Origin of the sequence: Luteococcus sp. H91 (genome assembly GCF_038433135.1) — a bacterium.
Classification (GTDB): Bacteria; Actinomycetota; Actinomycetes; order Propionibacteriales; family Propionibacteriaceae; genus Luteococcus.
On record NZ_JBCDMV010000006.1, the window covers coordinates 1 to 56,362 of the forward strand.

Sequence of the window (56,362 nt, forward strand, 5' to 3'; positions counted from 1 at the left end):
CCCCCCCCCCCCCCCCCCCCCCCCCCCCCCCCCCCGCCCTGTGTTGCGGATGACGGATCAGTAGATGATCTCACCGTTCTTGCGGCGCTCCCGCAGACCCGCGAGGGCCTCCGCCAGGATCGCCTTGGCCTCGGCGTCGGAGCGGCGCTCCTTCACATAGGCCAGATGGGTCTTGTAGGGCTGGATCTTCGGCGGGGGCGGCGGATTCTCGCTGTCCATGTTCGCCGGCAGACCGCACCGCGGACAGTCCCAGCTCTCGGGTACCGTCGCCTCGGCCGCGAAGGCGGGACGGGTTTCATGCCCGTTGGAGCAGAAGTACGAGACGTACAGGCGAGGAGCCGCGTCGCCGCGCTCCGCTTCGCCCATGGGCCCTGCCCCTACGCGGCTCCCCCGGATGGCGCTGCCACCTGCCACAGTTGTTCTCCTATTTTCACGTGCTTGAACTACCACGACGCGCGTTGCGCGTCACGGGTGCGTCGGTACGACGGCAGGGATGCTCAACCGAGTCGGTAGAGCGCCAACAGGCCGACGATGGTGGCGAACCAGAGCAGGCCGACGACCACCGTCAGCCGGTCAAGGTTGCGCTCCGCGACGGACGTGCCGCCCATCGAGGTCGACATGCCGCCACCGAAGAGGTCGGACATGCCGCCGCCGCGCCCCTTGTGGAGCAGGATGAACAGGCCAAGGATCACGCTCAACACGACCAGGATGATCGAGAGCGTCATGATGGGCCAGGACATCAGCGGTACCAGATTCACGTGGGCAAGCGTAACCCACTGTTCAGCCAAATCCACATTTGGCCCACGCATGACGAACGGGACGCCACCACCGGTGACGCCCCGTTCGGGTCAAGCAGGTGTTACAGTGCCGCGCTCAGGCGGAGACGGCGGGCAGCTCGTAGAAGCGCACGATCCCGGCGAACTCCTCCGGGTCGAGGCTCGCGCCGCCCACCAGGGCGCCGTCGACGTCGGGCTTGGCCATCAGCTCGCCGACATTCTTCGCCTTGACCGAGCCGCCGTACTGGATCCGCACGGCCTCCGCGGTCGGGGCGTCGTAGAGCTTGCCGATCTCCTCGCGGATGGCGCCGCAGACTTCCTGCGCGTCCTCAGGAGTGGCGACCTCGCCGGTGCCGATCGCCCAGACGGGCTCGTAGGCGATGACCAGGTTGGCCACCTGGGCGGCGCTGATACCCTCCAGGGCGCCGCGGACCTGGTTGAGGGTGTACTCAACCTGGTTGCCGGCCTTGCGGATGTCCAGACCCTCGCCGCAGCAGATGATCGGGGTCATGCCGTGCTCGATCACCTTCTTCGCCTTGGCGTTGACGATCGCCTCGTCCTCGGCGTGGTACTGGCGACGCTCGGAGTGGCCGACGACCACATAGGAGCAGTTCAGCTTGGCCAGCATCGGGGCCGAGACCTCACCGGTGTAGGCGCCCTTCTCCTGGGTGGAGACGTCCTGCGCGCCGAAGGCGATCGGCAGGTGGTCGCCCTCGACCAGGGTCTGGACGGTGCGGATGTCGGTGAACGGAACCAGCACGACGGCCTCGGACTTGGCCTCGTCGTAGCCCTTGTCCTTCAGCGTCCAGGCGAGCTTCTGCACCAGACCGGTGGCCTCGACGTGATCGAGGTTCATCTTCCAGTTGCCCGCCATGATCGGCTTGCGTGCCATCAGTTGTTTCCTTCCAGAACGGTGAGACCCGGGAGCTCCTTGCCCTCCAGGTATTCGAGCGAGGCGCCGCCACCGGTGGAGATGTGGCCGAACTCCTCGTCCTTGTGGCCCAGCTCGCGCACGGCGGCGGCGGAGTCGCCACCACCGACGACGCTCAGGCCGTCGACCTCGGTCAGAGCCTGGGCGACCGCGGCGGTGCCCTTGCTCAGTTCCTCGATCTCGAAGACGCCCATCGGGCCATTCCAGACCACGGTCTTGGCGGTCTTGATGGCGTGGGCAAAGAGCTTCTCGGTCTCGGGGCCGATGTCCAGACCCATCTTGTCGGCCGGGATCGCGTCCACCGTCACCACGTCGACGGGGCCGTCGACGGTCTTGGCGTCGAAGTCCATGCCGCTGGCGATCCGCACGTCGACGGGCAGCAGCAGGGTCTTGCCGGCGGCCTTGGCCTGCTCGACGTAGCCCTTGCAGGCGTCGATCGAGGCCTCGTCCAGCAGCGACTTGCCCACCTCGTAGCCGGCGGCCTTGAGGAACGTGTAGGCCATGCCGCCACCGACGATCACCGTGTCGGCGATCTGCAGCAGGTTGTCGATCACGGCCAGCTTGTCGGCCACCTTGGCGCCACCGAGCACCACGGTGAAGGGGCGGTCGGGATCGGAGAGCACCTTGGCGAAGACGTCGCCTTCCTTCTTCACCAGCAGGCCACCGGCGGACGGCAGCAGCTTGGCGATGTCGTAGACGCTCGCCTGCTTGCGGTGCACGACGCCGAAGCCTTCGGAGACGTAGACGTCACCCAGGGCGGCGTACTGCTTGGCAAGCTCGACGCGCTCGGCCTCGTCCTTGCTCTCCTCACCCTTCTCGTAACGGACATTCTCCATCAGGGCCACGTCGCCGTCGGCCAGGGCCGCGACGGTCTCCTGGGCGGACGGGCCGACGACGTCGCCGGCCAACGTGACCTCGGTGCCCAGCAGCTCGCCCAGTCGCTTGGCGACGGGAGCCAGGGAGTACTTGGGGTTCACCTCACCCTTCGGGCGGCCGAGGTGGGCCAGCACGACGACGCGGGCACCAGCCTCGCGCAGTTCGTTCAGGGTGGGCAGGGCGGCCTTGATCCGGCCGTCGTCGGTGATGGTGTCGCCGTCCAGCGGCACATTGAAATCGCAGCGGATGACTACCCGCTTGCCCTTGAGATCGCCAAGATCCTTGATCGACTTCACGTCAATCCTTCCGTTGGGAATGGTGGGGCGGCTTCGCCCCGGTGGTACTGCGGTGGTGCGTGGTGGTGCGGGTGTGCAGACGGGGTGGGACGCCGGAGCGTCCCACCCCGTCACACGGTTTGATCGGGAGATCAGGCCAGCTTGGAGCCGACCAGGGCGGTCAGGCGAACCAGCGAGTTGGAGTAGCCCCACTCGTTGTCGTACCAGGACAGGACCTTGACCAGCTTGCCGATGACCTTGGTCTCGTTGGCATCGAAGATGCTGGTGTGCGGGTCGCCGACGATGTCGGAGGAGACGATCGGGTCCTCGGTGTACTTCAGGACACCCTTGAGCTCACCCTCGGCGGCCTCCTTGACGGCAGCCTTGATCTCGTCGACGGTGACCTCCTTCGAAGCCTCGAAGGTCAGGTCGGTCAGCGAGCCGGTGGGGGTCGGGACGCGGACGGCCAGGCCGTCGAACTTGCCCTTGAGCTCGGGGATGACCAGGGCGACGGCCTGGGCGGCGCCGGTCTTGGTCGGGATCATGTTCAGCGCGGCGGCACGGGCGCGACGCAGGTCGCTGTGCGGCGCGTCGAGCAGGCGCTGGTCACCGGTGTAGCTGTGGATGGTGGTCATGATGCCGCGCTCGATGCCGAACTTGTCGTTCAGCACCTTGGCCAGCGGGGCCAGGCAGTTGGTGGTGCAGGACGCGTTCGAGATGATGTTCATCTCGTTCGTGTAGTCCTTGTCGTTGACGCCCATCACGAAGGTGCCGTCGACGTTCTTGCCGGGGGCCGAGATGATGACCTTCTTGGCGCCAGCCGCGATGTGGTCCTTGGCCTTCTCGGCGTCGGTGAAGAAGCCGGTCGACTCGATGACGACGTCCACGCCCAGGTCGCCCCAAGGCAGGTTCTTCGGGTCGCGCTCGGCGAGGGCGCGGATCTTCTTGCCGTCCACGGTGATGTACTCGTCGTCGAAGGTGACCTCACCGGCGAAGCGGCCCATCAGGCTGTCGTACTTCAGCAGGTGGGCGAGGGTCTTGTTGTCGGTCAGGTCGTTGACGGCAACGACCTCGATGTCAGCGCCCTGCTCGATGAGGGCCCGGAAGTAGTTGCGGCCGATGCGGCCGAAGCCGTTGATTCCAACCTTGACGGTCATGCGTTATCTCCTTCGAGATATTCAGTGTCTCCGCACGTCGTGCAGAGACTGTTCGGACGTTGCCGAGTCTAACGAATAGATCACGACGGCGTGCGAGCAGACCGGACTTGATGGTGGTATCACCGCAGGTGAACGCGGAGTGAACCCCTTCTCGACGCCATGCCTACCGATCGGTAGGAAACCCCAACCCCTAGCGGGAGGCGGGTTAGTCCGCCCCGTCCACCAGCTCGGAGCTAAGGTTCGCCTCTGTGGAGGGGATTCCGCGTTCAGCTGCAAGCTTGTCCGCGGTGGCCAGCAGGCGCCGGATTCGTCCCGCCACGGCATCCTTGGTCAGCGGCGGGTTGTGCAACTGGCCGAGCTCCTCCAGCGACGCGTTCTTGTGCTCCAAGCGCAACAGCCCGGCGGCCTTGAGATGGTCCGGCACGTCATCGCCCAGTATCTCCAGCGCACGCTCCACCCTGGCGCCGGCCGCCACCGCCGCGCGGGCGGAGCGTCGCAGGTTGGCATCGTCGAAGTTGGCCAGCCGGTTGGCCGACGCGCGCACCTCGCGGCGCATTCGGCGCTCCTCCCAGGCCAGCAGGGATTCGTGCGCCCCGAGCCGGGTGAGCATCGCGGCGATCGCGTCGCCATCGCGGATCACGACGCGGTCCACATTGCGGACCTCCCGCGCCTTGGCGGCAATCTGCAGCCGGCGGGCGGCCCCGACCAGGGCCAGGGCGGCCTCCGAACCGGGGCAGGTGACCTCCAGCGCCATCGAGCGGCCCGGTTCGGTCAGCGAACCGTGGGCCAGGAAGGCGCCGCGCCAGGCGGCCACCTGGCAGCAGGTGCCGCCGCCGACCACGATTGCGGGCAGGCCGCGCACCGGTCGGCCGTGGGCATCGGTCAGGCCGCTCTGCCGGGCCAGTGAGTCACCGTCGGCCACCAGTCGGAGCAAGTAGCGGGTGCCGCGGCGGATGCCGGAGCCGTTGACCAGGATCATGTCCGCCGTGAAGCCGTAGAGGTCCTGGATCGCGGTGCGCAGCCGACGGGCGGCGGCGCCGGTGTCGAATTCGGCCTCCACCACGATCCGACCACTGACGATGTGGATGCCACCGGCAAAGCGCAGCATGCTCGCGACCTCCGAGCGGCGGCAGCATGGACGGCTGACCCGGATGGTGGCAAGTTCCGCCTTGACCTGCTGGGTCATGGCCATGTGTGGTCTCCTTCCTGCCCAGCTGTCCTCCCGCGACAAGAGATGCAACCACGCCAGAATCGCGGGCAGTTCCCGGAATCTCCGTCCAGCTTGCCAGTGCGAGGCCGCGCAGGGCCAGCCCGAGGCGATTGTGCTGGGCGGATCCTCAGCAGGCATCACGGGTGGCTCATCACCTCGGAGTAGATCGACGCCAGCCGCAGCGGGTCGTGCCGGGCCGATCCGTCACGCATCGCCACGTCGGCCACCACCAGTTCCGCTCCGAGCGAGCGGACGTAGGTGTCCAGGTGTTCGTCGGCGAAACTCTGGTCGGCAATCACCACGTCCAGCCGCAGGCTCGGTGCATGGTCCGCCAGCAGTTCGATGTGCCGGGAGGCGCTGAAGCCGTCGGTCTCGTCGGCCGGCGCGATGTTCAGGGTGAGGATCCGCCTGCCGGGGCAGTCGGCGATCGCCTGGGCCAGGTCAGGCACCAGCAGGTGCGGCAGGACGGAGGTGAACCAGGAACCGGGGCCGAGCACCACGTAGTCGCTCTCCGCGATCGCCTCCAGGGCGTCGGGGCAGGCGTCGGGGCTCTCCGGCTCCAGCCGGATCTTCTGCACCTCGGCCCTGGTCTTGGCGACGGTGGCCTGACCGGAGAGGGTGCAGGTCTCGTCGGGCCGGGTCGGATCCAGCCCGATCACGTCGGCGGCGATGGTCAGCGGCGTCAACGACATCGGCAGCACGCGGCCGCGGGTGCGCAGCAGTTCCCCCACCTGGTCCAGCCCGGCGACGGGATCCTCCAGATGCTGCCACAGGCCAAGGATCAACAGGTTGCCAACGGCGTGACCGCTCAGCGGGCCACCGCCGGAGAATCGGGACTGCAGCACGTCGGCCCACTGCCGGCCGGTGTGGTCGTCGCCGCAGAGCGCGGCCAGCGCCATCCGCAGGTCGCCCGGCGGAAGACAGTCGAATTCGGAACGCAGCCGGCCCGACGAGCCGCCATCATCGGCGACCGTCACCACCGCGGTCAGCCGATCCGTCACCCGGCGCAGGGCGCTGAGGCTGGCGGACAGGCCGTGACCGCCACCCAGCGCGGTCACCATTGGCCCGTGGTGGATCAGGGCCTCCCCCCGGCCGGGGCGTCGCGCCGCCGTCATTCCTTGCCCAGGTCGCGATGCATCACGGTCACGGTGACGCCCTTGTCCCGCAGCCGTCGGCCGAATTCCTCGCTCATCGCGGTGGAGCGGTGCTTGCCGCCGGTGCAGCCAATGGCGACGGTGACCTGCCGCTTGCCCTCCCGCACATAACCGGGGGCCATGGTCTCGAAGAGTCCCTCCAGCTTGGTCAGGAAGTCGTCGGCACCCTCCTGGGCCAGCACATAACCGCTCACCGCCTCCGAGAGACCGGTCTGCGGACGCAGCTCCGGTACCCAGTGCGGATTGGGCAGGAAACGCACGTCCAGCACCAGGTCGGCATCCAGCGGCAGGCCGTTCTTGAAGCCGAAGCTCATCACGGCCGCCCGGATCCGGTCACCGTCATCGCCACCATAGGCATGCGCCACCCTGGCCGCCAGCTGGTGGACATTGATGTTGGTGGTGTCCACCACCAGATCCGCCGAGGCGCGGATGGTCGACAGCATCGCCCGTTCCTTGTCGATGCCGTCCATCAGCCGGCCGTCGCCCTGCAGCGGCAGGGGGCGACGGGTGGATTCCTGCCGCTTCACGATCGCGGCGTCGTCCGCCTCCAAGTAGAGGATCTCGATGTCAATTCCCTGCTCCCCCAGCTGGGCGAAGATGGTGCCGAGCTGGTCGAACTGGGTCCGGCTGCGCACGTCGAGCACGACGGCCAGCTTCTCCAGCCCATTGCGACGGGCCAGATCCACCAGGTTGAACAACAGGGCGGGCGGCAGGTTGTCGACGACATACCAGCCCAGGTCCTCGATGGCATGGGCAGCGGTGCGTCGACCCGCTCCGGAGAGCCCCGTGATGATCACGAGGCGGGGGGTGATGGTCTCGGCCTGGCCGGCGTCGGCGCTGCTGGGTGTGCTCACGGGGCCCATTATTGCCGAGTCACCTCGCCCGTGGTCATGTTGATCGACTCGGCTGGTTCCTGCTGGCCCAGCGCGAGGACGATGTTGGCCGCCAGCTTGGGGCCGAAGCCCGGCACCTGTGCGATCTCCTCCAGGCTGGCCGCACGGAGCTTCCGCAGCGAGCCGAAGTGTTTCAGCAGGGCCTTGCGGCGGGTCTCCCCCAGCCCGGGGACCTCGTCCAGCACCGACTCCACCATCGCCTGGCTGCGGCGTCCGCGGTGGTGCGTGATGGCAAAGCGGTGGGCCTCGTCGCGCAGCCGCTGCAGCAGGTAGAGGCCCTCGGAGCTGCGAGGCAGGATCAGCGGGTAGTCATCGTCGGGGATCCACACCTCCTCCAGCCGCTTGGCCAGCCCGCAGAGCGCGATCTCGTCCGCAAGGCCCAGCTCGTCGAGCACCTCGGCCGCGGCCTGCACCTGCGGCTGACCCCCGTCCACCACCAGCAGTTGCGGCGCATAGGCGAACTTGCGCGGCGCGCCGGTGGTGGCATCCACCAGCACCGGGCCGCCCTCCGCCTCGGCGCTCATGCTGGCCCGGTCGTCCAATAGCCGTCGGAAGCGACGGGTCAGCACCTCCTTCATGGCGCGCAGGTCGTCGGAGCCCTCGAAGGACTTGATGATGAAGCGGCGGTACTCGCTCTTGCGTGGCAGGCCGTCCTCGAAGACCACCATCGAACCGACCACCTCGGTGCCCTGCAGGTGGGAGATGTCATAGCACTCGATCCGCAGCGGCGCGGTGGGCAGCTCCAGCGTCTCCTGCAACTGTTCCAGGGCACGGTTGCGGGTGGAGAGGTCGCTGGCGCGCTTCATCTTGTGCTGCTGCAGCGCCTGCTGGGCATTCTTGGCGACGGTGTCCAGCAGCACCAACTTGTCCCCGCGCTGCGGCACGTGCAGGTGCACATTCGACTTGCGTTGTTCCCGCAACAGTTGGGCCATCACCTCGCCCGACGCGGGCAGGGTGGGCACCAGGATCTCCTTGGGGATGTGGCTGGCGATCTCGGTGTCCGCCGCCGCCGAGTCGGCATAGATCTGCAGCAGGAACTGTTCGATCAGCTCGGCGGTGTCGCCGTCGTCGGCGCGATCCGCCACCCAGCCACGTTCACCCCGAATCCGGCCGGAGCGCACATTGAAGATCTGCACCGCCACCTCCAACGGGTCCTCCGCGATGGCGATCACATCTGCGTCGGTGCCGTCGGGCAGCACGATGGCATTCTTCTCCGTCGCCTGCTTCAGCGCCGCCAGGGAATCCCGCAGCACCGCGGCCTTCTCGAATTCCAGTTCCTGTGAGGCGCGCAGCATCTGCTGCTCCAGCTTGCGGGTCAGCTGCCCGGTGCGGCCGGCCATGAAACTGGCGAAGTCCTCGACGATCTCCCGGTGTGCCCCGGGGCTGATCCGGCCGACGCAGGGGGCCGAGCACTTGCCGATGTAGCCAAGCAGGCACGGCCGACCGGCCGACTTCGCATTGTTGAAGACCCCATTGCTGCAGGAACGCATCGGGAAGACGTGCAGGAGGGCGTCGACGGTCTCCCGGATGGCCCAGGCCTGGCCGAAGGGCCCGAAGTAGCGGTAGCCCTTGCGCTTGCTGCCCCGACCGACGAAGACCCGCGGGTACTCGTCGCTCCAGGTCAGGCAGAGCCAGGGGTAGGACTTGTCGTCGCGGTACTTGACGTTGAAGCGCGGGTCGTACTGCTGGATCCAGGTGTATTCCAGCTGCAGGCTCTCCAGCTCGTTCTGCACCACCGTCCACTCCACCCTGGCGGCGGTGCGCACCATCGTCTGCGTGCGAAAGTGCAGGTTGGCCGGGTCGGCGAAATAGGAGTTGAGCCGCTGGCGCAGGTTCTTGGCCTTGCCGACGTAGATCACCTGACCGTGCGCGTCGCTGAACCGGTAGACCCCGGGATCGGTCGGGATGGTGCCCGGCTTGGGGCGGTACGTCGACGGGTCAGCCATGCGCGCCAGTGTAGAAGGCGCCACCGACAGGCCCGGTGATCGCCCGGCGGCCAGCGCCCGGTAGCTTGGTACGCACCGCCCCGTCGAGGTTGACCGGGCCAGCCAGATCACCGAGGAGCACGCCATGAACCCGTCCCGACGCGACGTCCTGAAGACCGCTGGCGTGGCCGCCGGCGCCGCCACCGGTGCCTGCGGGTTGAGCGCCTGCTCGTCGCCGGAGAAGGTGCAGCAGGGCCCCGCCGAGATCAAGGCCGCCGAGGTGCCCGTCGGCGGTGCCACGATCATCGAGAACTCCGCCTATGTGGTGAGTCAGCCCACCGCGGGCCAGTTCAGGGCCTTCAACCGGACCTGTCCGCACGCTTCCTGCGATGTCTCCAAGGTGGAGAAGGCCGAGATCATCTGCACCTGCCACCACGCGCGCTTCGCCGCCGCCGACGGGGCCGTGCTCCACGGGCCGGCCACCACCGGGCTGACCGCGGCCGTCGCCACGCTGGAGGGCGACACCGTCAAGGTGAGCCAGGCCTGACACACCGGAGTAGGTTGGGGCTGTACCCGTCGCAGCCGACGGAATCCCGAACGACAGTCTGCTGAGGAGCAACCCATGACCCCGTCCCGTCGCGATGTTCTCAAGACCGCTGGCCTGGCCGCCGGTGCCGCAGCCGGAGCGGGTGCGCTGTCCGGATGCTCCAAGCCCGAGGAGGTCAAGGCCGGACCGACGTCGGTGAAGGCCGCCGAGGTTCCCGTCGGCAGCGCCAAGATCATCGAGGACTCCAACTTCGTGGTCAGCCAGCCGACGGCCGGCGAGTACAAGGCCTTCACCCGGCTCTGCCCGCATGCCGGCTGCAAGGTCTCGCAGGTGGAGAAGGCCGAGATCGTCTGCACCTGCCACAACTCGCGCTTCTCCGCCGCCGACGGCTCCCGGCTGAGCGGCCCCGCCGCCGCGGGTCTGGGCAAGGCGACCGCCAAGCTGGAGGGCGACACCGTCAACGTCAGCGCCTGACCTCAGGCCCGCATCGGCTGGGGGCCTCGACAGGCTCGGCCATCGTGGGCACCCCAGCGCCCAGGGGGCGCCCTACTTCTTGGCGACCCGCTTCCGGGCGGTCTTCTTGGCCGTCGCCTTCTTCGCCGTCTTCTTCTTGGCGACGGGTGCTTCCACCAGCGCCTCGGTGACCTCCCCCACCGGCACCTCGCGACCCTTGAGGATCGGCGCCAGGAACTGGCCGGTGTAGCTCTCGGCAACGGCGGCGATCTGCTCCGGGGTGCCCTCAGCCACCACCATGCCGCCGCCGGAGCCGCCCTCCGGCCCCATGTCGATCACATGGTCGGCGGTCTTGATCACGTCCAGGTTGTGCTCGATCACCACGACGCTGTTGCCCTGCTCCACCAACCGGTCGAGCACCCCCAGCAGCTTGCGGATGTCCTCGAAGTGCAGGCCCGTGGTGGGCTCGTCCAGCACATACATGGTGCGGCCGGTGGAGCGTCGCTGCAGCTCGGTGGCCAGCTTCACCCGCTGCGCCTCACCACCGGAAAGGGTGGTGGCCGGCTGACCCAGCCGGACATAGCCCAGCCCCACCTCCACCAGCGTGGTCAGGTGCCGGGAGATGCTGCCGATGGCGCTGAAGAAGTCCGCGGCCTCCTCGATCGGCATGTCCAGCACCTCGGCGACGGTCTTGCCCTTGTAGTGCACCTCCAGCGTTTCCCGGTTGTAGCGGGCGCCATGGCAGACCTCGCAGGGCACGTACACGTCGGGCAGGAAGTTCATCTCGATCTTGATCGTGCCGTCGCCCAGGCAGTGCTCACAACGCCCACCCTTGATGTTGAAGCTGAAGCGGCCGGGCTGGTAGCCGCGGACCTTCGCCTCCGGCGTCGACGCGAACAGGGTGCGCACCTTGTCGAAGACGCCGGTGTAGGTGGCCGGGTTGGAGCGCGGGGTACGGCCGATCGGCGACTGGTCGACGTGGATGATCTTGTCGATCTGGTCGATGCCGGTGATGGAGCGGTGCTTGCCGGGCACGGCCTTGGCCTTGTAGAGCCGCTGGGCGAGCGCGGTGTACAGGATGCCGTTGACCAGCGAAGACTTGCCGGAGCCGGAGACACCGGTGACCGCGACGAACTGCCCCAGCGGGAAGGAGACGTCCACCTCCCGCAAGTTGTTCTGCCGGGCGCCGTGCACGGTGATCGCCCGGCCGGTGGCGGGGCGGCGGACCGCGGGCAGCGGGATGGAGCGCCGGCCGGACAGGTAGGCGCCGGTGATCGACTGTTCGCTGGCCAGCAGTTCGCTGACCGGGCCGGAGACCACCACGTGCCCGCCGCGCTCACCGGCGCCGGGGCCGACGTCGACGGTCCAGTCGGCCACCCGGATGGTGTCCTCGTCGTGCTCCACCACGATCAGGGTGTTGCCCAGGTCACGCAGCCGCTTCAGGGTCTCGATCAGCCGCTGGTTGTCACGCTGGTGCAGGCCGATCGATGGTTCGTCCAGGACGTAGAGCACGCCCACCAGGCCGGAGCCGATCTGGGTGGCCAGCCGGATCCGCTGCGCCTCGCCACCAGACAGGGTGCCGGCGGCGCGGGAGAGGGTGAGGTATTCCAGCCCGACGTCCAGCAGGAAGCGCAACCGCTCGTTGATCTCCTTGACCAGTCGCTCGGCGATCTGCGCCTCCCGGTCGGTCATCTGCAGCGCGGCCAGGAAGTCGGCCACCTCCCGGATCGACAGGTCAGACAGTTCCGCGATGTTGCGGCCGCCCACCGTGACCGCCAGCGACGTCGGCTTGAGCCGCGCCCCGTGGCAGGTGGGGCAGGGCACCTCGCGCAGGTAGCCGCCCCAGCGGTCCCGCGCGGAGTCGGTCTCGGCCTCGTCGAAGCGGCGCCGGACATAGCGCAGCACGCCCTCGTAGTTCTGGGTGAAGGTGCGGGTGCGGCCGAAGCGGTTGCGGTAGCTGACGTAGACCGGATCACCGGCGCCATTCAACAAGACCACCCGGGCCGCCTCGGGCAGCTCCTCCCACGGGGTCTTGACGCTGAAGCCATGCTGCTTGGCCAGCGACTCGAAGACGTGCTCGTAGTGGGCGGCGACGTGCGCATTGGCCCACGGTGCGATCGCCCCGTCCGCCAGGGACTTGCCCCGGTCCGGCACCACCAGATCCGGATCCACCTCGTGCGTCGTCCCCAGGCCGGTGCAGGCCGGGCAGGCGCCCCACGGCCCGTTGAAGGAGAACTGCCGCGGCTCCAGCTCCTCGATCGAGATGTCGTGTTCGTTGGGGCAGGCCATCTTCTCCGAATAGCGGCGCTCCCGCTTCGGATCCTTGGCGTCCAGGTCGACGAAGTCGACCCCCACCACGCCTTGGGCCAAGCGCAACGCGGTCTCGATCGAGTCGGTGATCCGCCGCTTGGCGGACTCCTTGACCGCCACCCGATCCACCACCACGTCGATGTCGTGCTTGCGCTGCTTGTCCAGCGTCGGCGGATCGGTCAGCTGGTGCACCTCGCCATCCACCCGGACGCGGCTGTATCCGTCGGCCGACAGCTGGCGGAAGAGATCCACGTGCTCGCCCTTGCGCCCGCGCACCACCGGCGCCAGCACCTGGAAGCGGGTGCCCTCATCCAGCGACATCAGCCGGTCGACGATCTGCTGCGGGGTCTGCCGGCTGATCGGCTCGCCACACTGCGGGCAGTGCGGATGGCCGATCCGGGCGAACATCAGACGCAGGTAGTCGTAGACCTCGGTGATGGTGCCCACCGTGGAGCGCGGATTGCGGCTGGTGGACTTCTGGTCGATCGACACCGCCGGGGACAGACCCTCGATGAAGTCGACGTCGGGCTTGTCCATCTGGCCCAGGAACATCCGCGCATAGGCGCTCAGCGACTCCACATAGCGACGCTGCCCCTCGGCAAAGATGGTGTCGAAGGCCAGCGACGACTTTCCGGAGCCGGACAGGCCGGTGAACACGATCAGCGCATCCCGCGGAAGGTCCAGCGAGACATTGCGCAGGTTGTGCTCTCGGGCACCTCGGACGACAAGACGATCATTCACGTCGTCCAGAGTAGAACGCGCCTCCGACAGTTTTTGCCGACCTCCTTCCGGCAAGGCCCCAGAAGTGGTGGCTTTGGCCTGCCGGGTTGGTTAGGTTTGAGCCATGATGCCCGACCCTGCGGCACCGGCGGAAATGCCGGTCAGCGCGACGATGCCCACCCTGCGTCGCCGCAAGCTGGAAGCGACGCAGGCGCTGCTGGGTGACACCATCCGGATTGATGACGACGAGTGGCAGCAGCCCAGCCGACTCGCCGGCTGGACCCGGGCACATGTGGCAACCCACCTGGCGCGCAACGCCGACGCCCTGCGGCGGGTGGTCAACGGCTTCCTCACCCATCAGCCGAAGCACCTGTACGCCAGCCCCAGGCAACGTCGGCGAGACCTGGAGCTCGGCTCCCAGCGGGCGCCGCTGGATCTGCAGATCGATCTGGACACCTCCGCCGGCCGGCTCAACGAGGCCTTCAACTACCTGGCCGAATCCGGCGCAACGGATCTGGTGGAGCTCTCCCCCGGATTCCGGATGCCGATCCACCACCTGGTGCTGGCACGCCTGAATGAGGTGGTGCTGCACAGGATCGATCTGGACCACGGCTTCACTTCCGCCGACATCGACCCGGACATCGCGCGCTGGTTGCTGGAGTGGAACTGTCTGCGGGTGGGCGAACGCCCCGACTTCCCCGCGATGCACCTGATGAGCAGCTCCGGTTTCCAGGGGGTGATCGGACGCCCCGATCGAGAGCCCCAGATCGTTCAGGGCACCGACGCCGGCCTGGTCGGTTGGCTGACCGGCCGAGCATCAGCCGACGCCCTCGGAGGCGCCGAGGGCCTGACCTTCCCGGAGTTGTGATGACCCAGATCAAGACGATTGCCCTTGCCGACGACCTGAGCCTGTCCACCATGGTGGTGGGTTCGATGGGCAACAACGCCTACCTGCTGCGCGACGACCAGGGCCGGGCGCTGCTGGTGGATGCCGCCGCGGAGCCCGAACTGCTGCGCGAGCTGATCGGCGACGCCACGGTGGAGACCATCCTGACCACCCATCGCCACCACGACCACATCGGTGCGCTGACCGAGCTGGCCGCCACCACCGGGGCGCGCACCGTCTGCGGGGTGCCGGATGCCGACGCGATCCACGCCGCCACCGGGGTGCGCTGCGAACCACTCTGGACCGGCGACGAGGTGACGCTGGGCCGCCACCGCTTCGGGATCATCGGCCTGGTGGGCCACACCCCCGGCTCGATCACCGTCGTCGTCCGCCCCGAGGGTGCCCCCGTGCAGCTGCTGACCGGTGACTCGCTCTTCCCCGGTGGCGTCGGCAAGACCGGCTCCCCGGCCGACTTCACCAGCCTGCTGGACGGCGTCGTCAGCCAGCTTTTCGACGTCTTCGACGACGACGCGGTGGTCTGGCCCGGCCACGGTGACCCGACGACGCTGGGCGCCGAGCGCCCGCATCTGCCGGAGTGGCACGAGCGCGGCTGGTAGCCGGAAATCAGGTTGAGGCAAGCCGGGCAATCAATCTAGGCTCACATCCTCAGACGTGAAGGAGGTGCCCGTGACCGGCAGCCGCCGCGTACTCCGCTAAGAGGGGACGACGCCGCAGCCGGTGAGCCCAGACCCACACCTACCGGTGGCACGTGCCCAAAGCGCGTGACAGTGGCCAGGACAGATCTCAAACCTGGTCGAGGTCCGGATCCCCATCTGGGGTGAAGCAGGAACCGGAAGTAATCGCCTCATGGCGGTGAATCGAGTCACTGACTGGGCAAGCCCGGATCCCGCGTTCGCGGGAAGAAGAACGGAACCCTCCGCATCCGCAGTCGTATTCCTTCGACGCGGAAAGCGGAGCCTTGTCTCGCGACCAACAGAACACATCCTTCACGTGCGTCCATTGCGGAGCGCACGTCCCCGCCCTGTCCAATGGCAGTTTCCGGAATCACTGCCACGCATGCCTCTGGTCGGTGCACCTTGATGTCACCCCGGGGGACCGCGCCAGCGATTGTCGCGGCTCCATGGAGCCTGTATTGATAACTCAACCTCGTGGCAAGAAGTTGGCCGTCGTCCACCAATGCACTCGGTGCGGCCACCGGCAGACCAACAAGCTGGCCTTGGACGACGTGACGCCTGACTCAATCGACGCCATGAGCGCCCTTCAGATGAAGACCCTCACCCGGCGTTGGTGAGCACCATCGGGGAAGAGTGGCCCAAGCGTCACACTTCCCCGATGGCGTCGGCAAGACCGGTTCCCCGGAAGACTTCACCAGCCTCCTGGACGGCGTCGTCAGCCAGCTCTTCGACGTCTTCGCCGACGACGCGGTGGTCTGGCCCGGCCACGGTGACCCGACGACGCTCGGCGCCGAGCGCCCGCGGCACCGGTCCATCGGGAGGGGAAGCACTCCGTTCTCTGCACCAGTGAGGTACCGGGAGCCATCACTGAGCTACATCCATTGGCCGACGGGCTACCTCGGCGAGGCAAGTTTGTTGTGTTGCAATTATCCAGCATCAAACACAACAACCCTAGGCACTTCTGATGCCTCGTGGTCGCCCCGGGCGGCTGCGAGCCCAGAAGTCTGGCAGCGGGCGCTGGCTCAGCTCCCGTAAGTGGGTCGACGAGTACTTGGAGTCGAAGTACCAGAGATAGATGGGAACGAGAACTCGTCGTCAATCCCACCAGATGGCCGTCAATCCCAGTGTTCTGGAGCGCGCAGACCACCGGGAAGTTGGGTGCGGCGGTTTCCCTTGGCGGCGGACACCTGCTGCTGGGTGAGGAAGATCGCGCCGCTGAGATCCGCGTCAGACAGGTCGGCGTCGCGGAGGTCAGCGCCAAGCAGGTCCGTGCGGTCGAGGGTGGCGCCGCGCAGGTTGGCCGCCAGCAGCAGCGCACTGCGCAGGCTGTACCCGCTGAGGTCCTTGCCGTGCAGATCAGCACCGAAGAGCTGGGCACGGGGCTTGAACCGTTTGGAGCGGGGCGCCGGGCTGCGGTGCTGCTCGCTGACCGCCGCCAGCACTGGGCCGACGCGTCCGCGCAGCACGGCAACGTCCACGGCGGCCAGCTGGGTCGCGTCACCAGCCACGGCCCCCTGCAGCTGAACCAAGAGGTCCGTAATGACTTCCAGAAGCTCGCCGTGAGCCAACTCATGTGCCTCGGTCAGCAGGCGCAGCATCTCCATCAGGTGTCGCATCACGCCAAAGGCGTCGAAGATCACCTGGGCAGTGGCATGTTCCTGTCGCCAGGCGGCGTTGCCACCGAACGTGACCTGCGTGACCTGCTGCCCGGCACCGAAACAATCAAAGACGGTACAAGCGGGCCACCCGTCGTCGCGCAGCCGCTCGTGAATTTCGCACATGTTGTCCGGGCGTAGGTGGTGGCAAGGGCTTCCGGCCGGGGCATCGGCGCCGAAGCCGCCACTCCTGGATCGCGAGAGCGCTACGCAGCACAGCCCGGCGCACTGCCCGCAGTCACCGACGAAGTCCATCCCCAACCCTCATCTCTCAGTCGGACCTACCCTACGGGCCAGCCCCCAGGACCGCCCCGAAACACCCTGCAGGCTCCCGGAATCCAGCGGTGATTGGGGCATCCCCGGGAAACGTGTGACAATTGTCTCCGGAGGGGAGTACTCCCCAATCAGCAGAGTCGTCATCACGATGCCCGAAGACCTGGCGTCCGGCCTGCGGCCACCAGCGTGGCGGAAGAGACCTCCAGCGCTCCCTGCACCTCTTTGAAAGGTCCTGGATGAACATCCACCTCTACACCTGGCTGATCACCATCGGCATCATGTCAGCAGTACTCCTGTTCGACATCTTCGTGATTGGTCGCAAGCCGCACGAACCGTCAATGAAGGAGTGCAGCATCTTCGTCGGCGTCTTCGTCGGCCTGGCCATCCTGTTCGGTATCGGCGTCACCTACTTCTCCGGGGCCCAGTATGGCAAGGAGTTCTTCGCCGGCTGGTTGACCGAGTACAGCCTGAGCCTGGACAACCTGTTCATCTTCATCATCATCATGGCCAAGATGAAGGTCCCCCGACACCTGCAGCAGTATGCGCTGCTGGTGGGCATCATCCTGGCGCTGGTCTTCCGCGGCATCTTCATCGCGCTGGGCAAGAGCATGATCGAGGCCGCAGCCTGGGTCTTCTTCATCTTCGGCGCCTACCTGCTCTACACCGCCCTTGATCTGGTCAAGGACTACTTCGAGAAGGACCACGACGACGAGGCCACGGAGAACATGCTGATCCGCTGGGTCAAGCGCACCCTGCCCTTTGTCGATGACTGGCAGGGCACCAAGAGCATCGTCAGGATCGACGGCAAGCGCCTGTTCACCCCGATGTTCCTGGTGATCGTCGCTCTGGGCTCCACCGACATCCTGTTCGCCCTGGACTCGATCCCGGCCATCTACGGCCTGACCCAGGAGCCCTACCTGGTCTTCACCGCCAATGTCTTCGCGTTGATGGGTCTGCGCCAGCTCTACTTCCTGATCGGTGGCCTGCTGACCAAGCTGGTCTACCTGCCGATCGGCCTGTCGGTGATCCTCGGCTTCATCGGTGTGAAGCTGGTACTGCACGCCGCGCACCACTACCACCTGGTCGGCGGGTGGGCCGAGCTGGGCATCGAGCTCAGCCTGGGCGTGATCGTCGCCACGCTGGCGATCACCACCATCGCCAGCCTGGTCAAGACTCGGGGCATGACCGACGAGGAACTCGAGGCCATGCACTGAGTCTGCTGCCCGCTGCTCTACTGCACGTACCGGTGCCCCGCCGGCCATCATCCGATGGCTGTCGGGGCACCGTCCATTTCCGCACAGCCTCTTGCATCACTGCTGCATCACCTATGATGTGACCATGAGGACCACCGTGGATCTCCCCGCCGCAGCACACGACCGGGTGTGCGCGCTGGCCGCCGCCAGCGGCCGTTCGATCAGCGCCACGCTCTCGGAACTCACTCTTCGCGGCCTGGCGACCCTGGACGAGCCGGTCCGTGTCCAGACGGACCCCGTGAGCAGGCTCCCAGTGATCTCCATCGGACGACGAGTCACGGCAGCCGAGGTGTCGGACTTCCTGGACCAGGAATGACAACCGTCCTGCTGGATGCCAACATCCTGATCGCACTGACCGTGCGGGAGCACGACCACCATGAACGGTCAGCCGCCTGGCTCTCCTCCGTGCCGTCCTATGCCGTGTGCCCCATCGTGGAGGGTGCCCTGGTTCGCTACCTGCTGCGCCTGGGCGAATCCACTGGCACCATCAGCACCGTCCTGGCAGGCATCGCGGCCGACCCGCGCCACCACTTCTGGGAGGACAACCTGTCCTATTCCCAGCTGGATCTGGGCAGGCTGCGTGGTCATCGACAGGCCACCGACGCCTACCTGGTGGCCCTGGCCCGGCATCGGGGAGCTCGGCTGGCCACCCTGGACGAAGGACTGGCTGCCATGTGGCAGCCCGATGCGGTACTGATCCCCTGATGGCGCACTGTCCCTTCCGGGCTCGGCCTACTTGGTGGCCTCGATCATGCTGCGCAATTCCTTCTTCAGGTCCCCGATCTCATCGCGCAACCGCGCCGCCAGCTCGAACTGCAATTCCTTGGCCGCGGTGTGCATCTGCTCGGTGAGTTCCTCCACCAGGTCGGCCAGCTCCGTGACCGCCATGTTCGACGTGTCCAGCGCCCGCTTCTCCCCCAGTTGCGGCACCGGTTGGCTCAGCTTGCGCCCCTTCGGATTGGCCTTGTTCACCAACTCGGCGGTGTCGGCATCCTCCCGGGCCAGCATGTCGGTGATGTCGGCGATCTTCTTGCGCAGCGGCTGCGGATCGATTCCGTGCTCGCTGTTGTAGGCGATCTGCTTGGCCCGGCGACGATTGGTCTCGTCGATTGCCCGCTCCATGCTGGGCGTGATCTTGTCCGCATACATGTGCACCTGGCCGGCCACATTGCGCGCCGCGCGGCCGATGGTCTGGATCAGCGACCGGTCAGAGCGCAGGAAGCCCTCCTTGTCGGCGTCGAGGATGGCCACCAGGGAGACCTCCGGCAGGTCCAGGCCCTCGCGCAGCAGGTTGATGCCCACAAGCACGTCGTACTCGCCCATCCGCAGCTCGCGCAGCAGCTCCACCCGTCGCAGGGTGTCCACCTCGGAGTGCAGGTAGCGGGTGCGGACCCCGTTCTCCATCAGGTAGTCGGTGAGGTCCTCCGCCATCTTCTTGGTGAGCGTGGTCACCAGGATCCGCTCATTCCTGGCGGTACGCAGCTTGATCTCGCCCATCAGGTCGTCGATCTGGCCCTTGGTGGGCTTGACGATGATCTCCGGATCCACCAGGCCGGTGGGGCGGATGATCTGCTCGACGAAGCCGTCGGAGCGGGCCAGCTCATAATTGCCCGGGGTGGCCGATAGGTAGACCGTCTGCCCGATCCGTTCGACGAATTCCTCGAAGCGCAGCGGCCGGTTGTCCAGCGCGCTGGGCAACCGGAAGCCGTGGTCCACCAGGGTGCGCTTGCGGCTGGCGTCGCCCTCGTACATGCCGCCGATCTGGGGAATGGTGACGTGCGACTCGTCCACCACCAGCAGGAAGTCCGAAGGGAAGAAGTCCAGCAGGGTGTGGGCGGGCTCGCCGGCCTGCCTGCCGTCCATGTGCCGGGAGTAGTTCTCGATGCCGGAGCAGGTGCCGATCTGGCGCATCATCTCGATGTCATAGCTGGTGCGCATCCGCAGGCGCTGTTCCTCCAGCAGCTTGTTCTGCTGGTGCAGCTCGGCCAGGCGCTCCTCGAGCTCCACCTCGATGCTGGCGATGGCGCGTTCCATCCGCTCCGGTCCGGCCACGTAGTGGGTGGCGGGGAAGATGTACATCTCCTGATCCGTGGTCAGCACCTCCCCAGTCAGCGGGTGCATGGTGGAGAGCGCCTCGATCTCGTCGCCGAAGAATTCGATCCGGACGGCATTCTCCTCATACATCGGGAAGACCTCCAGGGTGTCTCCCCGAACCCGGAAGGTGCCGCGGGTGCCGGCCAGGTCATTGCGGGCGTACTGGATCTCCACCAGCCGGCGCAGCAGCGCTTCGCGCTCGTACTCCTCGCCCACCTTGAGCCGCACCATCCGGTCGACGTACTCCTCGGGCGTGCCCAGGCCGTAGATGGCGCTGACGGTGGCCACCACGATCACGTCGCGACGGGTCAGCAGCGATGCGGTGGTGGAGTGCCGCAGCCGCTCCACCTCCTCGTTCAGCGACGAGTCTTTCTCGATGTAGGTGTCCGTCTGCGGCACATAGGCCTCGGGCTGGTAGTAGTCGTAGTAGCTGACGAAGTACTCCACCGCATTGTCCGGGAAGAACTGCCGCAGCTCGTTGGCATACTGCGCCGCCAGGGTCTTGTTGGGCTGCATCACCAGCACCGGCCGTTGCAGCCGCTCGGTCAACCAGCCGATGGTGGCCGTCTTGCCGGTGCCAGTGGCACCCAGCAGCACCACATCCTGCTCCCCGGCCCGGATGCGTCGCTCCAAGTCCTCGATGGCGGCCGGCTGGTCACCCGACGGCTCGAAGCCGGCCTGCATCGTGAACGGGGCAACCACCCGCTGGATCTCGTCGACTGCTCGCATGTCTTGAAGGCTACAAGGAGCCTCCGACAGAAAATGCGGGACGCCGCCCCATCGGCTGCGGTGGGGCGGCGTCGGGAGGCAATCAGTTGCAGGGTGAGGTGGGCATGTTCTGGCGCAGGTACTTGGAGGAGATCCAGCGGCCATCGCCCAGGTAGTACCACTGCGGGCTGTTCTTCTGCTGGGAGGGGACGGCGCAGATCGCGGTGATCGTGCTGCCCTTGCGCACGGTGCGCACCTGCGCGGCGGCGGTCAGCGGCGCCTTGCGGACGGGAATGTTGACCAGGGCCTTCACGGCCACCTTGTTGCCGGTGCACCACCGCGGGGTCTTGCCAACAGTGCGCACGTAGCGGGCGGAGACGAAGCCCACGTCCTGGACGGGAACCTTGTACCAGATGTCATTGCCGCGTACGGACTCACCGCGCACCTTGCACACCAGCATGATCTTCTCCTTGCCGAAGTAGCCGTCCTTGGCGGCACGCAGGGAGGGGGCGGTGCGCACGGTCAGGGTGTTGGAGGTCACCTGGCCGTAGTACATGGGTGCCGCCTCGGCCGGTGCCACAGCGGTCAGCAGGCTGCTGCCCAGGGCGAGAGTGGCGGCTGTTGCGAGGGTGCGGGTGGTTCGGGTGGTGCGCATGGCTGAACTCCTCGGTGAGGTTCGGGCGCGCCCTTTGCGCGTCTCCATCCTCACTACGCAGGAGGATCTCCTGCGGGTTGCAGCCACCACCTGAGAATCTGTTACCAAACCGCTGAGCAGTGCTCAGCAGCCGCAGCCGTCGCCCTGCTGCCCCCTGCGCTTGAGCAGCTCGTGCCAGACGGCGTGGGTGCGCTCGGCCAGCTCTTCCAGGCCCGCGTCATTGCGGATCACGAAGTCGGCGATGCTCAGCCTCTCGGCCCGGGTGGCCTGGGCGTCGATCCGGGCCTGCGCCTGCTCCGCGGTGAAACCATTGCGGGCCATCAGCCGTTCCCGCTGCAGGTTCTCGTCGGCATCCACCACGATGACGGCGTCGAAGAGCTTCGCCTGACCGGTCTCGGCCAGCAGCGGGATCATGTGCACGACAATGGCATACGGATCCTCCACCAGATCCTCGATCGAGCGGGCCGCGGCCCGTACCCGGGGGTGGATGATCGCGTTGAGCTCGGCCCGGGCCTGGCCGTCGTCGAAGATGACCTGTCCCAGGGCGGGACGGTCCAGGCTGCCGTCGGGCAGCAGCACGTCGTCGCCGAAGCGCTCGACGACGGCGGCCAGCCCGGAACTGCCCGGCACCACCACATCGCGCGCCAGCTGGTCGGCATCGATCACCAACGCCCCCAGCCGCTGCAGCTCGGCGCCCACGGCCGATTTCCCCGACGCGATCCCGCCGGTGAGTCCCACACGAATCATGCGCCGAGCCTATCCGGGATCCCCGGTGGCCCTCAGCCAGGCCAGCACGGCGCGGACCCGACGATTGTCCTGCCCCGGCGGCAGGCCCAGCTTGGCGAAGATGTTGGCGACGTGCTTGCCGACGGCGGCCACCGACAGGTGGAGCCGCTCACAGATCTGCTGGTTGGACAGGCCCTCGGCCATCAGCTCCAGCAGACCGAGGGGCACCAGCAAGGGCGCTTGGGCGCCGGTCGGTTGTCACAGGCCGAAGTCGTAGACGGCGCCGGCCGGGGCGATCCACACCACCAGCGGCGCCGCCAAAAGACCAAGCCCCAAGCCACCCAGCGCCGTCAACAGGCAGAAGGCCGCCAGATGGCCGGCCAGGCTGACCCCCAGCAGCACCAAGGGCCGCAACCCCCGGCCCGGCGGCTCCACCGGCAGATCCGCCCCCGCGTGCCGGGTACGTCGCCACTCCAGGCCGCCCGACCAGCGGGCCCACCAGGGCAGCCCCAACACGGCGAAGCCGCTGGCCACCACCCAGGGGATGAACAACAGGCCGGAGAGCAGCTCGAAGTGCGCCAACCGCACCCGGCCGCCCCACCCCGCAGGTTGCTCCATCGCCATGGCGTCCAGCCTAGTCAGCGACCCGTCCCGACGACAGGGAGCTGCCCCCACCAGCTGAGGGTGGGGCTGGCCCCACCATGTTGGAGGGTCAGGCCCAGTGACCCGAGGCGCCGCAGACGATGTGCTGGAGCCATGAACACGACAGCTTCGATTGTGGCCGCCGGGCTGAGTCGGCACTATCCGATCCCCGGCCGCCCCAAGGACCGGGTCCAGGCGTTGCTGGCGGTGGATCTGGCCTTGGAGGCCGGTAGCTTCACCGCGGTGATGGGCGCCTCCGGCTCCGGCAAGTCCACCCTGCTGCACTGCATTGCCGGGCTGGACCAGCCGTCCGCGGGCCAGGTTCACCTGCTGGGCCAGCCCACCACGACGCTCTCCAGGAAGCGGCTGGCCGCCTTCCGCGCCGCGCACGTCGGCTTCGTCTTCCAGGAGTACAACCTGATCTCGGCGCTCACGGCCGCGCAGAATGTGGCGTTGCCCGCCGAACTGGGGTGCAGGCCGTCACCGGAAATGTGGTGGGCTTCACCCTGCTGGCCGGCGCCGCGGTGGTGGCCAGCACCGCCGGGCTGGTGGTGCGCTGCCGGGCCCGGGAACACGCGCTGTGGAAGGCGGTGGGCCGATCCCCGGCGTCGCGTGGCGGGTGGCCGGCCGCACCGCACGGCTGCGGGCCGCCACCACGACGACGATGACCTTCCCCTTCGCCCTGGCCATGTCCGTGGTGGGGGTCTGCTACGGGACGGGAAACCTGGTCAGCAGAGAGGTGGATGTTGCGGAGATCACCGTCGCCTTCGGCCTGGTCTTCCTGGTCTGCTGGGTGGGTGGGGTGGCCAATATCGCCATGCTGGGCCGGGAACGCTCGCGGGATGGTGCGCTGTTGGCCTCGACGGGCGCCCGGCCCGGTCAGGTCTCCGCGGTGGTGCTGCTCGAAGGGGTGTTGCACGCTGCATCGTCCTGGCTCTTCGCCGCCACCCTCACCGTGATCGGCCTGGTGGTCACCGGGGCGGGCGCCGGTCTGCCCCCGTGGACGGCCGTCGGCCGCGGGCCGTGACTGCTGCTGGGCGCGATGGGTCTGGTGACCCTGGCCACCACCGTGCTGTCGGTCGTCGTCCCGGCCATTGCCGAGGGACGACGACCGACGATGGAGCGGCTACGAGTGGTGGGCTGAGACGGTCAGCAGGCTGAAGTCGCGCCGTTCGGCGAAGGAGTCGGCGGCGCGGCACCACAGCTCCATCATCCGCTCGCCGCCATGGCCTTCGGATTCGACGATGTGCAGTTGGGCCTCGGGCAACTGTTCCTTGATCGCCCAGGGGGTGCTGACCGGGCCGGAGACGTCGCGACGGCCGTGGATCATGCAGATCGGCAGGCCGGCGAGCCGTCCCAGGTGCGGCAGCAGCCCGCCATCGGGCACCCAGGCCGGATCGAGCGCGGCGTGGTGACTCCAGTAGTGGCTTACCAGGCGGGTGAAGCCGATCTGCTCGGCCACCGGCTTCTCGCACAGCCCGACGGGACGCAGCTGGTCGGCGGGCAGACCGATCTGGATGTGGGTCTGCTCCCAGCTCATCCAGGCCACCGCCAGCTCGATCAGGACCGTCGGATCCGGTGAGTCCAGAGCATCCGCCAACGCCGTCACCAACCGGCCCTGGCCCGGACGCCAGCCGGTGTGGCTCGTGACGATGTTGGCCAACCGCTCCCAGGCCTCGGGGTAGAGCATGCCGACGCCCTCGCTGATCCAGTCCACCTCGGCCGGGCTGGTGGTGGTGACCGCCACCAGCACCAGCCCCAGTACGCGGTCGGGCTGGGCCAGGGCGTGGTGCAGGGCCAGGGTGCTGCCCCAGGAGACGCCGCAGACCAGCCAGCGGTCGATGCCCAGGTGGCTGCGCAGGGCCTCGATGTCGGCCAGCAGGTGTGCGGTGGTGTTGGTCTGCGGATCGTGCTCGTCGGAGGCGGCATGGGGGGTGCTGCGTCCGGCGCCGCGCTGCTGCAGGCCGATGACAAGGTATTTGTCGGGGTCAAAGTGTCGTCGATAGCCGGGCTTGAGGGTGCCGCCGGGGCCACCATGGAGGTAGAGGACGGGGATGCCGGAAGGGTTGCCAGAGCTTTCCCAGTACACCTGGTGGCCGTGACTGACCTGCAGCATCCCGTGATCGTGGGGGGAGATCGGGGGATACACAGCACAGACATTAGCCGCCCCGGACTCGTTCAGCGATCAGCCCTGGGCTCCTTCAGCGGGGCGGCAGGAATGGCACGAGGCCCCGAGCATCAGCTCGGGGCCTCGTGTTCCTGCTCAGGGTGCGTGTCAGGCGTTGCCCGACAGCTTGTCGCGCAGGGCCTGCAGGGCCTCGTCGGAGGCCAGCGAACCCTCGGGCTCGACGTCGACCGGGGCCGACGAGGAGTAGGACGCGGCGCTGGTGGTCTCGACGGCGGCGTTCTTGTCGGCCTGCTCGGCCTCCTCGGCCTGCTTCTTGAGCGCCATCCAACGGGCCTGGGCCTCGGCGTACTGGGCCTCCCAGGCGCGCTGCTGCTCCTCGAAGCCCGGCTTCCACTCGTTGGTCTCCGGATCGAAGCCCTCGGGGTAGATGTAGTTGCCGTTCTCGTCGTAGCTGGCGGTCATGCCGTACAGCGACGGGTCGAAGTCGTCAGCGGCGATGTCGACACCCTCGTTGGCCTGCTTCAGCGAGAGGCTGATCCGGCGACGCTCGAGGTCGATGTCGATGATCTTGACCATGACCTCGTCGTTGACGGTGACAACCTGCTCCGGGATCTCCACGTGGCGCTCGGCCAGCTCGGAGACGTGCACCAGACCCTCGATGCCCTCCTCGACACGCACGAAGGCGCCGAAGGGAACCAGCTTGGTGACCTTGCCGGGCACGATCTGGCCGATCTGGTGCATCCGGGCGAAGGTCTGCCACGGATCTTCCTGGGTGGCCTTCAGCGACAGGGAGACGCGCTCGCGGTCCATGTCGACGTCCAGCACCTCGACGGTGACGGGCATGCCGACCTCGACGACCTCGCTCGGGTGGTCGATGTGCTTCCAGGACAGCTCGGAGACGTGCACCAGGCCGTCGACGCCACCCAGATCCACGAAGGCACCGAAGTTGACGATGGAGGACACGACGCCCTTGCGGACCTGGCCCTTCTGCAGCTGGGTGAGGAAGTTCTGGCGAACCTCGCTCTGGGTCTGCTCCAGCCACGCACGACGCGACAGCACGACGTTGTTGCGGTTCTTGTCCAGCTCGATGATCTTGGCCTCGAGCTCCTGGCCGACATAGGGCTGCAGGTCGCGGACGCGACGCATCTCCACCAGGGAGGCGGGCAGGAAGCCACGCAGGCCGATGTCGACGATCAGGCCGCCCTTGACGACCTCGATGACGGAGCCGGTGACGACGCCGTCCTCTTCCTTGATCTTCTCGATGGTGCCCCAGGCGCGCTCGTACTGTGCGCGCTTCTTGGACAGGATCAGGCGGCCTTCCTTGTCCTCCTTGGTCTGGACCAGGGCCTCGATCTCATCGCCGACGCTGACGACCTCGAAGGGGTCGACGTCGTGCTTGATGGAGAGTTCCTTGGAGGGGATGACGCCTTCGGTCTTGTAGCCGATGTCGAGGAGAACCTCGTCACGGTCGACCTTGACGACGGTGCCGGTGACGATGTCGCCGTCGTTGAAGTACTTGATGGTGGCATCGATGGCGGCCATGAAGGCCTCGGGCGAACCGAAATCGTCGATGGCAACCTGAGGAGAGGCCTCAGTGGAGGAGGTCATGTAGTAGGACTCCGTAATGGATTTGTGTGTCGTGGGTACTCCGTGGCCCTCCGTCGGGCCAGGATCGGGCCGGAATTGCTTCCGGCGAATGAACACGACACGACGAGCACAGCCTGCTCCGTCCGAGGATGCGCAGACCACAGCGCCCCAACAGCCTATCTTTCGTCCTGCTGAAGGGTCAATCCGGGCCAGGCCGACGTCCCACGACTTCCCCCGGCGGCTGGATAGTCTCGACCAGACGGTTCGGGGCAACCGTCGATCACCCGACGGGGAGGGAACCCATCATGCAACGCTCTCGGCTCCTGGTGGCGGTGCTGGCGCTGGTCTTCGCGCTGCTGACCCTGATGCTCTGGTGGCGCTCCTTGGAACAGGACGTCGCGGTCCGGGCACCCACTGCCCCGTCCACCACCACGCCAGCGCCGGCTGAGCGCCCCAGCCGCGGGACCACCCCCACCCAGAACTCGGTGGCCACGTCCCCCACCACGACCAGTGCGTCGCCGACCACTGGTGCCCCCACGGCCAAGAACTCCGGGAGCGCCCCGGCGGCCACCCCGTCCACCGGTGCCAGCACGGGCACTGCCAGCGGCCCATTGCCGGACGGCTGCGCCACAGCGGCCAGCCCGATCGTCCCCACCCGGATCACCATGGGCGACGTCACCGCTGACTCCCCCGTGCTCAGTCTGGGGATGGCCGACGACGGCAGCGTCAAGACACCGCCCTTCGACCAGCCGCACAGCGTGGGCTGGTTCAACGGCGGCCCCCAGCCCGGATCGTCGCAGGGCAAGGTGGTGCTCACCGCGCACACCTTCCACAAGGGCGGCGCCCTGGGCAATGCCCTGCACGACAGCTCGTCCGGGCTGAAGCTGGGCGATCTGATCCGGGTCACCGACGCGTCGGGCAAGACGCTGTGCTACCGCTACACCAAGCAGGCCAAGCTGTGGGTGAAGGACTACGACCCCAGGTCCACAGCGGTCTATGACACCGCGGGCAGGCCGATGCTTGCCATCGTGATCTGCTGGGACTGGGATGCCGCCCGCAAGTTCTGGGATTCCCGGGTGGTCTACTACGCGGAGCCGCTGGCTGCCTGACCACCGGTCACCGGGGCGGCTCAGTGGGCGGCGTCATGCCAGCTGCGTCCGGTGCCGACGCTGACATCCAACGGCACGTCCAGATCCATCGCGTGGCCCATCTTGTCCCGCACCAGGGCCTCGACGGCCTCCCGCTCCCCCGGCGCCACCTCCAGCACCAGTTCGTCGTGCACCTGCAGCAGCATCCGGCTGGCCAGCCCTTGGGTGGTCAGGGCGGATTCGACGTCGAGCATCGCCACCTTGATCATGTCCGCGGCCGAGCCCTGGATCGGGGCGTTGAGCGCCATCCGCTCGGCCATCTCCCGGCGCTGCCGGTTGGATGAGTTCAGGTCGGGGAGGTAGCGGCGTCGGCCCAGCAGGGTCTCGGTGTAACCGGTCTTGCGGGCCTGGGCCACGACGCCCTGCAGGTAGTCCCGCACCCCGCCGAAGCTGGCAAAATAGTCCTCCATCAGGGACTTCGCATCGCTGACGGCAATCCCCAGCTGATTGCTCAGCCCAAAGGCGGACAGGCCATAGGCCAGGCCGTAGTTCATCGCCTTGATCTTGGCGCGTTGCTCCCCGGTCACCGCGTCGGCGGGTACGTCGAAGACCTTGGCGGCGGTGACGGAGTGGAAGTCCATGCCGCTGCGGAAGGCCTCGATCAGCTGCGCGTCGCCGGAGACGTGCGCCATGATCCGCATCTCGATCTGGGAGTAGTCGGCGGTCATCAGGCACTCGTTGCCCTTGCCGACGACGAAGGCCTCCCGGATCCGGCGGCCGGCCTCGGTGCGGATCGGGATGTTCTGCAGGTTGGGTTCGGTGGAGCTCAACCGGCCGGTGGCGGCGATGGTCTGCACATAGGTGGTGTGGATCCGTCCGTCGCTGGCGACGGACTTGAGCAGCCCGTCGACGGTCTGCCGCAGCCGGATCGCGTCGCGGTGCGCCAGCAGATGTTCCAGGAAGGGGTGCTCGGTCTTGGCGTAGAGACTTTCCAGGGCCTCGGCGTCGGTGGTGTACCCGCTCTTGGTCTTGCGGGTCTTGGGCATGTCCAGATCGTCGAAGAGCACCCCCTGCAACTGTTTGGGGGAGCCCAGGTTGATCTGCTTGCCGATGGTCTCGTAGGCGGACTGTTCGGCGTCCAGCACCTTGGCGTCGAAGTCGCTGCGCAATTCCTCCAGGTGGTCGACGTCGACGGCGATCCCGAGCCGCTCCATCCGGGCCAGGGTGCCCAGCAGGGGCAGCTCCACCTCGCCCAGCAGACTGGCGCCCCCATGGGAATCCAGCTCGGCCGTCAGCGCCTGCGCCAGGTCGATCACGGCCCGGGCCCGCACCATGGAGGCCTGAGCGGCCTCGTCGCTGCCGGAGTCATCGTCACCCAGCTCGAATAGTGACTCCTGCTCTACGGCGTCGGCGGCTTCGTCGGGCTCGCCGACGTCCACCCGCAACTCCCGCTTGAGGTGCCGCAGGGTGAGGTCGGCCAGGCCGTAGCTGCGCTGGTCGGGCTTGAGCAGGTAGGCCGCCAGCAGGGTGTCGCAGGTGACGCCCCGCAACTCCCAGCCGCGGGCCCAGCAGGCCAGCGTCGGGCCCTTGGCCTCATGGATGGCCTTGTGGGTGGCCTCGTCGGCGAGCCAAGCGGCCAGGGCGGCATCGTCACCGGGCAGCAGGTCCGCGGTGGCGAACCAGCAGGCCGCGCCGTCGTCGGCCGCCAGCGCCAGGGCGGTGATGTCCCCACTGCCGGCGGTCCACTTGCCGATCACGTCCATGCCGGTGACCTCGCCGTGGCCGTGCTCGGCCAGCCACCCGGCAAGCTCGCCGGGCCTGAGCACCTCCCCGGCCAGCTCGAAGCCGCCCTCGGCGGTGGCCTCGTCCTCCGGGAAGTACTCGATCAGCCGGTCCCGCAACACCCGGAACTCCAGCTGGTCGAACAGTTCGTGCACCGCCTCGCGGTTCCAGTCACGTCGCTCCAGTTCGCCGGGGCCGACGGGCAGCTCCAGATCCCGCACCAGGGCGTTGAGCTGCCGGTTGCGCTGGACGTCGGCCAGGTGGTCACGGAAGCTCTGGCCCGCCTTGCCGGGCACCTGGTCGGCGCGTCGGACCAGGTTCTCCAGACCCTCGTACTGGCCGAGCCACTTGGCGGCGGTCTTGGGGCCGACGCCGGGCACGCCGGGCAGGTTGTCGCTGGTCTCCCCCACCAGCGCCGCCAGTTCGGGGTAGACGGCCGGCGCGACCAGGTACTTCTCCTCCACCGCGGACGGGGTCATCCGCGCCAGGTCGCTGACGCCCTTCTTGGGGTAGAGCACCGTGACGTGGTCATTCACCAGCTGCATGGCGTCCCGGTCGCCGGTGACCACCAGGGTGTCGAAGCCCGCGGCGGTGGCCCGGGTACTCAGCGTCGCGATGACGTCGTCGGCCTCGTAGTTCTCCTTGGTGACGAAGGGGATGTTGAGCGCGGTCAGCACCTCCTGGATCAGCGTGACCTGGCCCTTGAATTCGTCGGGCGAGGCGGAGCGGGTGGCCTTGTATTCGGGGTAGCTCTCGGTGCGGAAGCTCACCCGGGACAGGTCGAAGGCGACGGCCAGATGGGTGGGCGCCTCGTCCCGCAGCAGGTTGATCAGCATCGACGTGAAGCCGTAGACGGCATTGGTGTGCTGCCCGGTGCTGGTGGCGAAGTTCTCCACCGGCAGCGCGAAGAAGGCCCGATAGGCCACCGAATGGCCATCGATCAGCAGGAGTTTGGGGCGGGCGGTCACGTCGTCAGTCACGCAGGCGACTCTAGTAGGCGCCACCGACAAAAATCACCGACGCCGTCCGAGCCCGTGCTCGTCGCCCACGGTGCACGTCCACCTGTCACGATGCATCCGATCCAGCGCCTGCACAGTGGCACTCCGGGGTGCATCGTGGTGAGCGGGAGCCGTCCGTCGTGGTTGAGGGGCCTCCACAGGCTCGGCCACCGTGGTCGCGTCCCTGCCTCCGGCCGACCCCTGAGCGTGAGCCGTAGCGAACCCTCGGGAAAACCCATCGCGGCAATTGTCTGCCAGTCAATGGTGCAACCAGTTAAGAGCCGGAGGACCCCAGACCATTGCCGCGATGCCACCCGAGCCTGCGAGGGTGGGCGCCGAAGGCGCACTCAAAGGGATACGCGTGAGCGAAGCGAACTCAACGCACCGACAACGAGCGAAGGCGAAGCCGCAGCGAGTTCGGTGGGGGGGGTTCGGGGGCGGCAGCCCCCGATGGTTACTTCTTTGTCTTGCCCTGGGCGATGACCTTCTCGGCCACCTCGCGCATGCTGATCCGCAGGTCCATCGCGGTCTTCTGGATCCAGCGGAAGGCCTCGGGCTCGCTCAGACCGAGCCCTTCCTGCAGCATCCCCTTGGCCTGGTCGACGGCCTTGCGGGAGGCCAGTCGTTCCTCCAGGTCCTGCACCTCGTCCTCGACTGCGCGGATCTCTTGGAAGCGCCCCATGGCGATCTCGATGGCGGGCACCACATCGGAGGCGTCGAAGGGCTTGACGACGTAGGCCATGGCGCCGGCTTCGCGGGCGCGCTCCACCAGGTCACGCTGGCTGAAGGCGGTGAGCATGACGACGGGAGCAATCCGTTCCTCGGCGATCTTCTCGGCCGCGGTGATGCCGTCCATCTTGGGCATCTTCACGTCCATCACCACCAGGTCGGGCTGGAGCTCGCGCGCCAGCTCGATCGCGGCCTCGCCGTCGCCGGCCTGGCCCACGACGTCGTAGCCCTCGTCACCAAGGAGCTCCACCAGATCCATTCGGATCAGCGCCTCATCCTCGGCAACCAGGACGCGGGGTCGGGGGCGGCTGCTACCTGCTTCGTTCGTCACGTTGCGTCCTTGCGTTGTGCTGTTTCACATTTGGGGGATTTCCAAGGTCAAACCATTGTTTATCGCTCACACTACGCCGTGCTCTGGCGTGACCCAAAGCCAAGTTTCCCAGAGTTCGAGTCCACGTGTGGGTCTGACCACAAAAATTCATCATCGTTGTGCCCGGGAGGGGAGTCGAACCCCTACGGTCGTGAGACCAGACGGGTTTGAGCCGTCCGCGTATGCCATTCCGCCACCCGGGCCGGGGGGCGGACCAATTCTGCCACACTCTGCCCGCCACTGGGGCACACGGCCCCGGCGCATGACCGACGGGTGCCCCCCAGAGGCTTGGGCGGCACCCGTCGAGAAGAGACTTCGTGGCGCTGACTCAGTGGTGCGAGTCCATCGCCGGTGCCTTGATCTTGTGCACCCGCAGTGAATTGGTCTTGCCGGGCACACCCATCGGGGAGCCGGAGACGATCACGATGTAGTCCCCCACTTGGACGACGCCCTCATCCAGCAGGATCTTCTCCACCGCACGAACCATCTCCTCCGGGTCGGTGAACTCGGGGGTGATCCTGGCCGTCATGCCCCAGGTCAGGGTCATGGTCTGGCGGGTGGACTCGTCGGGGGTGAAGCAGAGCATCGGGATCGGTGAGCGCAGCCGGGAGAGCCGCTTGGCGGTGTCACCGGACTTGGTGAAGGCCACCAGGTACTTGGCCCCGATCCGCTCGGCAACCTCGGCGGCGGCCTTGGCGATCACGCCACCGGTGGTGTGCGGATCCCAGTCGATCTCGTTGATCTTGCTCATGCCGTGCTCTTCGGTGTTCGTCACGATGTTGGCCATCGTGCGCACCGTCTCGATCGGGTAGGCGCCCACCGAGGTCTCGCCGGAGAGCATCACCGCATCGGCACCATCCAGGATGGCATTGGCGACGTCCGAGGCCTCGGCGCGGGTCGGCCGCGGGGCCGAGATCATCGACTCCAGCATCTGCGTGGCGACGATCACCGGCTTGGCCCACTTGCGGGCAGCGCGGACGATCCGCTTCTGCACCAGGGGGACCTCTTCCAGCGGAAGCTCGACGCCCAGGTCACCACGGGCGACCATGAAGGCGTCGAAGGCGTCGATGATGGCGTCCAGGTTCTCGATCGCCTGCGGCTTCTCCAGCTTGGCGATCACCGGGACCCGGCGACCCTCCTCGTCCATGATCTCGTGGACACGCTGGATGTCCTCGGCATTGCGGACGAAGGACAGGGCGATCATGTCGACGCCCTTGCCCAGCGCCCAGCGCAGATCCGACTCGTCCTTCTCGCTCAGGGCGGGAACGCTGACGGCGACGCCGGGCAGGTTGATGCCCTTGTTGTTGGAGACGGGGCCGGCGACGGTGACCTTGCAGACCACGTCGGTGGCGGTGACCTCGATGGCCTCCAGGCCGATCCGACCGTCGTCGATCAGGATGCTGTCACCGGGGTTGACGTCACCCGGTAGACCCTTGAAGGTGGTGGAGCAACGGTTGACGTCGCCCTGGATGTCATCGGTGGTGATGGTGAAGGTCTGCCCATAGGTGAGCATCACCTTGTCCTCGGCGAACCGACCGAGTCGGATCTTCGGCCCCTGAAGATCGGCCAGCACACCAATGGTGCGGCCCGTCTTCTTGGCGGCCTCCCGAGTCATGCTGAGCCGCTTCTCGTGCTCCGGGTAATCACCATGGCTCATGTTGAGGCGGGCGACATCCATGCCCGCGTTGACGAGTTCTTCCATACGCTCGGGGCTGGAAACAGCCGGCCCGAGCGTGCAAACAATCTTAGCTCTACGCACGTGCCCACCCTACCCGAGCGCTCCTGTGCATTCTGTGAGAGCAGGTCTTGGGGGTGGGCTGTTCAACTGCCCATCACATGCTGGACGTGCGCCGGACATGTTGGGCGAGCGCGTCACCAGGCGCGAACCAGCTCCAGCGCGTGCTGCAAATCGGCCGGATAGTCGGAGGTGAAGGTGACCCACTCCCCCGTCCCCGGGTGGGTGAAGCCGAGCTCCACCGCGTGCAACCACTGCCGCTCCAGGCCCAATTTGGCGGCCAGCACCGGATCCGCACCATAGGTGGGATCCCCGACGCAGGGATGCTTGATCGCGGCCATGTGCACCCGGATCTGGTGGGTGCGGCCGGTCTCCAGATGGATCTTCAGCAGGGTGGCGGCGCGGTGCGCCTCCAGGGTTTCGTAGTGGGTGATGGAGCGACGCCCGCCCTCGACGACCGCCATCTTCCACTCCGAACCGGGATGCCGGGCGATCGGCGCGTCGATGGTGCCCTCGAAGGGATCTGGATGGCCCTGCACCAGCGCGTGGTAGGTCTTGCTCACCGTGCGGTCCCGGAAGGCCTGCTTCAGCAGGGTGTAGGCCCGCTCGCTCTTGGCCACCACCATCAGGCCCGAGGTGCCGACGTCGAGCCGCTGGACGATCCCCTGCCGCTCCTGCGCCCCGCTGGTGGAGATTCGGAACCCCGCCCCGGCCAGGTGTTCCACCACACTGGGCCCCTCCCAGCCGAGCGAGGGGTGGGCGGCCACCCCGACGGGCTTGTCCACCACCACGATGTCCCGGTCGTCGTGCACGATGCCGACACCCTCGACCTCCTGCGGGGTGACCTGCACGCCACTGGGGACCGCCTCCAGATCCACCTCCAGCATGGCGCCAACACGCACCTTGGTCGAGGGCTTGTCCACCGTCGTACCGTCCAAGCGGACCGCCCCGGCCTCCACCAGATCGGCGATCCGGGAGCGGGACAGGCCCGTCATCCGGGCGGCAGCGGCGTCGATCCGGTCACCGTCGAGGCCGTCGGGAACCAGCAGGACGCTCATGAATGCTCCTCCTCGCCACGGAAGGCCTGCCAGACCAGGATCGCGGCGGTACCGGTGATGAAGATGTCCGCGACATTGAAGATCGCGAAATGCGGCAGCTGGAAGAAGTCAATCACGTGCCCCTGCAACGGCGACGGCGGGCGGACCAACCGGTCCACCAGGTTGCCGGTGATCCCGGCCGTAGCCAGGCCGGCCAGCAATCCGGCGCCGACGGTGCGCACCCGCGGGGCCACCACCAGCAGCATGGCCAGGGTGGCGGCCACCGCCAACAGACTGATCAGCAGCGTCGAGCCGTCGCCCAAGGAGAAGGCGGCGCCGGGATTGCGGATCAGGTGCAGTTGCAGCAGCTCGCCGATCACCCGCACCGGCCGTTGTGGGTCCAGGTGCTCAACGGCCAGGTACTTGGTCAGCTGGTCCAGTGCAAGACCGGCAAGCGCCGTTGCCGCCATCGCCCGGCGGGCGGGGCCGGGCGTCCGCCCGGCCGACGCCTCGGGCTCGGATGCGCTGGTTATCGTCGTTCCTCGCGCTGCTTGCAGGCGACGCACATGGTGGCGCGGGGGAAGGCCTGCAGGCGGGCCTTGCCGATCGGCTGGCCGCAGTTCTCGCACAGCCCGTACTGGCCCTTGTCAAACAGGCCCAGCGCCAGCTGCGACTGCTCCAGCATCTCGCGCGCATTCTGCGCGAGGCTCATCTCCTGGTCGCGCTCGAAGTTCGAGGAGCCCACATCGGCCGGATCCCGCCCGGCACCGTCGGTGCCCTCCCGCATCAGCCCGGCGAGCTCGGCCTCGGCCACCTGAATGGCCTTCTCCATCCGCTCGATCTCGCTGACCAGCTCTTCGCGAACCTCCGCAACCTCTTCCGGAGTCCACGGGTCTTCGCCGTCACGGACGGGCAGCACCATCTGCTCCGTCTGGGTCTTGCTGGTGGCCATCTGCACTGCTCCTCGGCTGTGGGCACCGCCGGTGCGACACCCAATCATCGGTGACAAACTTCTTTGCCGTCTGACCTGCGAAGATACACCAGCTGTCAACCCGGCGCCTGCACGACAAAACAGACCCCAGCACCCAATCAGGTGCCGGGGCCCGTTCTCGCTCCGGTGGACGCCTCAGTTGGCGTCGTTCAGCAGGGCATCCAGTCGCGGGGTGGAGGTGGCGGCGGGCGCGTCCGCGGCCTGCTCCTGGGCGCCGGGCTGGCCCGCCGTCGGGGCGCTCGGACGCGGCTCGGCAAGCAGTTCCGGCGCGGTGGAGGGCTCCAGCTTCTCCGACTGGACCAGCTCGGTCTGGCGCGCGAAGTGCGCCACCAGGTTGCTGCGGTAGTCACCTTCGAAGCTGCGCAGGTGGTCGACCTTGGTGAGCAGTTGGTCGCGCTCGGCCTCCAGCTTGCTGAACAGCTCCACCCGTCGCGCCTCGGCGTCGGTGTTCACCCGATCCGAATTGGCCTTTGCCTCGGTGGTGAGCCGCTCGGCCTCGGCCTTGGCCTTGGCGGTCATCTCGTCGGCATTGACCCGTGCCTCCGACTGGATGTGGTCCGCCCGGGTCTGGGCGTCGGTGGTGAGGTCATGCGCGGTGCGCTCGGCCTCGGCCAGCTTGCGAGCGGCCTCCGCCTCGGCATCGGAGACCACGGATTCGGCCTGCTCGGTGGCCAGCTGCACCAGACGGGTCACGGCGGGGCTGGCCTGGGCGGCGGTCGAGACGACGATCTTCTCCACCTTGGTATCACCGGAATCCATCACGGTCAGGCCGGTGGACTGGCGGGCCTGCTCCAGCTCGGCGCGGACCCCGTCAAGCTGCTCGCGCAGACCGGCATTCTCCTCGCGCAGCCGCTCCAGTTCGGCGTCATCCTGCCCGGCGGCCAGGGCGACGGGCGCCTGCTGGGGCTCCTCCTCACCCTGCACCGGGGCGACCGGCGCGGTGCGGGCCTGGTCCAGCTCAGCCTTCAGCCGGGCATTCTCCGCGGCCAGATCGGACTCGTCGGCCACAGCGTCGCCGTCGAAGGACTCGATCTGGGCCTTCATCCGCTCGTTCTCCTCGAGCAGCGTCGCGAAGGTGACATCAACCTTGTCGACGAAGTCGTCCACCTCGGTGGCACGGTAGCCCTCGCCCACGCGCTTGGCGATCGGGAAACGAACGTTCTTGACGTCCTCAAGGGTCAGCGTCATGTGGTACTCCCAGCTCAGTGGCTTCTCAGGCCCCGTTCCGGGGCATCCTCATCCCCGCATCGGGGCATGCCGACAGGCTACTCCAGCGGCCAAGACGCGCACCAGAGAATGCGGAACGTTCCGCGGGTGCTCAGCTGCCGCGCTCAGCTCTGGTTGAAGAAGCCCCCGGCGGCGATCCGTTCCTTGTCCTCCGCCGTGACGGTGACATTCTGCGGGGAGAGCAGGAAGACCTTGCTGGTGACCCGCTCGATCGTGCCGCGCAGGCCGAAGATCAGCCCGGCCGCGAAGTCGACCAGACGCTTGGCGTCGGCATCCTCCATCTCCGAGAGGTTCATGATCACCGGCACATTGTCCCGGTAGTGCTCACCGATGGTGCGCGCCTCGTTGTAGGTGCGCGGGTGCACGGTGATGATCCGGGTGAGGTCCGCGGTGGTGCGCGCCGGATCACTGGCCGGCTTGGCCGCGGTGGCGCCGGAGGCGGCAGGGTTGGGATTCACGGTGACCGCCTGGGGGGTGCGCTGCTGGACTTCGGACTGGACCGGCTGCTGGACGACGGGACGACGATCCGGCAGCGAGGTGATCTGCGAGGGTTCGTTCTTGTCGTCGCTGAAGACCTCTTCGGTCAGCTCGCCGTCCTCCTCGTAGTCGTAGCGCGAATCCTCAATGAGGCCGAGCCACTTGCCCACCTTCTTCATGCTGCTGTCCGACATGTGCCCTCCTGAATGACGTCATCGACGAGGTTACCTGCTGCGCGCGGCAGGTGCCGTACGGGGCTTCACGACACGCGCCAAATGATGCCCGCCTGCCGCCCGGCCCCCGCGCCGTCCCGACGATGCGAGTGCAGGCTCGAAGTGGTGAGCGTACAGGGATCACGACGCTCCACGCGCACGCCGAGCCGCAGCAGTTGCCGTTCGCAGCCGATCCCAAGGTCCAGCGAAGGACTTCCCCACCGGGTGGTGGCCGCCGTTCCCGGGTTGCGGGACTCGACGTCGTCGGCCATGGCCGACGGCACCTCGTAGCAGTCGCCGCAGACGTGCGGCCCGATCCAGGCGGTGATCGCCGTGGCTCCCAGGCCCCGCATCGCCTCGACGGTGGCCGCCAGCACCCCCTGGTCGAAACCAACCCGACCCGCATGCGCGCCGCCGACCACCCCCGCGTCGGGATCGGCCAGCAGCACCGGGACGCAGTCCGCCACCCGGATCATCAGCGCGACTCCCGGCAACGCCGTCACCGCCGCGTCGGCAACCGGGAGCGGGGGAAGGCCGGCGGTCTCCCCCAGCCAGTGCGTCGGGCCCCAGCCGGCCAGGAAAGCCCGATCCACGGTGAGCACCTCTGTGCCGTGCACCTGGTGCAGGGCCACCAGGGTGTCCAGGCCCAACTCGTCGGACACGGCCCGGCCATTGCGCTCCAACAGGGCCGGGTCGTCGACGTCGGTACGGCCCAGGTTCAATGAGGCCAGGGAGCCGACGCTGAAACCACCCTCGCGATCGGTGAAGGCGACACCCACCGGGCTGGCGTCGCTCGGGCGGATCAGGTGGCTGAACATGGGCCCATGATAGGCGGGGCCGCCAGCGCCTCACGACGCCCAGAATGGCAGCCTGGCGGACACAGAAACTGATGTGACACGTTCAAATCCTCAAAACGCTGCCATTTTGTGCAGCCCTCCAACCCGCCGAGCGGAAAATGCGTCCGGCCCACCTCGATCGAGGTGGGCCGGACGTGGATCAGGCGGACGTCACGTCACTTCAGGAAGTCGGGAATGTCCAGGTCGTTGTCGTCCTCGGCGGGCCGCGGGGTGCGGGCCGACTCGAAGCCGGTGGGCTGCTGCTGCGACGGCTGCGCCTGGTGGGCGTAGGGGTTGCTGGGCTGCTGCTGGGCCGGCGGGTTGGCCGAACCCATCACCTGCGGGCCGCGCGCCACCTGAGTGGCGGTGGGCACATTGTTGGCGCTGGGCGGGGTCAGCGGCGTGTTGCGGGTGCCGTTGACATTCAGGCCGGGCGAACGCTGGATGCCGGGCTGGCGGCGGGGCGGGGCGCCACCGTCGAAGCCGGCGGCGATCACGGTGACCCGCACCTCGTCGCCCAGGCCGTCGTCGATGATGGTGCCGAAGATGATGTTGGCCTCGTCGTGCGCCGCGGCCTCGATCAGGTTGGCGGCGGCCGAGACCTCGAACAGGCCCAGGTCCGAACCACCGGCGATCGAGAGCAGCACGCCGTGCGCGCCGTCGATCGAGGTCTCCAGCAGCGGGCTGTTGATGGCCAGCTCGGCGGCGGCGCGGGCACGATCCTCGCCGCGGGCCGAACCGATGCCCATCAGAGCGGAGCCGGCATTGCTCATCACGGACTTCACGTCGGCGAAGTCGAGGTTGATCACGCCGGGGGTGGTGATCAGGTCGGTGATGCCGGAGACACCCTGCATCAACACCTGGTCGGCCTGCTTGAAGGCGTCCAGGATGGCGACCTGGTGGTCGGTCATCTGCAGCAGCTTGTCGTTGGGGATGACGATCAGGGTGTCGACCTCTTCGCGCAGGCGGGCGATGCCCTCCTCCGCCTGGGTGGAGCGACGCTTGCCCTCGAAGGAGAAGGGGCGGGTGACGACGCCGATGGTCAACGCGCCGATCGAGCGGGCGATCTTGGCGACGACGGGGGCGCCACCGGTACCGGTGCCACCACCCTCGCCCGCGGTGACGAACACCATGTCCGCACCGCGCAGGGTCTCCTCGATCTCCTCGGAGTGGTCCTCCGCGGCCTGGCGACCCTTGTCCGGGTCGGCGCCGGCGCCCAGACCGCGGGTCAGCTCACGACCCACGTCGAGCTTCACGTCCGCGTCGCTCATCAGCAGGGCCTGGGCGTCGGTGTTGATCGCGATGAACTCGACGCCCTTGAGGCCGGCCTCGATCATCCGGTTGACGGCGTTGACGCCGCCGCCACCCACGCCGACGACCTTGATCACTGCCAGATAGTTCTGCGAAGCACTCGCCACGGGGATCCCGCCTCAATTCTGTTCACGTACACGGAGCTGCCGACCCTGCGCCGCCCCAGCGGGATGCGGACAACCATCGGACGACGGGTCGGTTGACTCACACAGGCTATGAGGTGGGCAAAAGTCCTGTCCAACAGCTCAAGGGCTGGGCGGTGAGAGTCTCAACCAAGCCTTGAGCCCTACCCCGAGGTGACGCTCGAGGTTGAGGGTTGAGGGTCAACGCGTGGTGGGGCTGCCCGGCGAACTGACGTCGAAGATGGTGGCCTTCTGGCCCAGCAGCGCCACCAGCACCTGGGCCTTCTGCTCGGAGGCCGCGGCGCTCCCCCAGACCACCGTCTGCCCCTTGGCAAGGGTCAACACGATCCGGTCGGGGCCCGCGGCCTGCACCCTGGTCACCTGACCGCGCACCTCGGTGGGCAGGGCGGTGATCACGGTGGCGACGTCGGCCAGCAGCCGGTTCTCGACGGTGCTGGTCTCGGCCACCACGGCGCCCTTGGCGGGCTTGTCGGCAGTGGCAAAGATCACCCCGGCCGCGTCCACGGACTGGTACACCGTTCCGCTGCGTCGCAGGTAGACGGCGCTGCGTTCGATCACCTCGATCTTCACCGTTCCCGGCAGCCTGGTGCTGACGTGCACCTCGCCCACCGGGGTCAGCTGGTCGGCCACCCGCTGCGCGATCGGGGCGGTGTCCAGCCGGGCCAGGGGCGTGCCCAGCGGCACCTGGGCAGCGTCGGTGACCTGTTGCTGGCTGACCAGCCTGGTGCCACTCACCTCCACCGTGCGGGCCGCCAGGACCGGGCTGAACCGCACCAGCCAGACCAGCGCGAGCGCCAGCAAAACCAGCGACGCGACACCCGCCATCGTCAGGGTTCGCCGACGATTCTCCGCCCGACGGCGGCGGGCGATCGCCTCACTGACGTCGGTGGGGGTGGCGGGACGGGGCCGGGAACTCGCGGGCGCCATCAGTCCCTTTCCCCGGCGGCCGGCCGGGCATGCAGCTGGTCCACCAGCAGCGGGCCCACCAGGGTGACGTCGCCGGCACCCAGGGTCATCACCAGGTCACCGGGACGTACCAGCTCGGCCAGTGCGGAGGGCAGATGGGCCTTGTTGGGCACGTACACGGCGTCGGCCCCGGCCTGCAGGGCGGCATTCTGCACCAGCGTCCCGTCGACGCCCTCCATCGGATCCTCCCGGGCGGCGTAGACGTCGGTGATCACCACCAGGTCGGCCAGCGCCAGGGCCTGGCCGAACTCGTCGGCGAAGTCCCGGGTGCGGCTGAACAGGTGCGGCTGGAAGCAGGCCACCACCCGGCCCTGGTCGGCCGCCTTGCGGGCGGCGGTCAGGGCGGCGCGGATCTCGGTGGGGTGATGGGCGTAGTCGTCGAAGACCCGCACCCCGTCCACCTCGCCAACCAGCTGGAAGCGGCGAAGCGTCCCCGTGAAGCTGCCCGCGGCCCGGGCCAGGGCGTCGGGGTCGTGGCCCAGCAGCCGACCGACGGCGAAGGCCGCGGCGGCATTGCCCAGGTTGTAACGGCCTGGCACCTGCAGCTGCAGCCGCCCGCTCCACCCGTCGTGGCTGATGGTTGCCGAGGCGGTGGTGCCCTCATAGTCCAGCTCGGAGAGCTGCACCTCGCAGCCGGGGCGCTCACCATAGGCCAGCACGGTGCGGCCCTGGGCCCGCAGCTCGTCGCCCAGCGTGGCGGCCACCGGATCGTCGCCGTCCAGCACCACGGCCCGGACGTGCTCACCCGTCGCGAAACGGGTGAAGCCGGCGTGGTAGGCCTCGGCGGTGCCCCAGTTGTCCAGGTGGTCGGCCTCCACATTGGTCACCACGGCGATGGTGGTGGGGTACTGCAGGAAGGTGCCGTCGGACTCGTCGGCCTCCACCACGAAGGCCGCTCCCCCACCCAGGTGGGCGGACTTGCCGGTGCTGGCCAGCGGGGAGCCGATCACATAGGACGGGTCGGCACCCACCTCGGTCAACATCACCGACGTCATCCCGGTGGTGGTGGTCTTGCCGTGGGTGCCGGCGATGGAGACCGCCTCGCGGCCCAGCATCAGCGCAGCCAGGGCTGCGCTGCGATGCCAGATCCGCAGCCCCCGCTGCCGGGCGGCCATCAGTTCCGGGTTGTCCTCCCGGATGGCGGAGGAGACCACCACGGTGCGGGCATCGCCCAGCTGGGCGGCGTCATGCCCGACGTGGGTGCGGATCCCCTGGTGGGACAGCTGGCGCAGCGCCGGCGAATCGGCCTGGTCGGAGCCGGAGACCTCCACCCCCAGATCGTGGTAGAGCTGCGCGATGCCGCTCATCCCGGCGCCGCCGATGGCGATGAAGTGCACGGGACCAACCTGGTCGGCCGGCTCCACCGCGACGGGTTCACGCAACATGGTTCCCTCCTTCTGTCGTGGGGTTCTGCTCCCCGCGACGCTTGCGCGCATCCCGCGCGCAGTCCAGCACGATCCGGGCGACCGCATCGGCCGCGTCGGCGTCGAACATGGTGGGGCCCACCCGGCCCATCGTGGCCAGGACCTCGGCGTCGTTGATCCGGCCGAGCACCTCGCGGGCCAACCGTGCGCCGTCCAGCTCCGCGTCGGGCACCAGCACCCCGCCCCCGGCGGCCACCAGATCCGCGGCATTGCGGGCCTGCTCGCCATTGCCGTGCGGCAGCGGCACGAAGATGGTGGGCAGCGCGGTGATCGCCGCTTCGAAGACCGTGCCGGCACCGGAACGGCTGACCATCATGTCCGCCGCGGCGTAGGCATTCTCCATGCCGTCCACATAGCCGACTGGATGGTAGGCGGCGCCGGATCCCTGGTCCCGCACCACCGTCAGGTCGTCGGTGAAGTTCTTCGGGCCCCAGATGTGCAGGATCTGCACCCCGGCGGCCAACAGCTCGTCGCGGGCGGCCAGGGTGGCGGTGTTGATGCTGCGGGCGCCCTGCGAACCGCCGGTGACCAGCAGGGTGGGGCGCTCGGGATCCAGACCGAACTGTTGCCGGGCGGCGGCCCGACGGCCCTGCCGGCCGGCGACGGCCAGCTCGCTCAGCTCACGACGCACCGGCAGCCCCACCTGCTCGCGTCGCGGAAGGGTGGTGCCGGGGAAACTGGTCAGCACCCGACGGGCGAAGCGGGCGGCCACCTTGTTGGCCAGACCGGGCACCGCATTGCCCTCGTGGATCACCACCGGCAGGCCGCGGCGCCGCGCGGCCAGGTAGGCGGGCATGGAGACATAGCCGCCAAAGCCAACCACCGCCTGCGCCTGGTGCGCGTCCAGGATCTGGCCGGCCCGCCTCACCGAGCCCGCCAGCCTTCCGGGAACCCGGGCCAGCTCCAGCGTGGGCTTGCGCGGCATCGGCACCGGCGGGATCAACTCCAGCTGCAGCCCGGCGGCCGGCACCAGCCGGGTCTCCAGACCCTTCGCGGTGCCGATGCAGGCCAGCTGCACCCCCGGCTGCATCCGGGCCAGGGCCTCGGCGGTGGCGATCATCGGCGCGATGTGGCCGGTGGTGCCGCCACCTGCCAGGACGATCCGGGTGGGATTGGTCTCGGACATGCTGCTCCTGGGGGCCTCAGTTGGATTGACGTGGCCGGGCACCCTCAGCGCCCTCCGTCCACCACGGTAGTGACCTTGGGTCGCGGGCCGCCAGCCTTGCGGGCCCGGGCCTTGCGCGCCGCGGGTTCCTGCCGGGCACAGGCCAGCAGGATGGCGACGGCGAACAGGTTGGCCATCAGCGCGGAACCACCGTAGGAGATGAAGGGCAGCGGAACCCCCACCACCGGCAGCAGCTTCATCGCCACCCCCATGTTGACCAGGGCCTGGAACATGATCCAGCAGGTGGTGCCGGCGGCCAGCACCCGGATGAAGATGGAGTCGGCCCGCATCGCGATCCGCAGCCCGGCGTAGCCCAGCACGGCAAAGAGCGCGAGCACCGTCAGGGTGCCCATCAGGCCCAGCTCCTCACCGATCACGGCGAAGACGAAGTCGTTCTGGGCGCCGTCGTTCAGGTTGCCCCACTTCTGCCGGGAGCCACCCAGACCACGCCCCCACCAGCCGCCGGAGGCCAGCGCGTAGATGGCCGCCATCGGCTGCGCCGAGGCCGTCGGGTCGTCGTCGAAGCCGGGCAGGAAGGCCAGGATGCGGGTCATCCGGTTGGGGCTGGTGACCACCATGCCGGCCACCACCAGCAGCCCCACGCAGAGCAGGGCCCCCAACAGCCGGATCGGGATTCCGATCACGAACAGGATCGCGAAGATGATGGCGCCGATCACCAGGGCGGTGCCCAGGTCCTTCTGCGCCAGCACCAGGACCTCCACCAGACCAAAACCGATCAGCAGTGGCACCAGCTCCTTGGGCCGGTGCAGCACCTTCTGCTTGGCACTGACCAGCGCGGCCGACCACATCACCAGGCCCAGCTTGGCGAATTCCGACGGCTGGATGGTGATCGGGCCCAGGCGCAGCCAGGCATTGTTGCCCTTGCCTGCGTCGCTGCCCAGGCCGGGCACGAAGATGGCCAGCAGCAGCACCAGCGATCCGATGAAGCCCACCCAGCCCAGTTGCTTGAGCCGGCCCTCCTGCTGGCGGCTCAACCACCAGGCGATCGGCAGGCCCATCACCAGGAAGAGCAGCTGGCGCTTGGCGAAGTAGTACGGATTGCCCTGGTACATCGCCGACGAGTAGACCGAGGAGCTGGAGAGCACCATCAGCGCCCCCAGCCCCAGCAGCAGCACCGAGGAGACCAGCACCAGGTACCAGGAGGCCATCGGGCGGGCCAGGGCGTCGCCGATCAGGCTCCAGCGGGTAGGCGGCGGCTGCAGCGCGGTGGCCCCGCGCCGCGAACGCCCCGCCGGTGCTGACCGTGGTGCCATGCCGCCCCTCCCTCGCCGGTTGATCGGCTGTCTCGCGTCCAGTGTGCTGCTCAGCCCAAGCTCCCGGTCAGGCACCCAGGCCGCGCGCGGCCTCGGCGAAGTCGTTGCCGCGGGCGTCGTAGCCGCTCCACATGTCCTGACTGGCGCAACCGGGCGCCATCAACACCACATCACCCGGGCGGGCCATGGTGCTGGCCACCCGGACGGCCTCTGCCATCACGCTGGTCTCGGGGCTGTCCAGCACGACGACGGGAACATCCGGCGCGTGCCTGGCCAGCGCGTCGGCCACCACCTGACGGTCGACGCCCAGCAGCACCGCGCCGCGCAACCGGCCGGCGTGGGTCTGCACCAGCTCGTCGAAGGTGGTGCCCTTGGCCTGGCCGCCGGCGATCCAGACGATCGAGTCGAAGGCACGCATCGACGAGTTCGCGGCGTGCGGGTTGGTGGCCTTGGAGTCGTCGATGTACTGCACGCCGTCGCGCTCGTGCACCGTCTGGATCCGGTGGCCACCGAGCTGCAGGTTGCGCAGCCCCTCGCCCACCGCGCGGGCGCCGACGCCGAAGGAGCGGGCCAGCGCGGCCGCGGCCAGCGCATTCTCGATGTTGTGCGGGGCATTGGGGTGCACGTCGCTGACCTTGGCCAGCTCCAGGGCGGAGTCCTTGCGCTGCTCGACGAAGGCGCGATCCACCAGCAGGTCGTCGACCACGCCCAGCATGCTCATCCCGGGCACGCCCAGGGTGAAGCCGATCGCCCGGGCACCGTCCACCACGTCGGCCTCCTCCACCATCCGCTCCGTGGCCGGATCGGCGACGTTGTAGACGCAGGAATGCCGCACCTGGTCATAGATCCGGGCCTTGTCCGCGCGGTAGCGCTCCATCGGGTCCAGCTCCTGGTCGAAACCCTCCCCCTGGTACCACTGCAGGTGATCGGCCTGCAGGTTGAGCACCGCCGACGAGTGCATCTGCACGCTGTTCATCCAGTGCAGCTGGAAGCTGGACAGTTCCACCGCGAGCACGTCATAGGCGGTCTCGTCCAGCACCGCCTCCATCACCGGCCGGCCGATGTTGCCCACCGCGGAGGTCTTCAGCCCCGCCGCCAGCAGGATCGACTCCAGCATCTGGGTGGTGGTGGTCTTGCCATTGGTGCCGGTGACGGCCAGCCACGGCACCACCCGATCGGGGTGCTGCATCCGCCAGGCCAGTTCCACCTCTCCCCAGATCGGGATGGCCCGGGCGGCGGCCTGCGCCAGCAGCGGCGCCGACGGGCGCCAGCCGGGTGAGGTGACCACCAGGTCGACGTCGTCGGGCAGCGTGGTGGTGGTTCCCTGGCCGAGCTCGATCGTGGCGTCGAGGATCTCCAGCACGGTGGCCTTCTCCACATTCTCGGCGGAGTCGTTCTCGTCCAGAACCCTCACCTGGGCGCCCGCCTCCAGCAGGCCGTCGGCGGCGGCGAAACCGGAGGTGCCGAGCCCGGCGACCACCACCTTCGCCTCGTGCCACGGGGAGAGCCGATTGGCGTCGTTGATCCAGTCCAGGGCGCTCACTGGCCCACCACCCATTCCGCGTAGAAGATTCCGAGCCCGGCGGCAACGGCGATACCGCAGATGATCCAGAAGCGGATCACGACGGTCACCTCGCCCCAGCCGAGCAGTTCGAAGTGGTGGTGGATCGGGGTCATCTTGAAGATCCGCTTGCCACCGGTGGCCTTGAAGTAGGCCACCTGCATCATCACCGAGACGGTCTCCATCACGAACAGGGCACCCAGGATCACCAGCAGGAATTCGGTGCGGGTCATGATCGCCAGCCCGGCCAGCGCGGCGCCCAGGGAGAGCGAGCCGGTGTCGCCGAGGAAGATCTTGGCGGGCTTGGCATTCCACCACAGGAAGCCGAAGCAGGCTCCGGCCAGGGCCATCGCCACCACGGCCAGGTCGTGCGGGTCACGCACCTCATAGCAGCGCGGCCCCGCGGTGGACTGACGGCCACACCACTGGTTGAACTGCCAGATGTTGAGCAGCGCATAGGCACTGAAGACCATCGTCGCCGCGCCCGAGGCCAGGCCGTCCAGGCCGTCGGTGAGGTTGACGGCATTCGAGGCACCGGCGATCAGCACCATCATCCAGATGATCGCGATGGCCACCGGGAGCGCCAGCCAGCTGATGTCGCGCAGGAAGCTGATCGCGGTCGACGCGGGGCGGATCCCCCGGTTGTTGGGGAACTGCAGCGCCAGCCAGCCGAAGGAACCGGCCAGCAGCCCCTGCCCCACCAGCTTGGCGCGGCCCTGCAGGCCGAGCGAGCGCTGCTTGGAGATCTTGGCCCAGTCGTCCATGAAGCCCAGCACGCCGTGCCCGACGAAGAGGTAGAGCACCAGCATCGCCGACACGCTGATCGGCGTCCAGGTCAGCAGGTGCGCCAGGAAGTAGGCCAGCACCACGGAGATGATGATCACCAGACCACCCATCGTGGGGGTGCCGCGCTTGGTGTGGTGGGCGGTGGGCCCGTCGTCGCGAATGAACTGCCCATAGCCCTTGCGGACCAGGAAGCCGATCAGGATCCGGGTGCCCAGCAGGGTCCCGACCATGGCCAGTGCCCCGGCCAGCAAGATGTTCTTCACTGCTGCACTCCGCTCATCCCGCACGAATCGTCCCCGGCCGCGAGCAATTGCTCGGCCACCTTCTCCAGGGCAAGACCGCGTGACGCCTTCACCAGCACCACGTCGGCCGGCTTCAAGGGTAGCGATCCGGCCACCTGATCGCGCTGCGACGCTCGGGCCGAGCCCCCGGCCTCATGGGCACCCGCCACGATCTGCTCGGCGTACTCACCGACGGCGATCACCTCGTCGACGCCGGCTTCTGCTGCCTGGGCGCCGATCCGACGGTGCAGGGCCTCGGCGTCATCGCCCAGCTCCAGCATGTCGCCCAGCACGGCGTAGACGGTGGCGCTCGGGTCGACGGCCCGGCGCGCCACACCGATCCGGCCGATCGAGGCGATCGCCTCGGCCATCGAGCCCGGATTGGCGTTGTAGGCGTCATTCAGGATGGCGGCACCGTCACCGCGGACGTCCATCTGCATCCGCCAGGGGCTCCGGGTGACGGCGGCATTCAGCACCGCGGCAAGCTGGTCGGGCTCACACCCGGCGGCGATCGCCGCGGTGGCGGCGGCCAGGGCATTTGAGACCTGGTGGCTGCCCAGCAGCTGCAGCTGCACCGGCTGTTCCTCCGTGTGGCCGTCGCGCTCCACCACCAGGGTGAAGCCGTACTGCTCCAGGCTGTTGGCGGCGATGTCACGGGCGCTGACGTGCAGCGCGCCCGCCGGGCGCTGGCCCTGCTGGGCGGCCCAGTCGGTGCGGGTCCACCACGCCAGCCGGGCGGAGGTGCGGGGCGCCATGCCGGCCACCAGCTCGTCGTCGGCATTGAGCACGGCCCAGCCCTCGGCGGGCAGGCACTCGACGATCTCGCCCTTGGCCTGCGCGATCACCTCTCGGCTGCCGAACTCCCCCAGGTGGGCGGTGCCGATGTTGAGCACCAACGAGATCTGCGGGGCGGTCAGGGAACAGAGCCAGGCGACGTGGCCCAGCCCGCGGGCGCCCATCTCGCTGACCAGGAAGCGGGTCTTCTCGGTGACGCCGCAGGCGGTCAGCGGCACCCCGATCTCATTGTTGAAGGAGCCGACCGGGCTGACGGTGGGGCCGGCAACCTCCAGCAACTGGGCCAGCAGGTCCTTGGTGGAGGTCTTGCCGGAGCTGCCGGTGACGGCCAGGGTGACCAGGCCACGCTCCCGCTCCTGTGCCACCACGCCCCGGGCCAACCGGGACAGGCCCTGCACCGAATCCTCCACCACGATGTGCGCCAGATCGGCGTCGGTCACCCGGGTGCAGATCACCGCGGCCGCGCCCTTGGCGGCGGCCTGGGCGGTGAAGTCGTGGCCGTCGACCTTCTCACCGGGGATGGCGACGAAGATGCTGCCGGGGGTGGCCTGGCGGGCGTCGATCACCACGTCGGGGCCGACGGGGCGGTCCTGCCCGACCAGCTCGCCATGGGCCCATTCGGCCAGTTTGGCCGCGTCAGTTGTTCTCATTGATCTTTCCCCACTGTTCCAGCACCACCGCGACGTCGTCGAAGTCGTGCACCGTCTGACCGACGATCTGGCCCTTCTCATGGCCCTTGCCCAGCACCAGCAGCACATCGCCGGGGCGGGCGATCCGCAGCGCCTCACCGATCGCGGCCCGTCGCCCGGCCACCTCAAGCACCTCGGCCTGGCCGACGCTGCGCGCCCCGGCCGCGACGGCCGCCCGGATCAGCGCCGGATCCTCGGTGCGCGGATTGTCGTCGGTGACCACCACCACGCCGCTGCCGGTGGCCGCGGCCTGGCCCATCGGCTCGCGCTTGGCGGCGTCGCGGTCTCCCCCGGCGCCCAGCACGACGATGATCCGGCCGCCCTCGGCGGGCCGCGCGGAGCGCACCGCGGACTCGATCGCCTGCGGGGTGTGCGCGAAGTCGACATAGACCGTGGGGGCCTCGACCGTCCCTGCCAGCCTGACCAGCTGCATCCGGCCGGGCACCTGGGCGTGCTTGATCCCCTCCAGTGCCGCGTCCTCGTCCAGCCCGGCCTCCACAGCCATCGCCAGCGCCATCACGGCATTGCGCACGTTGTACTCTCCGGGCAGGTCGATGGTGAACTCCCGCTCACCGTGCGGCCCGCGGTAGCGCACCCGACTGCCCGGCCCCTCCGGGGTGGTGGCCAGGATCTGGTGGTCGCTGTCGCCAAAGCCCGTGGTGACCAGCCGCGGCGCCCCGGCCGCGGTGATCCGTCGGGCCAGCTCCCGGCCGTGTTCGTCGTCGGTGTTGATCACCGCCACCCGGCAGTGCTCGGCGTCGAAGAGCCGGGCCTTGGCCTCGAAGTAGTCCTCGATGGTGGGATGGAAGTCCAGGTGGTCGCGGCCCAGGTTGGTGAAGCCCGCCACGTCGAAACCGATGTGGTCCACCCGCTGCAGCGCCAGGGCGTGCGAGCTGACCTCCATCGCGACGCAGTCCGCGCCGCGCTCCAGCATCACCGCCAGCAACGCCTGCAGATCCGGCGATTCGGGGGTGGTGACGGTGGTGCGGTTGCTGGGGAGCTCGGCGCCGTCCAGCCGGAAGCCATTGGTGCCGATGGTGCCCACCCGGCGGCCGGCCGCCACCAGCGCCGCCTCCAGCAGGAAGGTGGTGGTGGTCTTGCCATTGGTGCCGGTCAGGCCGAACATCATCAGCTGATGGGTGGGCAGGCCGAAGAGCGTGGCGGCGGCGTCAGCCATCGCGTCCCGGGCGTCGGCGGCCACCACGACGGGCACGCCGCTCTCCTCGGCCAGCTCCCGGCCCGCCTCGTCGGTCAGGATCGCCACCGCCCCGCGCTGCACGGCGCCGGGGGCGAACTGGGCACCGTGGGCCCGGGTGCCACTGAGCGCCACGTAGAGGTCCCCGGGAGCCACGGTGCGCGAGTCCAGGGTGATCCCGGTCACGGACACCGAGCGGTCCGGCAGCTGCACGCTGCCGGGCTGGGAGTCCGCGAACAGGTCGCGCAGTTCACGCTGGGGGCGCCGGGCGGGGCGCAACAGGTCTTGGCTCACGGTTCGTACTCAATCGGCTTGTCGGGTGCGGGGGTGGAATCGGGCAGGACACCGTATCGCGGTAACGCCAGGGTCATGATCTCCTTGGCGATCGGCATCGCGACGCCGGAGCCCTGGTGGCCGTTCAGCGGCTCGTCGAGCAGCACGTAGACCAGGATCTGCGGGTCGTCGGCCGGGGCGGCCATCACATAGGAGGCGGTGTAGCCGGAATAGCCATTCTTGCCATTGGAGCGTTCCGCGGTGCCGGACTTGGCGATCACCCGGTAGCCCTCGATGGCGCGCTGCTTGGGGGCCAGCTGGGTGACGGCCTCCATCATGTCCCGCACCTCGGCCGAGGCCTCCTTGGAGATCACCCGACGCGGGGTGCGGGCCGGCAGGGCCACCGGCTTGCCGTCGCTGGTGGTGGCGGACTTGACCAGCGTCGGGCTGTTGTAGACGCCGTCATTGACCACGCCGGCCACCGCCGCCGCCTCCTGCACCGGGGTCACTGACAGCCCCTGGCCGAAGGCGATCTGGTCGCGGGTGTAGTCCGGCATGTCCGGCTTGGGCAGGACGCCGGCCGACTCCCCCGGCAGTTCGACGCCGGTCCTGGCGCCCAGCCCGAAACTCTTCAGGTAGTTCACCAGACTCGGCTTGTCCAACTGGCGAGTGAGCATGACGGTGCCGATGTTGGAAGACTTGGCGATCACGCCACGCGCGGTCATCGGCACCGTGCCATGGGCGAAGGAGTCGTTGATGTAGCCGCCGCCGGAGGGCAGCCGCGGCGGCACCAGCACCCGGGTGTCGGCGGTGACCAGGCCCTTGTCGGCCAGGGCGGCCATGGTCAGCACCTTCTGCACCGAGCCCGGATCGTAGATGCTCTCCACCGAGCGGTTCACCAGACCGCTCTTGGCTGCGATCTTGCTCACCTTGTTCGGGTCGTAGGAGGGCAGGTTGGCATTGGCCAGCACTTCGCCGGTCTTGACATTCGTCACGATCGCCGTGCCGGTGGCTGCCGCGGCCGTCGTCGCCCCCTTGGCCAGCGCGGCCTCCGCGGCCTGCTGCATGGTGGCGTCGATGGTCAGGGTGTAGTTGGTCCCGTCCACGGCCGGGGTCAACACGTCGGTGCCCAGCGGGATCCGGCCATAGGCCGAGCTCTCGTAGACCTCACGCCCGGGGGTGCCCGTCAACTGGCTGTCCAGCGCCTTCTCCACCCCGGTCAGGGCGGTGGTGCGGCCCTGGGCATTCTCGTCGCTGCGGACCAGGCCGATCAGGTTGCCGCCCACCGAGCCCGACGGGTAGATCCGCTTGGGGTTGTCCTCCTTGTAGAGGCCGTACCAGTAGGGCGCGCCCTTCTTCACCTCCGGCACCGGCCCACCGGCCCGGAGCTCCTTGTTGATCTTGTTCCAGATCGAGGACTCCACCTGGGGGGCCACCACCACCCAGCTGACCAACTTGCCGTCCTTGTCCTTGGCGGTCAGGGACTTCAGGTAGTCGGCCTCCTTGCCGCCCAGGTGCTTGACCAGGATCTTGGCCATTGCCGGCGCCGCGGCCTCGCCGATCCTGCGCTGCTTCTCGGTCAGTTCCATCCGCTTGTCGACGCCATTTCGGGCGATCATGCTCGGGTCGGCGATGATCCGCACGGCTGGCACGGTGGCGGCCATCACGGTGCCGAAACGGTCACTGATGGTGCCGCGCTGCGGCGCCAGATCCACCGCATGCGTCATCTGGTCGGCCGCCTTGGCGGCATAGGCCTTGGAGTCGAAGGCCTGCAGCTGCAGCGCACGCCCCATGAACAGGGTGAGCACCACCAGGATGCTGATCAGCAGCCAACGCAGACGCGTGGCCGGCTCCCCCAACTGGATGCGAAAGCTGTCGACCCGGGCGGTGGCCGCCTGCGGGCGACGCCGTCGCTGATCCATCAGTTCCCTCCGGTGCTGCTCTTTTTGTTCGTCGCCTTCGCCTGCTTGGCCTTGGCCGCCGCTGCCTCCTGCTTCGCCTTGGCCGCCGCTGCCTCCTGCTTGACCCTGGCCTCCGCGGCCTTCGCCCGGGCGGCGGCCTCCGCCTGGGCCTGGGCCTTCTGCTGCGCCACCTTCTGCTGGTAGGCGACGCGAGCCTGCTGCATCCGCTTGGTCACATCATCCGCGCTGACGGCCTTCTGGTTTGGCATCTCGCTGCCGGACACCGCGGTGGGCGTGCCCACCACCCGGCTGGTCTTGCCGTCGGCATCCAACTGGATGAAGACAGGGTACGGGTTGGGGCGCATTCCCATCTCCCAGGCACGGTTGGCCAGGTCCGAGCTGGAGCGCAGTTGCTCGGCCTTGGCCGTCAGTGAGGCCTGCTCATAGCCCAGGTCATCCGCGGTCCGCTGGGCAGCGGCGACGGTCTGCGCCCGCTGCTGGATGGTGGTGTTCAACAGCAGGATGCCCACCATGCCCAGGCCGAGCACGGTGGTGATGAAGATGATGAAGCCCACCCGGGAAAGCCTCAGCGGGCTGGCAGCAACGGCGCGCAGCGCCGGTCGCTCGGCGGCAGGGCTGGCCGTGGAGCGGGTGCGGGGCTGTTCCAGCGGTGCAAGCAGTGCGCTCATCGTGCTCTCCTGATGCGTTCGGCCACCCGGAGTCGGGCGGAGGCGGCTCGGGGATTGGTGGCGGTCTCGTCGTCGTCGGGCTTCTCGGCACCCCGGGTGAGCAGCCGCAGTTCGGGCTGCATGGATTCGGGGACGACCGGGAGGTTCTTGGGGGCGGTGTCACTGGCGCCGGCGCGGAAGAGGTTCTTCACCATCCGGTCCTCCAGCGAGTGGTAGGCCAGCACGGCCAGCCGGCCACCGACGGCCAGCGAATCCAGCGCGGCGGGCAGGACACCCTCGAGGGCCTCCAGCTCGGCGTTCACCTCAATTCGCAGGGCCTGGAAGGTGCGCTTGGCGGGGTGCCCCCCGGTCTTGCGGGCAGCCATCGGGATCGCGTCGGAGATCACCTGGACCAGCCGGGCTGAGGTGGTGAAGGGCTCGGTCTCGCGAGCATCGATGATCCGGCGCACGATCCGATCGGCGAAGCGTTCCTCGCCGTAGACCCGCAGGATCCGCAGCAGCTCGCGCGGTTCGTAGCCGTTGACCACGTCGGCGGCGGTCAGCGACTGCTTGCCGTCCATCCGCATGTCCAACGGGGCGTCGACGGAGTAGGCGAAACCGCGCTCACGACGGTCGATCTGCAGGCTGGACAGGCCCAGGTCCAGCAGCATCGAGTTGATCCGGGCGATGCCGAGCTCGTCGAGCACCTCGGGCAGTTCGTCGTAGACGGCCTCGACGGGGGTGAAGCGCTCCCCGAAGGCCTCCAGGCGCCGGTTGGCGATAGCCAAGGCGGTGGGGTCACGGTCGATCCCGATCACCCGGGCATTGGGGCAGGCCCGCAGCACGGCCTCGGCGTGGCCGCCCATGCCCAGGGTGCCGTCGACGTGGATGCTGCCTGGCTCGGCCAGGGCGGGGGTGAGGAGTTCGATGATCCGATCCCGCATCACCGGGATGTGGATCCGGGCAGGATCGGCAGCAGGTGCGGCGGCGGACTCGTCCACCAGCTCGGTCTCGCCCATGCGTCCCACCAATCCGTTCGTTTGTGCCTCGGGGTTTCAACCCGGAACCGCCGCCACCTGGCACCGGGGAAGGTGAGCCAGGGGGCCGGGGCCCCGGACTGAAGCCTCGCGGCACAATCCGTCAACTGCTCTTTCCCGGCTCACAGGCCGGGGAAGACCTCTTCATTCATCTCGGCGAAGACCGATTCCTGCGCTTCGGAGTACTCCTGCCACGCGGCGACGTCCCAGACCTCGACCCGGTTGATGGCACCCACCACGACGATCTGGCTCTCCAGACCCGCGTAGTCACGCAGCTGGGTCGGGATGGTCACCCGGCCCTGCTTGTCCGGCGTCTCGTCCGAGGCTCCGGCCGCCAGCATGCGCTGGAAGTCGCGAACCTGCTTCAGGGTCGTCGGAGCGGTGCTCACCTGCTTGGTCATCTCGACGAAGGTGGCGGTCGGGTAGATCGCCAGGCACCTGTCCTGGCTCCTGGTGATCACCAGGCCCTCGGCCAATTCGTCGCGAAACTTCGCCGGCAGGAAGAATCGGCCCTTCTCATCGAGCTTTGGCGTGTGTGTACCCAGAAACACCGGGACACCTCCGCTCGCTCCACAATCGTGCCGATCTCCTCCACTGCGCTCCACAATACTCCACAACGCTCCACAACCACCATCGCTGGCTCCCATTTCGCCCCACTTCGGGAGTTCTTCAGCCCGGATCCACCCTCAGCGGAGGGACAGGTGGGAGATTGGGATGGCCGGGCCCGCAAGGTAGGGTTCTACGGGCAATTGGTCAGCAGACCGACGTGGCCAGGCAACAGACCCGGCGCCGCCCGCGCGGTGCCCAACGAGGAAATGGAGAACCCGGTGGAGCAGAATGGGGCCCAGAGCCACACCCTGTCCGACGTGGTCGCCGTGATGGGCGAGGTGCGCACCGCCATCGAGAGCGTGATCGAGGGCAAGACCGACCAGATCGACATCGCCATGGCAGTGCTGCTGGCCGAGGGTCACCTGCTGGTGGAGGACGTGCCCGGCGTCGGCAAGACCATGCTGGCCAAGGCGCTCGGCCGCTCGATCGACTGCAGCGTGCGTCGCCTCCAGTTCACCCCCGACCTGTTGCCCAGCGACATCACCGGCGTGAGCATCTACAACCAGGACACCCACGAGTTCGAGTTCAAGCCCGGCGGCATCTTCGCCAACATCGTCGTCGGCGACGAGATCAACCGCGCCTCACCCAAGACCCAGTCCGCGCTGCTGGAGGCGATGGCCGAGCGCCAGGTCTCCAGCGACGGCATCACGCACGAGCTGCGGGCCCCCTTCATGGTGGTGGCCACCCAGAACCCGATCGAGATGGAGGGCACCTACCCGCTGCCCGAGGCCCAGCGCGACCGCTTCATGGCCCGGATCGAGATGGGCTACCCCACCCGCGCCTCCGAGCTGGACATGCTGGACTCGCACGGCGCCTCCGATCCGCTGGCGGCCCTGCAGCCGGTCACCACCGGCGAGGTGATCGTCTCCCTGATCCGCGCGGTCAAGGAGGTCTACGTGGCCCCGGCCGTGAAGGACTACATCGTCGGCGTCGTCTCGGCCACCCGCGCCAGCAAGGACCTGCGGCTGGGCGCATCGCCGCGCGCCAGCCTGCACCTGCTTCGCGCCGTACGCGCCCAGGCCGCCCTGGCCGGCCGTGACTACGCCATCCCGGACGACGTGCAGGCCCTGGCCGGCGTCGTGCTCGGCCACCGCGTCCTGCCGTCGGTGCAGGCCCAGCTGGCCGGTCGCACCGTCGCCGAGATCATCGATGCCGCGGTGGACACCGTGGCCATCCCCGACCGAAGGTGAATTCTTGATCGCCAAGTCATGGCGAGTGCTCACGGCCCGGGGCAAGGCCTTCCTGCTCCTCGGACTGCTGGGCCTGATCGCCTGCATGGCCATGGGCCAACGCGACCTGGCGCGGGTCTGCGCCCTGCTGATCCTGCTGCCGCTGGCCGCCATCCTGGTGGTCGGCCGTTCCCGGCTGCACCTGGTCAGCGAGCGCACCATCGATCCGCCCCGGGTGACGCTGGGCGAACGAATGGACGCCAGCCTCGCGCTGCGCAAGGCCGGGGCGCTGCCCGTCGGCCTGCTGCGCTTCGAGGACACGGTGCCCCGCGAGTTGGGGCGTCGCCCCCGCTTCACCATCCACACCTTCGCCGGCGACTGGAAGCGGCAGATCACCTACCCGCTGATGGGCCTGGCCCGCGGTCGCTACCGGGTGGGCCCCCTGCTGGTGCGCGCCATCGACCCCTTTGGCCTGGCACAGATCGACCGCCAGTTCCGCGCCTCCAATGAGGTGTTGGTCACCCCCGAGGTGGTGCCGCTGAGCCAGCTGGGCTCCGCGTCGGGCAGCAATGCGTCGGGCGAATCCACCCCGCAGAAGATCGGCTTGGTGGGCCAGGACGACGTTCTGGTGCGCGAATACCGCGACGGTGACGACGTGCGCCGGATCCACTGGCGCTCGACTGCCAAGAAGGGCGAGATCATGGTCCGCCGCGAGGAGCAGGCCTGGGATCCCAGCGTCACCGTGCTGCTCGACTCGCGGGCCAGCGCCCATGCCGGCACCGGCCGCACCGCCAGCTTCGAATGGGCCGTCTCCGCCGCCACCAGCGTGGCGCACCACCTGATCAGCAACGGATTCCGGCTGGTGATGGTGGATTCCGACGGCGTCGTGCCCACCGCCAGCGCGGAGGATCCCTTCGCCGCCCGCGAGGCGGTACTGCTGGCCATGACCGACGAGCAGCTCAGCGAGTACACCGGCCTGGAGTCGGCGCTGGAGACCAACCTGCAGCGGCAGGGCGAGATGCTGGTGGCGATCCTCGGCCGGCTCACCCCGGCCGACGTGGCCGCCCTGGCGACCGCCCGTCGTGGCCGCACCGTCGGCCT

General features: G+C 68.4%; 52 protein-coding genes, 1 tRNA gene and 3 pseudogenes (1 of these 56 cut by a window edge). 14 read left to right on the top strand and 42 right to left on the bottom strand.

The window, feature by feature from the left end; all coding sequences use genetic code 11:
* Positions 1-57: 57 nt before the first annotated feature.
* The 9 genes from AAEX57_RS04060 to uvrC form a co-directional block, all read right to left on the bottom strand.
* Positions 58-414, bottom strand: coding sequence for an RNA polymerase-binding protein RbpA (locus tag AAEX57_RS04060; RefSeq protein WP_342091017.1), 357 nt, complete (start codon positions 412-414; stop codon positions 58-60).
* A gap of 83 nt (positions 415-497) precedes the next feature.
* Complete coding sequence (secG, locus tag AAEX57_RS04065) at positions 498-740, bottom strand: preprotein translocase subunit SecG (protein ID WP_342091030.1); 243 nt, start codon at positions 738-740, stop codon at positions 498-500.
* A gap of 133 nt (positions 741-873) precedes the next feature.
* Entirely contained in the window at positions 874-1,668 is a 795-nt protein-coding gene (gene tpiA, locus AAEX57_RS04070; protein WP_342091016.1) for a triose-phosphate isomerase, read from the bottom strand.
* Positions 1,668-2,879, bottom strand: a complete 1,212-nt coding sequence (locus tag AAEX57_RS04075) for a phosphoglycerate kinase (protein ID WP_342091015.1) — start codon at positions 2,877-2,879, stop codon at positions 1,668-1,670. The genes tpiA and AAEX57_RS04075 overlap by 1 nt, the downstream gene beginning before the upstream one ends.
* A 131-nt stretch (positions 2,880-3,010) precedes the next feature.
* On the bottom strand, positions 3,011-4,015 hold the full coding sequence (gene gap, locus AAEX57_RS04080) for a type I glyceraldehyde-3-phosphate dehydrogenase (protein ID WP_342091014.1): 1,005 nt from the start codon (positions 4,013-4,015) through the stop codon (positions 3,011-3,013).
* Positions 4,016-4,220: 205 nt separating this feature from the next.
* Positions 4,221-5,207 carry a DNA-binding protein WhiA gene (whiA, locus tag AAEX57_RS04085; RefSeq protein WP_342091013.1) on the bottom strand — a complete coding sequence of 329 codons (987 nt, stop codon included), beginning with the start codon at positions 5,205-5,207 and terminating at the stop codon, positions 4,221-4,223.
* A 155-nt stretch (positions 5,208-5,362) separates the two neighbouring features.
* Entirely contained in the window at positions 5,363-6,340 is a 978-nt protein-coding gene (locus AAEX57_RS04090; protein ID WP_446721072.1) for a gluconeogenesis factor YvcK family protein, read from the bottom strand.
* Positions 6,337-7,233 carry an RNase adapter RapZ gene (gene rapZ, locus AAEX57_RS04095; protein WP_342091011.1) on the bottom strand — a complete coding sequence of 299 codons (897 nt, stop codon included), beginning with the start codon at positions 7,231-7,233 and terminating at the stop codon, positions 6,337-6,339. Before rapZ ends, AAEX57_RS04090 begins: the two co-directional genes overlap by 4 nt.
* 8 nt (positions 7,234-7,241) lie before the next feature.
* Positions 7,242-9,218, bottom strand: coding sequence for an excinuclease ABC subunit UvrC (gene uvrC / locus AAEX57_RS04100; RefSeq protein ID WP_342091010.1), 1,977 nt, complete (start codon positions 9,216-9,218; stop codon positions 7,242-7,244).
* A gap of 124 nt (positions 9,219-9,342) precedes the next feature.
* Between uvrC and AAEX57_RS04105 the strand changes: the two genes are divergently transcribed.
* The gene (locus AAEX57_RS04105) at positions 9,343-9,744 is read left to right on the top strand and encodes a Rieske (2Fe-2S) protein (protein WP_342091009.1); all 402 of its coding nucleotides are present in this window, start codon (positions 9,343-9,345) and stop codon (positions 9,742-9,744) included.
* A 75-nt stretch (positions 9,745-9,819) separates the two neighbouring features.
* Entirely contained in the window at positions 9,820-10,218 is a 399-nt protein-coding gene (locus AAEX57_RS04110; protein ID WP_342091008.1) for a Rieske (2Fe-2S) protein, read from the top strand.
* Positions 10,219-10,290: 72 nt separating this feature from the next.
* On the opposite strand, the gene uvrA is transcribed toward AAEX57_RS04110, so the two are convergent.
* Positions 10,291-13,248: an excinuclease ABC subunit UvrA gene (gene uvrA / locus AAEX57_RS04115; RefSeq protein ID WP_446721071.1), complete on the bottom strand. Its 2,958-nt coding sequence runs from the start codon at positions 13,246-13,248 to the stop codon at positions 10,291-10,293.
* Between the two features lie 103 nt (positions 13,249-13,351).
* On the opposite strand from uvrA, the gene AAEX57_RS04120 reads away from it, so the two are divergent.
* The 3 genes from AAEX57_RS04120 (at position 13,352) to AAEX57_RS16205 (ending at position 15,425) form a co-directional block, all read left to right on the top strand.
* A complete protein-coding gene (locus AAEX57_RS04120) occupies positions 13,352-14,095 on the top strand; it encodes a maleylpyruvate isomerase family mycothiol-dependent enzyme (RefSeq protein WP_342091007.1) in 744 nt (247 codons plus the stop codon).
* The gene (locus AAEX57_RS04125) at positions 14,095-14,730 is read left to right on the top strand and encodes an MBL fold metallo-hydrolase (protein WP_342091006.1); all 636 of its coding nucleotides are present in this window, start codon (positions 14,095-14,097) and stop codon (positions 14,728-14,730) included. Before AAEX57_RS04120 ends, AAEX57_RS04125 begins: the two co-directional genes overlap by 1 nt.
* 362 nt (positions 14,731-15,092) lie before the next feature.
* Positions 15,093-15,425, top strand: a complete 333-nt coding sequence (locus AAEX57_RS16205) for an RNHCP domain-containing protein (protein ID WP_446721070.1) — start codon at positions 15,093-15,095, stop codon at positions 15,423-15,425.
* Positions 15,426-15,453: 28 nt separating this feature from the next.
* Here the strand turns inward: AAEX57_RS16205 and AAEX57_RS04130 are convergent, their stop codons facing one another.
* Together AAEX57_RS04130 and AAEX57_RS04135 are read right to left on the bottom strand one after the other, a co-directional pair.
* Positions 15,454-15,615, bottom strand: coding sequence for a hypothetical protein (locus AAEX57_RS04130; protein WP_342091005.1), 162 nt, complete (start codon positions 15,613-15,615; stop codon positions 15,454-15,456).
* Between the two features lie 308 nt (positions 15,616-15,923).
* Entirely contained in the window at positions 15,924-16,718 is a 795-nt protein-coding gene (locus tag AAEX57_RS04135) for a pentapeptide repeat-containing protein (protein ID WP_342091004.1), read from the bottom strand.
* Between the two features lie 257 nt (positions 16,719-16,975).
* On the opposite strand from AAEX57_RS04135, the gene AAEX57_RS04140 reads away from it, so the two are divergent.
* The 3 genes from AAEX57_RS04140 to AAEX57_RS04150 all read left to right on the top strand — a co-directional run bounded on the left by AAEX57_RS04140 (position 16,976) and on the right by AAEX57_RS04150 (position 18,697).
* Positions 16,976-17,953 carry a TerC family protein gene (locus AAEX57_RS04140; protein WP_342091003.1) on the top strand — a complete coding sequence of 326 codons (978 nt, stop codon included), beginning with the start codon at positions 16,976-16,978 and terminating at the stop codon, positions 17,951-17,953.
* Positions 17,954-18,077: 124 nt separating this feature from the next.
* Positions 18,078-18,308, top strand: coding sequence for a hypothetical protein (locus AAEX57_RS04145; RefSeq protein ID WP_342091002.1), 231 nt, complete (start codon positions 18,078-18,080; stop codon positions 18,306-18,308).
* Positions 18,305-18,697 (top strand): TA system VapC family ribonuclease toxin, encoded by a 393-nt coding sequence (locus tag AAEX57_RS04150; RefSeq protein ID WP_342091001.1) that lies wholly within the window; start codon positions 18,305-18,307, stop codon positions 18,695-18,697. The genes AAEX57_RS04145 and AAEX57_RS04150 overlap by 4 nt, the downstream gene beginning before the upstream one ends.
* A gap of 27 nt (positions 18,698-18,724) precedes the next feature.
* On the opposite strand, the gene uvrB is transcribed toward AAEX57_RS04150, so the two are convergent.
* From uvrB to AAEX57_RS04175, 5 genes and pseudogenes are all read right to left on the bottom strand, one after another.
* Positions 18,725-20,815, bottom strand: coding sequence for an excinuclease ABC subunit UvrB (gene uvrB, locus AAEX57_RS04155; RefSeq protein WP_342091000.1), 2,091 nt, complete (start codon positions 20,813-20,815; stop codon positions 18,725-18,727).
* 82 nt (positions 20,816-20,897) lie between these two features.
* Positions 20,898-21,449 (bottom strand): hypothetical protein, encoded by a 552-nt coding sequence (locus AAEX57_RS04160; protein ID WP_342090999.1) that lies wholly within the window; start codon positions 21,447-21,449, stop codon positions 20,898-20,900.
* A gap of 123 nt (positions 21,450-21,572) precedes the next feature.
* Complete coding sequence (gene coaE, locus AAEX57_RS04165) at positions 21,573-22,196, bottom strand: dephospho-CoA kinase (RefSeq protein WP_342090998.1); 624 nt, start codon at positions 22,194-22,196, stop codon at positions 21,573-21,575.
* Between the two features lie 9 nt (positions 22,197-22,205).
* A pseudogene (locus AAEX57_RS04170) lies at positions 22,206-22,391 on the bottom strand (response regulator transcription factor); the annotation flags it as partial.
* Positions 22,392-22,433: 42 nt separating this feature from the next.
* On the bottom strand, positions 22,434-22,799 hold the full coding sequence (locus tag AAEX57_RS04175) for a hypothetical protein (protein WP_342090997.1): 366 nt from the start codon (positions 22,797-22,799) through the stop codon (positions 22,434-22,436).
* Between the two features lie 264 nt (positions 22,800-23,063).
* Between AAEX57_RS04175 and AAEX57_RS04180 the strand changes: the two are divergent.
* From AAEX57_RS04180 to AAEX57_RS04190, 3 genes and pseudogenes are all read left to right on the top strand, one after another.
* A pseudogene (locus AAEX57_RS04180) lies at positions 23,064-23,222 on the top strand (ATP-binding cassette domain-containing protein); the annotation flags it as partial.
* A 65-nt stretch (positions 23,223-23,287) separates the two neighbouring features.
* Positions 23,288-23,485, top strand: coding sequence for a hypothetical protein (locus AAEX57_RS04185; RefSeq protein ID WP_342090996.1), 198 nt, complete (start codon positions 23,288-23,290; stop codon positions 23,483-23,485).
* The gene (locus AAEX57_RS04190; protein ID WP_342090995.1) at positions 23,482-23,844 is read left to right on the top strand and encodes a hypothetical protein; all 363 of its coding nucleotides are present in this window, start codon (positions 23,482-23,484) and stop codon (positions 23,842-23,844) included. The genes AAEX57_RS04185 and AAEX57_RS04190 overlap by 4 nt, the downstream gene beginning before the upstream one ends.
* Before the next feature lie 99 nt (positions 23,845-23,943).
* Here the strand turns inward: AAEX57_RS04190 and AAEX57_RS04195 are convergent, their stop codons facing one another.
* Together AAEX57_RS04195 and rpsA are read right to left on the bottom strand one after the other, a co-directional pair.
* The gene (locus AAEX57_RS04195) at positions 23,944-24,933 is read right to left on the bottom strand and encodes an alpha/beta fold hydrolase (protein WP_342090994.1); all 990 of its coding nucleotides are present in this window, start codon (positions 24,931-24,933) and stop codon (positions 23,944-23,946) included.
* A 159-nt stretch (positions 24,934-25,092) separates the two neighbouring features.
* Positions 25,093-26,553 carry a 30S ribosomal protein S1 gene (rpsA, locus tag AAEX57_RS04200; RefSeq protein WP_342090993.1) on the bottom strand — a complete coding sequence of 487 codons (1,461 nt, stop codon included), beginning with the start codon at positions 26,551-26,553 and terminating at the stop codon, positions 25,093-25,095.
* A 284-nt stretch (positions 26,554-26,837) separates the two neighbouring features.
* On the opposite strand from rpsA, the gene AAEX57_RS04205 reads away from it, so the two are divergent.
* Positions 26,838-27,641: a class F sortase gene (locus AAEX57_RS04205; protein ID WP_342090992.1), complete on the top strand. Its 804-nt coding sequence runs from the start codon at positions 26,838-26,840 to the stop codon at positions 27,639-27,641.
* Between the two features lie 20 nt (positions 27,642-27,661).
* On the opposite strand, the gene polA is transcribed toward AAEX57_RS04205, so the two are convergent.
* The 23 genes and pseudogenes from polA to mraZ form a co-directional block, all read right to left on the bottom strand.
* The gene (gene polA, locus AAEX57_RS04210; protein WP_342090991.1) at positions 27,662-30,382 is read right to left on the bottom strand and encodes a DNA polymerase I; all 2,721 of its coding nucleotides are present in this window, start codon (positions 30,380-30,382) and stop codon (positions 27,662-27,664) included.
* 472 nt (positions 30,383-30,854) lie between these two features.
* Positions 30,855-31,460 carry an ANTAR domain-containing response regulator gene (locus AAEX57_RS04215; RefSeq protein WP_342090990.1) on the bottom strand — a complete coding sequence of 202 codons (606 nt, stop codon included), beginning with the start codon at positions 31,458-31,460 and terminating at the stop codon, positions 30,855-30,857.
* A gap of 159 nt (positions 31,461-31,619) precedes the next feature.
* Positions 31,620-31,702 (bottom strand) — tRNA-Leu (locus tag AAEX57_RS04220).
* Between the two features lie 125 nt (positions 31,703-31,827).
* On the bottom strand, positions 31,828-33,258 hold the full coding sequence (gene pyk, locus AAEX57_RS04225) for a pyruvate kinase (protein WP_342090989.1): 1,431 nt from the start codon (positions 33,256-33,258) through the stop codon (positions 31,828-31,830).
* 113 nt (positions 33,259-33,371) lie between these two features.
* Positions 33,372-34,292, bottom strand: coding sequence for an RluA family pseudouridine synthase (locus AAEX57_RS04230; RefSeq protein ID WP_342090988.1), 921 nt, complete (start codon positions 34,290-34,292; stop codon positions 33,372-33,374).
* Positions 34,289-34,741, bottom strand: a complete 453-nt coding sequence (lspA, locus tag AAEX57_RS04235) for a signal peptidase II (protein ID WP_342090987.1) — start codon at positions 34,739-34,741, stop codon at positions 34,289-34,291. Before lspA ends, AAEX57_RS04230 begins: the two co-directional genes overlap by 4 nt.
* A gap of 59 nt (positions 34,742-34,800) precedes the next feature.
* On the bottom strand, positions 34,801-35,223 hold the full coding sequence (locus AAEX57_RS04240) for a TraR/DksA family transcriptional regulator (protein WP_342090986.1): 423 nt from the start codon (positions 35,221-35,223) through the stop codon (positions 34,801-34,803).
* Between the two features lie 174 nt (positions 35,224-35,397).
* Positions 35,398-36,450 (bottom strand): DivIVA domain-containing protein, encoded by a 1,053-nt coding sequence (locus tag AAEX57_RS04245; protein WP_342090985.1) that lies wholly within the window; start codon positions 36,448-36,450, stop codon positions 35,398-35,400.
* A 143-nt stretch (positions 36,451-36,593) separates the two neighbouring features.
* A pseudogene (locus AAEX57_RS16210) lies at positions 36,594-36,878 on the bottom strand (cell division protein SepF); the annotation flags it as partial.
* Between the two features lie 347 nt (positions 36,879-37,225).
* The gene (locus tag AAEX57_RS04255) at positions 37,226-37,996 is read right to left on the bottom strand and encodes a polyphenol oxidase family protein (RefSeq protein WP_342090983.1); all 771 of its coding nucleotides are present in this window, start codon (positions 37,994-37,996) and stop codon (positions 37,226-37,228) included.
* A 194-nt stretch (positions 37,997-38,190) separates the two neighbouring features.
* A complete protein-coding gene (ftsZ, locus tag AAEX57_RS04260) occupies positions 38,191-39,432 on the bottom strand; it encodes a cell division protein FtsZ (RefSeq protein WP_342090982.1) in 1,242 nt (413 codons plus the stop codon).
* Between the two features lie 216 nt (positions 39,433-39,648).
* Positions 39,649-40,395 (bottom strand): cell division protein FtsQ/DivIB, encoded by a 747-nt coding sequence (locus AAEX57_RS04265; protein ID WP_342090981.1) that lies wholly within the window; start codon positions 40,393-40,395, stop codon positions 39,649-39,651.
* On the bottom strand, positions 40,395-41,819 hold the full coding sequence (gene murC / locus AAEX57_RS04270; protein ID WP_342090980.1) for a UDP-N-acetylmuramate--L-alanine ligase: 1,425 nt from the start codon (positions 41,817-41,819) through the stop codon (positions 40,395-40,397). Before murC ends, AAEX57_RS04265 begins: the two co-directional genes overlap by 1 nt.
* Entirely contained in the window at positions 41,809-42,984 is a 1,176-nt protein-coding gene (gene murG, locus AAEX57_RS04275; protein ID WP_342090979.1) for an undecaprenyldiphospho-muramoylpentapeptide beta-N-acetylglucosaminyltransferase, read from the bottom strand. The genes murC and murG overlap by 11 nt, the downstream gene beginning before the upstream one ends.
* Before the next feature lie 44 nt (positions 42,985-43,028).
* Positions 43,029-44,192 (bottom strand): putative lipid II flippase FtsW, encoded by a 1,164-nt coding sequence (gene ftsW, locus AAEX57_RS04280; protein ID WP_342091028.1) that lies wholly within the window; start codon positions 44,190-44,192, stop codon positions 43,029-43,031.
* Between the two features lie 172 nt (positions 44,193-44,364).
* Entirely contained in the window at positions 44,365-45,855 is a 1,491-nt protein-coding gene (gene murD, locus AAEX57_RS04285) for a UDP-N-acetylmuramoyl-L-alanine--D-glutamate ligase (RefSeq protein ID WP_342090978.1), read from the bottom strand.
* Positions 45,837-46,907, bottom strand: a complete 1,071-nt coding sequence (gene mraY / locus AAEX57_RS04290; RefSeq protein ID WP_342090977.1) for a phospho-N-acetylmuramoyl-pentapeptide-transferase — start codon at positions 46,905-46,907, stop codon at positions 45,837-45,839. Before mraY ends, murD begins: the two co-directional genes overlap by 19 nt.
* A complete protein-coding gene (locus AAEX57_RS04295; RefSeq protein WP_342090976.1) occupies positions 46,904-48,370 on the bottom strand; it encodes a UDP-N-acetylmuramoyl-tripeptide--D-alanyl-D-alanine ligase in 1,467 nt (488 codons plus the stop codon). The genes mraY and AAEX57_RS04295 overlap by 4 nt, the downstream gene beginning before the upstream one ends.
* Complete coding sequence (locus tag AAEX57_RS04300; protein WP_342090975.1) at positions 48,357-49,898, bottom strand: UDP-N-acetylmuramoyl-L-alanyl-D-glutamate--2,6-diaminopimelate ligase; 1,542 nt, start codon at positions 49,896-49,898, stop codon at positions 48,357-48,359. Before AAEX57_RS04300 ends, AAEX57_RS04295 begins: the two co-directional genes overlap by 14 nt.
* Positions 49,895-51,799: a peptidoglycan D,D-transpeptidase FtsI family protein gene (locus AAEX57_RS04305; RefSeq protein ID WP_342090974.1), complete on the bottom strand. Its 1,905-nt coding sequence runs from the start codon at positions 51,797-51,799 to the stop codon at positions 49,895-49,897. The genes AAEX57_RS04300 and AAEX57_RS04305 overlap by 4 nt, the downstream gene beginning before the upstream one ends.
* Positions 51,799-52,467, bottom strand: coding sequence for a hypothetical protein (locus AAEX57_RS04310; RefSeq protein WP_342090973.1), 669 nt, complete (start codon positions 52,465-52,467; stop codon positions 51,799-51,801). Before AAEX57_RS04310 ends, AAEX57_RS04305 begins: the two co-directional genes overlap by 1 nt.
* A complete protein-coding gene (gene rsmH / locus AAEX57_RS04315; protein WP_342090972.1) occupies positions 52,464-53,465 on the bottom strand; it encodes a 16S rRNA (cytosine(1402)-N(4))-methyltransferase RsmH in 1,002 nt (333 codons plus the stop codon). Before rsmH ends, AAEX57_RS04310 begins: the two co-directional genes overlap by 4 nt.
* A 140-nt stretch (positions 53,466-53,605) precedes the next feature.
* A complete protein-coding gene (mraZ, locus tag AAEX57_RS04320) occupies positions 53,606-54,034 on the bottom strand; it encodes a division/cell wall cluster transcriptional repressor MraZ (protein WP_342090971.1) in 429 nt (142 codons plus the stop codon).
* A gap of 264 nt (positions 54,035-54,298) precedes the next feature.
* Here mraZ and AAEX57_RS04325 point away from each other — a divergent pair, with 264 nt between their 5' ends.
* Complete coding sequence (locus AAEX57_RS04325) at positions 54,299-55,282, top strand: AAA family ATPase (RefSeq protein WP_342091027.1); 984 nt, start codon at positions 54,299-54,301, stop codon at positions 55,280-55,282.
* A 4-nt stretch (positions 55,283-55,286) separates the two neighbouring features.
* On the top strand, positions 55,287-56,362 hold the 5' portion of the coding sequence (locus AAEX57_RS04330) for a DUF58 domain-containing protein (RefSeq protein WP_342090970.1). It continues 187 nt past the right edge of the window; only the first 1,076 of its 1,263 coding nucleotides appear in the window; its start codon is at positions 55,287-55,289; its stop codon lies beyond the right edge, outside the window.

What these genes read in the sequence shown, in the direction of transcription:
- secG (WP_342091030.1), bottom strand. Translation starts at nt 740, where the DNA reads ATGTCCTGGCCCATCATGACGCTCTCGATCATCCTGGTCGTGTTGAGC.
- tpiA (WP_342091016.1), bottom strand. Translation starts at nt 1,668, where the DNA reads ATGGCACGCAAGCCGATCATGGCGGGCAACTGGAAGATGAACCTCGAT.
- gap (WP_342091014.1), bottom strand. Translation starts at nt 4,015, where the DNA reads ATGACCGTCAAGGTTGGAATCAACGGCTTCGGCCGCATCGGCCGCAAC.
- whiA (WP_342091013.1), bottom strand. Translation starts at nt 5,207, where the DNA reads ATGGCCATGACCCAGCAGGTCAAGGCGGAACTTGCCACCATCCGGGTC.
- AAEX57_RS04090 (WP_446721072.1), bottom strand. Translation starts at nt 6,340, where the DNA reads ATGACGGCGGCGCGACGCCCCGGCCGGGGGGAGGCCCTGATCCACCAC.
- uvrC (WP_342091010.1), bottom strand. Translation starts at nt 9,218, where the DNA reads ATGGCTGACCCGTCGACGTACCGCCCCAAGCCGGGCACCATCCCGACC.
- AAEX57_RS04105 (WP_342091009.1), top strand. Translation starts at nt 9,343, where the DNA reads ATGAACCCGTCCCGACGCGACGTCCTGAAGACCGCTGGCGTGGCCGCC.
- AAEX57_RS04110 (WP_342091008.1), top strand. Translation starts at nt 9,820, where the DNA reads ATGACCCCGTCCCGTCGCGATGTTCTCAAGACCGCTGGCCTGGCCGCC.
- AAEX57_RS04120 (WP_342091007.1), top strand. Translation starts at nt 13,352, where the DNA reads ATGATGCCCGACCCTGCGGCACCGGCGGAAATGCCGGTCAGCGCGACG.
- AAEX57_RS04125 (WP_342091006.1), top strand. Translation starts at nt 14,095, where the DNA reads ATGACCCAGATCAAGACGATTGCCCTTGCCGACGACCTGAGCCTGTCC.
- AAEX57_RS04135 (WP_342091004.1), bottom strand. Translation starts at nt 16,718, where the DNA reads ATGGACTTCGTCGGTGACTGCGGGCAGTGCGCCGGGCTGTGCTGCGTA.
- AAEX57_RS04140 (WP_342091003.1), top strand. Translation starts at nt 16,976, where the DNA reads ATGAACATCCACCTCTACACCTGGCTGATCACCATCGGCATCATGTCA.
- AAEX57_RS04145 (WP_342091002.1), top strand. Translation starts at nt 18,078, where the DNA reads ATGAGGACCACCGTGGATCTCCCCGCCGCAGCACACGACCGGGTGTGC.
- AAEX57_RS04150 (WP_342091001.1), top strand. Translation starts at nt 18,305, where the DNA reads ATGACAACCGTCCTGCTGGATGCCAACATCCTGATCGCACTGACCGTG.
- uvrB (WP_342091000.1), bottom strand. Translation starts at nt 20,815, where the DNA reads ATGCGAGCAGTCGACGAGATCCAGCGGGTGGTTGCCCCGTTCACGATG.
- AAEX57_RS04160 (WP_342090999.1), bottom strand. Translation starts at nt 21,449, where the DNA reads ATGCGCACCACCCGAACCACCCGCACCCTCGCAACAGCCGCCACTCTC.
- coaE (WP_342090998.1), bottom strand. Translation starts at nt 22,196, where the DNA reads ATGATTCGTGTGGGACTCACCGGCGGGATCGCGTCGGGGAAATCGGCC.
- AAEX57_RS04175 (WP_342090997.1), bottom strand. Translation starts at nt 22,799, where the DNA reads ATGGCGATGGAGCAACCTGCGGGGTGGGGCGGCCGGGTGCGGTTGGCG.
- AAEX57_RS04190 (WP_342090995.1), top strand. Translation starts at nt 23,482, where the DNA reads ATGACCTTCCCCTTCGCCCTGGCCATGTCCGTGGTGGGGGTCTGCTAC.
- AAEX57_RS04195 (WP_342090994.1), bottom strand. Translation starts at nt 24,933, where the DNA reads ATGCTGCAGGTCAGTCACGGCCACCAGGTGTACTGGGAAAGCTCTGGC.
- rpsA (WP_342090993.1), bottom strand. Translation starts at nt 26,553, where the DNA reads ATGACCTCCTCCACTGAGGCCTCTCCTCAGGTTGCCATCGACGATTTC.
- AAEX57_RS04205 (WP_342090992.1), top strand. Translation starts at nt 26,838, where the DNA reads ATGCAACGCTCTCGGCTCCTGGTGGCGGTGCTGGCGCTGGTCTTCGCG.
- AAEX57_RS04230 (WP_342090988.1), bottom strand. Translation starts at nt 34,292, where the DNA reads ATGAGCGTCCTGCTGGTTCCCGACGGCCTCGACGGTGACCGGATCGAC.
- lspA (WP_342090987.1), bottom strand. Translation starts at nt 34,741, where the DNA reads ATGGCGGCAACGGCGCTTGCCGGTCTTGCACTGGACCAGCTGACCAAG.
- AAEX57_RS04240 (WP_342090986.1), bottom strand. Translation starts at nt 35,223, where the DNA reads ATGGCCACCAGCAAGACCCAGACGGAGCAGATGGTGCTGCCCGTCCGT.
- AAEX57_RS04245 (WP_342090985.1), bottom strand. Translation starts at nt 36,450, where the DNA reads ATGACGCTGACCCTTGAGGACGTCAAGAACGTTCGTTTCCCGATCGCC.
- AAEX57_RS04255 (WP_342090983.1), bottom strand. Translation starts at nt 37,996, where the DNA reads ATGTTCAGCCACCTGATCCGCCCGAGCGACGCCAGCCCGGTGGGTGTC.
- AAEX57_RS04265 (WP_342090981.1), bottom strand. Translation starts at nt 40,395, where the DNA reads ATGGCGCCCGCGAGTTCCCGGCCCCGTCCCGCCACCCCCACCGACGTC.
- murC (WP_342090980.1), bottom strand. Translation starts at nt 41,819, where the DNA reads ATGTTGCGTGAACCCGTCGCGGTGGAGCCGGCCGACCAGGTTGGTCCC.
- murG (WP_342090979.1), bottom strand. Translation starts at nt 42,984, where the DNA reads ATGTCCGAGACCAATCCCACCCGGATCGTCCTGGCAGGTGGCGGCACC.
- ftsW (WP_342091028.1), bottom strand. Translation starts at nt 44,192, where the DNA reads ATGGCCTCCTGGTACCTGGTGCTGGTCTCCTCGGTGCTGCTGCTGGGG.
- murD (WP_342090978.1), bottom strand. Translation starts at nt 45,855, where the DNA reads ATGGGTGGTGGGCCAGTGAGCGCCCTGGACTGGATCAACGACGCCAAT.
- AAEX57_RS04295 (WP_342090976.1), bottom strand. Translation starts at nt 48,370, where the DNA reads ATGAGAACAACTGACGCGGCCAAACTGGCCGAATGGGCCCATGGCGAG.
- AAEX57_RS04305 (WP_342090974.1), bottom strand. Translation starts at nt 51,799, where the DNA reads ATGGATCAGCGACGGCGTCGCCCGCAGGCGGCCACCGCCCGGGTCGAC.
- AAEX57_RS04310 (WP_342090973.1), bottom strand. Translation starts at nt 52,467, where the DNA reads ATGAGCGCACTGCTTGCACCGCTGGAACAGCCCCGCACCCGCTCCACG.
- rsmH (WP_342090972.1), bottom strand. Translation starts at nt 53,465, where the DNA reads ATGGGCGAGACCGAGCTGGTGGACGAGTCCGCCGCCGCACCTGCTGCC.
- AAEX57_RS04325 (WP_342091027.1), top strand. Translation starts at nt 54,299, where the DNA reads ATGGAGAACCCGGTGGAGCAGAATGGGGCCCAGAGCCACACCCTGTCC.